Annotated in this window: 52 protein-coding genes, 1 tRNA gene and 1 pseudogene (1 of these 54 only partly in view); 33 read left to right on the top strand and 21 right to left on the bottom strand. The window is 63.7% G+C overall.

From position 1 onward, the window contains the following. The 5 genes from ACO1XS_RS02415 to ACO1XS_RS02395 all read left to right on the top strand — a co-directional run. A protein-coding gene (locus ACO1XS_RS02415; protein ID WP_486389939.1) for a hypothetical protein crosses the window boundary here: on the top strand, positions 1-233 show its 3' portion. The gene continues 121 nt to the left of window position 1, outside the view; the window shows 233 of its 354 coding nt (coding positions 122-354); its start codon lies off the left edge, out of view; its stop codon occupies positions 231-233. Then, complete coding sequence (locus tag ACO1XS_RS02410) at positions 230-862, top strand: hypothetical protein (RefSeq protein WP_486389950.1); 633 nt, start codon at positions 230-232, stop codon at positions 860-862. The genes ACO1XS_RS02415 and ACO1XS_RS02410 overlap by 4 nt, the downstream gene beginning before the upstream one ends. Further along, entirely contained in the window at positions 777-1,517 is a 741-nt protein-coding gene (locus ACO1XS_RS02405) for a HesA/MoeB/ThiF family protein (RefSeq protein ID WP_486389949.1), read from the top strand. Before ACO1XS_RS02410 ends, ACO1XS_RS02405 begins: the two co-directional genes overlap by 86 nt. Positions 1,518-1,747: 230 nt before the next feature. Next, positions 1,748-2,479 (top strand): hypothetical protein, encoded by a 732-nt coding sequence (locus tag ACO1XS_RS02400; protein ID WP_486389938.1) that lies wholly within the window; start codon positions 1,748-1,750, stop codon positions 2,477-2,479. Between the two features lie 144 nt (positions 2,480-2,623). Continuing rightward, positions 2,624-3,376 (top strand): DUF6710 family protein, encoded by a 753-nt coding sequence (locus tag ACO1XS_RS02395; protein ID WP_486389937.1) that lies wholly within the window; start codon positions 2,624-2,626, stop codon positions 3,374-3,376. 365 nt (positions 3,377-3,741) lie between these two features. Here the strand turns inward: ACO1XS_RS02395 and ACO1XS_RS02390 are convergent, their stop codons facing one another. Further along, the gene (locus ACO1XS_RS02390) at positions 3,742-3,948 is read right to left on the bottom strand and encodes a hypothetical protein (protein ID WP_486389936.1); all 207 of its coding nucleotides are present in this window, start codon (positions 3,946-3,948) and stop codon (positions 3,742-3,744) included. 529 nt (positions 3,949-4,477) lie between these two features. Here ACO1XS_RS02390 and ACO1XS_RS02385 point away from each other — a divergent pair. After that, the gene (locus tag ACO1XS_RS02385; RefSeq protein ID WP_486389935.1) at positions 4,478-6,808 is read left to right on the top strand and encodes a phospholipase D family protein; all 2,331 of its coding nucleotides are present in this window, start codon (positions 4,478-4,480) and stop codon (positions 6,806-6,808) included. Positions 6,809-6,813: 5 nt separating this feature from the next. Next, positions 6,814-8,514: a hypothetical protein gene (locus ACO1XS_RS02380; RefSeq protein WP_486389934.1), complete on the top strand. Its 1,701-nt coding sequence runs from the start codon at positions 6,814-6,816 to the stop codon at positions 8,512-8,514. A 382-nt stretch (positions 8,515-8,896) separates the two neighbouring features. On the opposite strand, the gene ACO1XS_RS02375 is transcribed toward ACO1XS_RS02380, so the two are convergent. The 5 genes from ACO1XS_RS02375 to ACO1XS_RS02355 all read right to left on the bottom strand — a co-directional run bounded on the left by ACO1XS_RS02375 (position 8,897) and on the right by ACO1XS_RS02355 (position 15,291). Next, a complete protein-coding gene (locus tag ACO1XS_RS02375) occupies positions 8,897-10,603 on the bottom strand; it encodes a DUF6538 domain-containing protein (RefSeq protein WP_486389933.1) in 1,707 nt (568 codons plus the stop codon). A 176-nt stretch (positions 10,604-10,779) separates the two neighbouring features. Further along, positions 10,780-10,856: transfer RNA gene (locus ACO1XS_RS02370), tRNA-Met, on the bottom strand. A gap of 111 nt (positions 10,857-10,967) precedes the next feature. After that, on the bottom strand, positions 10,968-12,626 hold the full coding sequence (locus tag ACO1XS_RS02365; RefSeq protein ID WP_331566951.1) for an MFS transporter: 1,659 nt from the start codon (positions 12,624-12,626) through the stop codon (positions 10,968-10,970). Between the two features lie 255 nt (positions 12,627-12,881). Then, positions 12,882-14,492 (bottom strand): sensor histidine kinase, encoded by a 1,611-nt coding sequence (locus ACO1XS_RS02360; RefSeq protein ID WP_331566949.1) that lies wholly within the window; start codon positions 14,490-14,492, stop codon positions 12,882-12,884. A gap of 7 nt (positions 14,493-14,499) precedes the next feature. Then, entirely contained in the window at positions 14,500-15,291 is a 792-nt protein-coding gene (locus tag ACO1XS_RS02355) for a response regulator (protein WP_486389932.1), read from the bottom strand. A 255-nt stretch (positions 15,292-15,546) separates the two neighbouring features. Between ACO1XS_RS02355 and recA the strand changes: the two genes are divergently transcribed. The 8 genes and pseudogenes from recA to ACO1XS_RS02315 all read left to right on the top strand — a co-directional run bounded on the left by recA (position 15,547) and on the right by ACO1XS_RS02315 (position 23,958). Continuing rightward, positions 15,547-16,617 (top strand): recombinase RecA, encoded by a 1,071-nt coding sequence (recA, locus tag ACO1XS_RS02350; RefSeq protein ID WP_331566945.1) that lies wholly within the window; start codon positions 15,547-15,549, stop codon positions 16,615-16,617. A 1-nt stretch (position 16,618) separates the two neighbouring features. After that, positions 16,619-17,143, top strand: a pseudogene (recX, locus tag ACO1XS_RS02345) (recombination regulator RecX); the annotation flags it as partial. Between the two features lie 525 nt (positions 17,144-17,668). Then, complete coding sequence (gene sucC, locus ACO1XS_RS02340; RefSeq protein WP_331566943.1) at positions 17,669-18,838, top strand: ADP-forming succinate--CoA ligase subunit beta; 1,170 nt, start codon at positions 17,669-17,671, stop codon at positions 18,836-18,838. A 41-nt stretch (positions 18,839-18,879) separates the two neighbouring features. Continuing rightward, positions 18,880-19,761 (top strand): succinate--CoA ligase subunit alpha, encoded by an 882-nt coding sequence (gene sucD / locus ACO1XS_RS02335; RefSeq protein ID WP_173261369.1) that lies wholly within the window; start codon positions 18,880-18,882, stop codon positions 19,759-19,761. Positions 19,762-20,034: 273 nt separating this feature from the next. Beyond that, complete coding sequence (locus ACO1XS_RS02330; protein ID WP_481582756.1) at positions 20,035-20,751, top strand: TerC family protein; 717 nt, start codon at positions 20,035-20,037, stop codon at positions 20,749-20,751. Between the two features lie 133 nt (positions 20,752-20,884). After that, a complete protein-coding gene (locus tag ACO1XS_RS02325) occupies positions 20,885-21,469 on the top strand; it encodes a pilin (protein ID WP_349257072.1) in 585 nt (194 codons plus the stop codon). Positions 21,470-21,586: 117 nt separating this feature from the next. Next, entirely contained in the window at positions 21,587-23,362 is a 1,776-nt protein-coding gene (locus tag ACO1XS_RS02320; RefSeq protein ID WP_486389931.1) for a PglL family O-oligosaccharyltransferase, read from the top strand. A 164-nt stretch (positions 23,363-23,526) separates the two neighbouring features. Then, positions 23,527-23,958, top strand: coding sequence for a signal peptide protein (locus tag ACO1XS_RS02315; RefSeq protein WP_486389930.1), 432 nt, complete (start codon positions 23,527-23,529; stop codon positions 23,956-23,958). A gap of 144 nt (positions 23,959-24,102) precedes the next feature. Here the strand turns inward: ACO1XS_RS02315 and moaC are convergent, their stop codons facing one another. The 7 genes from moaC to ACO1XS_RS02280 all read right to left on the bottom strand — a co-directional run bounded on the left by moaC (position 24,103) and on the right by ACO1XS_RS02280 (position 29,307). Next, on the bottom strand, positions 24,103-24,582 hold the full coding sequence (gene moaC, locus ACO1XS_RS02310; RefSeq protein WP_486389929.1) for a cyclic pyranopterin monophosphate synthase MoaC: 480 nt from the start codon (positions 24,580-24,582) through the stop codon (positions 24,103-24,105). A gap of 30 nt (positions 24,583-24,612) precedes the next feature. Next, positions 24,613-25,215: a DUF2946 family protein gene (locus ACO1XS_RS02305; RefSeq protein WP_331572029.1), complete on the bottom strand. Its 603-nt coding sequence runs from the start codon at positions 25,213-25,215 to the stop codon at positions 24,613-24,615. Then, complete coding sequence (locus ACO1XS_RS02300) at positions 25,208-26,257, bottom strand: YheT family hydrolase (RefSeq protein ID WP_331572027.1); 1,050 nt, start codon at positions 26,255-26,257, stop codon at positions 25,208-25,210. Before ACO1XS_RS02300 ends, ACO1XS_RS02305 begins: the two co-directional genes overlap by 8 nt. Positions 26,258-26,311: 54 nt before the next feature. Then, positions 26,312-26,764 carry a nuclear transport factor 2 family protein gene (locus ACO1XS_RS02295; RefSeq protein WP_440561652.1) on the bottom strand — a complete coding sequence of 151 codons (453 nt, stop codon included), beginning with the start codon at positions 26,762-26,764 and terminating at the stop codon, positions 26,312-26,314. Between the two features lie 168 nt (positions 26,765-26,932). Next, positions 26,933-27,967, bottom strand: a complete 1,035-nt coding sequence (gene waaF / locus ACO1XS_RS02290; RefSeq protein ID WP_331572023.1) for a lipopolysaccharide heptosyltransferase II — start codon at positions 27,965-27,967, stop codon at positions 26,933-26,935. A gap of 145 nt (positions 27,968-28,112) precedes the next feature. After that, complete coding sequence (locus tag ACO1XS_RS02285) at positions 28,113-28,307, bottom strand: zinc-finger domain-containing protein (protein WP_331572021.1); 195 nt, start codon at positions 28,305-28,307, stop codon at positions 28,113-28,115. A 76-nt stretch (positions 28,308-28,383) separates the two neighbouring features. Continuing rightward, positions 28,384-29,307, bottom strand: coding sequence for a branched-chain amino acid transaminase (locus ACO1XS_RS02280; protein WP_331572019.1), 924 nt, complete (start codon positions 29,305-29,307; stop codon positions 28,384-28,386). A gap of 322 nt (positions 29,308-29,629) precedes the next feature. Between ACO1XS_RS02280 and ACO1XS_RS02275 the strand changes: the two genes are divergently transcribed. The 9 genes from ACO1XS_RS02275 (at position 29,630) to ACO1XS_RS02235 (ending at position 38,993) form a co-directional block, all read left to right on the top strand. Next, a complete protein-coding gene (locus ACO1XS_RS02275; protein ID WP_486389928.1) occupies positions 29,630-30,394 on the top strand; it encodes an AzlC family ABC transporter permease in 765 nt (254 codons plus the stop codon). After that, the gene (locus tag ACO1XS_RS02270) at positions 30,391-30,714 is read left to right on the top strand and encodes an AzlD domain-containing protein (protein WP_331572017.1); all 324 of its coding nucleotides are present in this window, start codon (positions 30,391-30,393) and stop codon (positions 30,712-30,714) included. The genes ACO1XS_RS02275 and ACO1XS_RS02270 overlap by 4 nt, the downstream gene beginning before the upstream one ends. A 175-nt stretch (positions 30,715-30,889) precedes the next feature. Beyond that, positions 30,890-32,083, top strand: a complete 1,194-nt coding sequence (locus ACO1XS_RS02265) for a phosphoglycerate kinase (RefSeq protein ID WP_331572015.1) — start codon at positions 30,890-30,892, stop codon at positions 32,081-32,083. A gap of 146 nt (positions 32,084-32,229) precedes the next feature. Continuing rightward, the gene (gene pyk / locus ACO1XS_RS02260; protein WP_331572013.1) at positions 32,230-33,666 is read left to right on the top strand and encodes a pyruvate kinase; all 1,437 of its coding nucleotides are present in this window, start codon (positions 32,230-32,232) and stop codon (positions 33,664-33,666) included. A gap of 238 nt (positions 33,667-33,904) precedes the next feature. Then, the gene (gene fba, locus ACO1XS_RS02255; protein WP_173257409.1) at positions 33,905-34,969 is read left to right on the top strand and encodes a class II fructose-bisphosphate aldolase; all 1,065 of its coding nucleotides are present in this window, start codon (positions 33,905-33,907) and stop codon (positions 34,967-34,969) included. Between the two features lie 145 nt (positions 34,970-35,114). Then, on the top strand, positions 35,115-36,005 hold the full coding sequence (locus tag ACO1XS_RS02250; protein WP_331572011.1) for a phosphoribosylaminoimidazolesuccinocarboxamide synthase: 891 nt from the start codon (positions 35,115-35,117) through the stop codon (positions 36,003-36,005). A gap of 60 nt (positions 36,006-36,065) precedes the next feature. After that, positions 36,066-36,593 (top strand): 5-(carboxyamino)imidazole ribonucleotide mutase, encoded by a 528-nt coding sequence (gene purE / locus ACO1XS_RS02245; protein ID WP_331572009.1) that lies wholly within the window; start codon positions 36,066-36,068, stop codon positions 36,591-36,593. A gap of 61 nt (positions 36,594-36,654) precedes the next feature. After that, complete coding sequence (locus ACO1XS_RS02240; protein WP_486389927.1) at positions 36,655-37,875, top strand: 5-(carboxyamino)imidazole ribonucleotide synthase; 1,221 nt, start codon at positions 36,655-36,657, stop codon at positions 37,873-37,875. A gap of 68 nt (positions 37,876-37,943) precedes the next feature. Next, positions 37,944-38,993, top strand: a complete 1,050-nt coding sequence (locus tag ACO1XS_RS02235; protein WP_486389926.1) for an L-threonylcarbamoyladenylate synthase — start codon at positions 37,944-37,946, stop codon at positions 38,991-38,993. Here the strand turns inward: ACO1XS_RS02235 and ACO1XS_RS02230 are convergent. The 6 genes from ACO1XS_RS02230 to dacB form a co-directional block, all read right to left on the bottom strand. Beyond that, on the bottom strand, positions 38,935-39,669 hold the full coding sequence (locus tag ACO1XS_RS02230; protein WP_486389925.1) for an HD domain-containing protein: 735 nt from the start codon (positions 39,667-39,669) through the stop codon (positions 38,935-38,937). The two genes, ACO1XS_RS02235 and ACO1XS_RS02230, sit on opposite strands and share 59 nt — an antisense overlap. Next, positions 39,666-40,802 (bottom strand): adenosylhomocysteinase, encoded by a 1,137-nt coding sequence (locus ACO1XS_RS02225; protein WP_331572001.1) that lies wholly within the window; start codon positions 40,800-40,802, stop codon positions 39,666-39,668. Before ACO1XS_RS02225 ends, ACO1XS_RS02230 begins: the two co-directional genes overlap by 4 nt. Then, positions 40,799-41,416 (bottom strand): NUDIX hydrolase, encoded by a 618-nt coding sequence (locus ACO1XS_RS02220; RefSeq protein ID WP_486389924.1) that lies wholly within the window; start codon positions 41,414-41,416, stop codon positions 40,799-40,801. Before ACO1XS_RS02220 ends, ACO1XS_RS02225 begins: the two co-directional genes overlap by 4 nt. 233 nt (positions 41,417-41,649) lie before the next feature. Continuing rightward, the gene (locus ACO1XS_RS02215; protein WP_331571997.1) at positions 41,650-42,789 is read right to left on the bottom strand and encodes an SGNH/GDSL hydrolase family protein; all 1,140 of its coding nucleotides are present in this window, start codon (positions 42,787-42,789) and stop codon (positions 41,650-41,652) included. 49 nt (positions 42,790-42,838) lie between these two features. After that, a complete protein-coding gene (locus ACO1XS_RS02210) occupies positions 42,839-43,696 on the bottom strand; it encodes a sterol desaturase family protein (protein WP_331571995.1) in 858 nt (285 codons plus the stop codon). 265 nt (positions 43,697-43,961) lie between these two features. Then, positions 43,962-45,530, bottom strand: coding sequence for a D-alanyl-D-alanine carboxypeptidase/D-alanyl-D-alanine endopeptidase (dacB, locus tag ACO1XS_RS02205; protein WP_486389948.1), 1,569 nt, complete (start codon positions 45,528-45,530; stop codon positions 43,962-43,964). Positions 45,531-45,698: 168 nt separating this feature from the next. On the opposite strand from dacB, the gene ACO1XS_RS02200 reads away from it, so the two are divergent. The 6 genes from ACO1XS_RS02200 (at position 45,699) to ACO1XS_RS02175 (ending at position 51,174) form a co-directional block, all read left to right on the top strand. Then, positions 45,699-46,361 (top strand): response regulator, encoded by a 663-nt coding sequence (locus tag ACO1XS_RS02200; RefSeq protein WP_331572035.1) that lies wholly within the window; start codon positions 45,699-45,701, stop codon positions 46,359-46,361. Between the two features lie 33 nt (positions 46,362-46,394). Then, positions 46,395-47,693, top strand: coding sequence for an ATP-binding protein (locus ACO1XS_RS02195; protein ID WP_331571991.1), 1,299 nt, complete (start codon positions 46,395-46,397; stop codon positions 47,691-47,693). 134 nt (positions 47,694-47,827) lie between these two features. Next, on the top strand, positions 47,828-49,315 hold the full coding sequence (locus ACO1XS_RS02190; RefSeq protein ID WP_331571989.1) for a DegQ family serine endoprotease: 1,488 nt from the start codon (positions 47,828-47,830) through the stop codon (positions 49,313-49,315). An 86-nt stretch (positions 49,316-49,401) separates the two neighbouring features. Then, complete coding sequence (locus ACO1XS_RS02185; protein ID WP_331571987.1) at positions 49,402-49,902, top strand: carboxypeptidase-like regulatory domain-containing protein; 501 nt, start codon at positions 49,402-49,404, stop codon at positions 49,900-49,902. 122 nt (positions 49,903-50,024) lie between these two features. After that, entirely contained in the window at positions 50,025-50,381 is a 357-nt protein-coding gene (locus tag ACO1XS_RS02180; protein ID WP_331571985.1) for a DUF427 domain-containing protein, read from the top strand. A 40-nt stretch (positions 50,382-50,421) separates the two neighbouring features. Next, on the top strand, positions 50,422-51,174 hold the full coding sequence (locus tag ACO1XS_RS02175) for an SRPBCC family protein (protein ID WP_481582126.1): 753 nt from the start codon (positions 50,422-50,424) through the stop codon (positions 51,172-51,174). On the opposite strand, the gene ACO1XS_RS02170 is transcribed toward ACO1XS_RS02175, so the two are convergent. Continuing rightward, positions 51,131-52,168, bottom strand: coding sequence for a GlxA family transcriptional regulator (locus ACO1XS_RS02170; protein WP_486389923.1), 1,038 nt, complete (start codon positions 52,166-52,168; stop codon positions 51,131-51,133). The two genes, ACO1XS_RS02175 and ACO1XS_RS02170, sit on opposite strands and share 44 nt — an antisense overlap. 149 nt (positions 52,169-52,317) lie before the next feature. Here ACO1XS_RS02170 and ACO1XS_RS02165 point away from each other — a divergent pair, with 149 nt between their 5' ends. Then, a complete protein-coding gene (locus ACO1XS_RS02165) occupies positions 52,318-52,965 on the top strand; it encodes a cysteine hydrolase family protein (protein WP_331571979.1) in 648 nt (215 codons plus the stop codon). 37 nt (positions 52,966-53,002) lie between these two features. On the opposite strand, the gene ACO1XS_RS02160 is transcribed toward ACO1XS_RS02165, so the two are convergent. Continuing rightward, a complete protein-coding gene (locus ACO1XS_RS02160) occupies positions 53,003-53,632 on the bottom strand; it encodes a TetR family transcriptional regulator (protein WP_331571977.1) in 630 nt (209 codons plus the stop codon). A gap of 450 nt (positions 53,633-54,082) precedes the next feature. Between ACO1XS_RS02160 and ACO1XS_RS02155 the strand changes: the two genes are divergently transcribed. After that, entirely contained in the window at positions 54,083-55,294 is a 1,212-nt protein-coding gene (locus ACO1XS_RS02155; RefSeq protein WP_331571975.1) for an efflux RND transporter periplasmic adaptor subunit, read from the top strand. A gap of 18 nt (positions 55,295-55,312) precedes the next feature. Beyond that, positions 55,313-57,345: efflux RND transporter permease subunit (locus ACO1XS_RS02150; RefSeq protein WP_486389922.1), on the top strand; the 2,033-nt coding region annotated here is incomplete at its 3' end.

Here is a 57,345-nt window from a genome sequence, read left to right as displayed (position 1 = left end):
ACAAGACCTACATCCTCGATGCGCTGCTGGCACCGAATGGGGCCAACGGCTATACGAGCCGCCTCTATCTGTCGCAACGGATTGCAGAGCGCGAGCAAATTGTCGACAAGCCCGCAAACTGGACCGAGCGCGTTATTGCCGGTCGCGTATGGCACGTCTGGTCCTGGCAAGGGGTTCCGTCGTCGCTGCCTTTGCTGGACATGCTGGGCGCACACATGGTGGCGCTTAAATGACATCCATCACGATTAGCCCGACGCTGGTCGCAGAACTTCACCGCGACCTTGACCGGCCACATGCCTTCGCCGCGGAACGGGTGGGGTTCCTCGTCTGCGAATCGACGATGGCAAACGACGCGTGGACCATCACGGCTCAGCGATACATCGCGATTCCGGACGGTGAATACGAGAACAATCCGAGGGTCGGGGCGTGCGTTTCTTCGAGCGCTTTTCGTCGCTTGCGCGCAGCGGCGCACATGAGCCCCGTGAGCATCTTTCACGTGCATCGGCACGACCACCGCGGTACGCCCGGCTTCAGCGCCGTAGATGTACACGAAAACAAGCGTTTCATCCCTGATTTTGTCAATGTTCGCCCTGAGCTACCTCATGGTGCGATTGTCTTCAGCCTCGATTCCGCGAGCGCGGTCTTCCTGGGGCCGGGACAGACGCAACTCGCAAGGGCCGGCGTATACCTGCAAAAACCTCATTCGCAAGCGGAGTTGCATCATGGACAATCGACACAGTCGTCAAAGCTTCCTCGGGGAAACGTCGGAAGCGACCATCAAGAACACGACCGTAGCAGTCATTGGATTGTGCGGTGGTGGCTCGCATGTGTCGCAGCAATTGGCGCATATTGGCGTCGGTAAGCTCGTCCTGGTTGACAGTGACTTTGCGGAAGACTCCAACCGCAACCGCATGGTCGGGCTGACCCATGCCGAAGCGCAGGCAGAGGCGCGAAAGGTCGATGTCATCAGCGCGCGCGTAGCGGCGGTCAGCCCTGAAACGCAAGTCGTCAAACACGATGGCCCGTGGAATCTCGCGCTCGACGACCTGAAAAAGGTCGACTACATCTTCGGATGTGTCGACACGATGGGGGCGCGCGACGAGCTCGAACGTTTCGCGCGTCGCTATCGCATTCCGTACATCGACGTCGGAATGGACGTCCACGGCGAAGAAGGGCGCTACTTCATCAGCGGTCAGGCCATCGCTTCGCTGCCGGGCCAGCCGTGCATGCGGTGCATGGGGTTCATAACTGATGCTGCTCTGGCCACAGAGAATGCGCGTTACGGCGCTGCCGGGGGACGCCCTCAAGTCGTCTGGCCGAACGGCGTTCTCGCCTCGACTGCTGTCGGAATTTTTATGGCGCTCCTTACCTCGTGGAACGACACGACGCCGCCGCCGATGTATGTCGAGTACGACGGCAACCGGTGCACGACCGGGCCGAGCCCTAAATTGGGCTACCTGTCGCCGGGCCTCTGTCGCCACATGGAGGGCACCGAAGGTGCGGGCGACATCTTCTAGAGGGAATTGCTTCGTTGTCTCGGGCAGATTGAAGCGTGCCTTATTCAACGCGACCAGGATGACGTACGCAAGGTGCGTGAGCAATTGAGCCCGCGTTGAGCGCCTATCCTCTCTTCCCGTAGTGACGCACCAATCGTTGCCGAGTTGGCTTGCAAGCGCACGCGGGAAGCCAACTCGGCGACGATTGGTGCGTCCGCTCGCCGATAATCCGATTTGTAGGTTTAAAAAACATGAAGCTGAATGACGCGGAACTCTCTCTGAAACCAGATACCGGCCGATTTGCATGGTGGAAGGTTCTGGCGCCTGTGCTCGGCGCAGCGACATTGTATTTTGCGTATCTCGTCGGAGTGACCTTCCAACAGACGTTTCTCGAGCGCTTCGGCATTAACCCGGGCGCATTCCCTCAGGGACGGAGTGACTATCTCGTGCTTGCGGTCCTTGCCGTCATGAAGGACCTCGACATCATCCTCGGGGCTATGTTCAAGTCGAGGCCTGTTCTGGTAGTCATCGGCGCATTGCTTATTACTGGAATTCTGGCCTTGGCACTGGGACAGGGCGCAGCCAAGCTTGGAAGGCTTCATCGCGGTCGGGCTCCCGTCAGTAAGCGCATCAAGCTGCTCGCGACCTATCTGCTCGTCCTTCCTCTGGGAGGGACATATCTCATGTTCGCACTTCCTACTTTTTTTGCCGCTGTCCTAATTTTTCCGGTGGAGCTTGGCGTCGCCGCGGCAAACGCCCTTGCGGACGATGACATCGCAGACTACATCAAGGGATGTTCTGCTCATGCACATGGTCAGCACTGCTTCCGGCTGACGGATGGAACCAGTGCAATTGCGACGGGGTTCATCATCCAGCAGTCGAAAGACACGGTCGCCCTCTGGGAGAACGGCAAGGTCAAGTTGCTACCCGTCGTGAATAGGTCTCTGGAATCTGTGGACCAGTACACTTCAAAACCAAACTGAAACGGCGGCCTCGGCGCCGCGATGAATCATCGACCTTTGTTCAATGAGTCGGCGGTTACGCGCGTGTCTGCTCAAGCAGAGGGCAGCAAGCAGACAAAACGGGGGCTGCCGCAACACAACAATTTTCCAACTACGGGGTACGGTATGAAACAAACCGCATACGAGGCCATTATCGAAATGGGAGGTGTCGTGATGTCACGAGTCCGGCGCTTCTTGGGACGAAAGCGGCGCTCGCAGTTTGAGAACATCATGGACATGGCGCGCGAGATTGCTCAACGGAATCCGGCCGCGCTGCACGACCTTGTCAATCAGTTGCTGCGTCCTTACCAGGCCGAGGCATTGGTCGGTGTCGTTGAAAACGCTGCGCACCAGGCTCCGCCAAGTATCGTTTCGTCGAGCTTCTTTTTCGATGACCGTCGCATAACCCCGTTGAGCTACGGAATTGGCGTAAAGCTCGCGCCGGATGCGTTCAGGGTCAATCTGGCAAAAGACACGATACTTCCTTGGCCGTGGAACCGGCAACGCATCGCAAGTGCGCTTGCTCACATCGGCCGAGGCAAGTCGATGGGTAAATGGAGGCAAGACCCGAATCATCAGGTCATGTTGTGGTTGCCTTGGGGAATCAGCTTCGTCGGAGGCGGGAATCATTCTATCGCCGCAGGAATCATCGCCGGAGAGGGAGAAGTCACTCCAAGCGAAGTCCGCGACATGTCGGCGTTGCTTGATTTGGTCGAGTGCGACGGCCGATATTATCGAGAAACCTCGAGCCGGAAGACTATCGCGGCGGTAGACGATGAACGCATTGCAGCCGTATTCGAAATAGGGCGGCTAATGAGACAACTGAACGTGAAGGTCAACCGCAGTGGGAAGGCAAATCGCGTCTCGGAACCCGCCTGATAGTCACTCTTTCAGCGACTCCGCGGCTGCTTCCTGCTACTTACCGGCGTCACCGTGAGGTGCGCATGCATCCGCGGCGACTTACGACATCGCCCGTCTCGACAGGCACCGACGGTCATTCGCAAATTGCTATAGCGTGCCGCCTTGAAGACCGCCATCGCTGGCGGTTCTTTTTCCGGCTAGCCCTTGTTGAGACGCTTGCGCTGCAAGGAAATGAGCTGCCCGGCGTATCCGCGGAACACGCCGAGTTCGTTGGCCACTTCCCGCACCGAGCCCGCCTTCTGCACCGCCTAGCGGTCGTAGGCAATGGCTGCTTTGCCCGGTACCTCCTGCGCGCGGAACAGCGAGCGAACCTGCGAAGCGTGTTAGGTCTTCGTTTGTGCCAGCTCAGCCTTCAAGTTTTCAATCTGAGTGCCCTGCTGCGCTAATCCCGCGCGTAACTCCGTCACCTCCTCTTTCAGCGCACCGACTTTCGTATCGGTGTCCGCCATCTTTTCAGTCGCCAGCCTGAAGCCGACTGTCACAGTCCGCATGAGCTGCTCCAATGCGGGGTCTCTCGACTCGTCGCTCATAGGTGCTCCGTGCAAAGTTGAGGGACTCTAAATAGTACGTGCCGCGTACCGGAAATCCGTTCGACGGACCACGTAATGCGGCGAAAATCCTTCTAGACAAATCTTCCTTTCTGGGCCGATATGAGGCTGAACGTCGCAGGGAGCGCTGAAAGCTCATCGTTAGACGTTGAGCCAGGAGTAAAATTTCGCAAGAATTTGCCGTTAATAAGTCGCCCTTTCCGAAACAGGCAAGAGGCCCCAATAGCGAGAGACCATGCGGACTGCCTCAAGGACAAGCGGCAGCCGCCCGAGGAGCGGGGTTATGCAACGGACACTGTTGTCGCTCATACAGGAAGCGAAGCCGCGACGCGCGCTCTTCACCTCCTACACCTTCAGCATTTTCTGGTTCGAAACCTTTCTTTTACCGGCGCTGCGCAATTGTGGCTGCGAGCAGATTGACGTCCTGGTCGACGCGCGCGAAGCCCAAAAGTCGACAGAGGAAGCAACGAGCCTCCACGCGGGTACGGCATATCGGGTCATCCCGGTCGACATGCAGGGCGCCGCGGTATTTCACCCCAAACTCGTCTACATGCAAGGCGATGCCTACGACAGCCTCGTGGTGTCGAGCGCCAACCTGACACTCGCGGGACACGGGAAAAATCTGGAAGTGCTCGATGCCGTCAGCTCGAAAGAGGAGCCCGCCGTTTTTGGGGAGTTTGCAGCGTTCCTCGGCGCGCTGCAGCGCGAGCACGAGTTTTCGGCGGAAAACGGCGCCATCCTCACGGGCTATCGGCACAGAGCGCAGGCCCTTCGCGACGCCGCTGGCGAGATTGATGAGACCGCACGCAAGACCTGGTTTATCCATACCATCGACCAGCCTGCTGCCGACCAGTTTGCCGTGTTGGCGGACCGGATTCGGCGTCCTGAAACGTTGACCGTCTTGTCGCCGTATCACAGCCCTTCCGGACAACCGGTTCAGGACCTCGCGGCTGCCGTGCGGGCCTTCAGCGTACGGGTCGGTGTGAATGCCAAGACTCTCTTTGCGCCTTTCGATGAAGAGTTGACGGTCTTTACCGAGCCTGTCGAATATGTCGTGGCTGAAACGGAGAATCCGTTTCGATTTCCGCATGCGAAGTGCTTCGAGCTGGAAGGCTCGAATGGCTTTCTCGTTATGACGGGCTCGGTGAACGCCACCTCGCAGAGTCTGGAAACCACCATGAACGTCGAGGTGTCGCTCGTCCGCTTTCTCAAGAAGTCGCCGTTTAACTGGGAGGTTGTCGAGCCGACTGCTTTCCAGCCATGTGACTTCTCGGCGGTGGGGCGAATGGGGCCGAGTTTCGCTCTCCAGGCGACATGGACGCCGGCCCAGCGGATTGTCGGCGTACTGAAGCCCGCGCAGGGCGAAATGAAGGTCGAGCTGTCCGTCTGGGAAGGTGCGAAATGTCTCGAAACCATCCGGTCCGTTCCGTTGGATGCACAGGGCGCGTTCAACGTGCGGATGAAAGACTACTTCGACACCGAACGTGCGCTTCGCCTGGTGCTGCGCGGCGACGGAATTGAGGCATCCACCTGGATTAACATCGAGTTCGCACTCACGGCTGATGAGTCCGAGCGCAAACTCATCCGCGCGGCGAATCGAATGCGGGCCGGGGATTATCACCTCGATGACATCACGACCATTTTCGCGTGGCTGCAAGGTCTGCAAACGAAGGCGCAGGTCGGCGCGCCTGCGGGCGGAGCCGTTCGCACTGGTCCGGGAACGAGAGAGTCAGCCGACACCGCTGCCCGCCCCAAAATCACCTACGACGAGTGGCGCAAGAGCGTCGAACAATTCGGAGCGTTCGCGCGCTCGGCCGATGTCGCGCGCGTTTCCCTAGAGGCCGCCTTCAGGTGGCTGAATCGGGACCTCGACCTGTTGCCTGAAGACGATGCGACTGAAAAGGCTGAGCCTCCCCGTGAACCGGGCAAGGCTGAACGCAAGAGCGCGCCGCTGAGCACGGGACACCGTATGCGCCTACTCACGACCGAGGATGACGAATACGACGGCGATGACGATGAAGGTGGGGATGACCCCGGTGCGCAGGTCGAAGAGCAGAGCAAGACGTTGTTCCAGCGGCTCATGGAGAGTTTGCCGCGCGCGCTTTCGCGGGACGCTCAATCGGCAATCGTGCCCATGATGGTCGAGCTGGCCGGTTGCGCGGTGCTCAAACGCGCGCTCGCGCACCGCACGAAGGTGGAGGGCGTACTGCCTCCCGTTGAGCCGCTCGTCATTGACGCGTGGCTTCAGCAGTATTCGGCGTTCGCCTACAGTGCGGAAAACCGGGAGCGACTCCTGCCGTTCTTCTGCGCGATGGCGTGCTGTGCCGCGCACTACCATCCCGATTCGCAACTGCAAAGCCTGAAGGAATCGCTCGAGCGCCTTGCCGGCCGGGCTCTGGCCGCTGGGGAAAATGAAGCACTCGCGCGTCTCGCGCTTGGCTCGCCACGCTTCCTGCGTGTGCCTGTGGCTGACCGCGAGGCGATTGCGACCAGTGCGCAGGTAGTCGAGATGTGTGAGACGTTGTCTCAGCAACTGCTGGCCCTCATCGCGAGCATACTCGGCCAGGCGACACCGGCTCCGATGGTACCGCGCGAATATGCCGATGTGTTTGCAGCACTGCGTCAGAAGCGCAAGGACAAGGCCGCCGCCTTCGGAGTCGTTCGCGCGAAGGGAGTCGAGTGCCCATGCTGTCGGTTGGCCGTGCATACCGACGACCTGCGCACGTTGCGCAACACGCGTGCATTCGTTTGCAAAGGTATGTACTGCGGAAGGCCGCTGTTCTACGAACTGGATGCCGCACAGCTCGACCGGAACGGCCTTGCGGGCCGTTATAAGGGATAACGACCATGCTTGACCAGCCGCTTTTCACGCAGTACCTCGACGATACCCAATCCGTTGACCCGCTGGGCACGGCAGCCTCAGTCGAGGCGCTTTACCGCTCTATCTACCCCGGCATCAACAACGCTGTCGAATTCATCCGTGTGTATTCGGCAATCTGCTGGATGGTGCGCCAGATTGACACGACGGCTAGAAAGGCCCGGAATCCCGACATCGCAGCGCTCTCGGCAGCAGGCCTTGAGAAGATTCAACTGCTGCTTACCTGGTATAACCGCATGCAGGAAGTTGGAGGGCTCGCTGGCGCAGACCGCACGTTCCCGACGGACAACAGCCGAGTCACGCTCAGCTTCGAAGAATTGCCCGGCAATCTGACTGCCCGCAGGCTCGAAGTCGACCCGGACTATGTTGTTCGGGATGGCGGCGCGCACTTCCTGACCGCACCGCAATACCGGCCGAGTCTGGTGCGTGGCATGCGCTTCCTTGAAGAAGTGCCTGCGTTGCCCGGGACCTACCGTCTCAGCGGCGCCGGAGAGGAACTTGCCGACGGCTACGAGGAGGCAATCAAGACCCATCCGCGCAGGAACTGGCTGGCAAACCTCAATCAGGTGACTGTTCGACGCGATGAAGTGGTCGAAATGGGCGAGATGCTGGACCTGCTGAATCCGTCTGAAGGAGAAATCGCTGCATTCGTAAAACAGTTTTACCCTGACGACGAGAGCGAGGTTATCGGCGCGCGTTGGGAGAACCGTTGGTCAGGCCTGACTCTCGCCCTGCGAGCCCTCGAGGCAGAGCAACCTCACGCGCGCGAGGCGGGTGCACGCGGCGTGCCGCTCAACACCATCCGCTACACGATGGCGCGCGGATATAGTCTCGCTGGCACGGCGCTGAACCTCAATGAGATTGACGAAGTTCAAGGGTGGTGGGCGAACCTGCAACTGCGCCAATATCTGCGCCTTGCTCTCGAGACTCTTGGCAGGTGTGTCCAGTGCTGGATTCACGATGCGGTCGTGGATGAACAGCCGCGTGATATCTCTGACTGCGCGCGTAGCTTGGGTGCGCGACTCGTTGAAACGCTTCCCGAACAGCATCGTAAGGGTGTCGGTGCGCTGGCAGACCAACTCCGCTCCCTGCAGCGAACGTACGGTAGCTTCTTTGAGGCAGCACCGTTTGTGAAGGAGCTGCGCCTCGAGGATTTACTCGCGCGGCTGGAGGGGGTGTGCAATTTCGGTCAGCGCACAGAGGATGAAAAGCTTGCCTTGCGCGAGGTCTATATTGCGCTCGTCTACTGCGCAGTGGAGGCGGAGAACCTCCTGGCCAATGAGTATGTCGTGCAGGAATTCGAAAACGACCGGCTGCCCCTGAGCGTGTTGCGCGGTCTTCTGATGCAGTTCAGTGACGCTCCGCCGTCGGAGTTCATCGCTCATGTGGTGCAGTTCTATGTCATCCTCCTGCACTTCGCAGTAGTGCGGGAGCGGACATACGACGGCCGCAACCGGTTCTTCTTCATCCAGGGTGACAACGGACTCGAGCGCGTGGCGAGCAAGGGGGGCGTGGGCAGCGTCACAATCATGCAAGACCGCCTGTTTCACGCGATGCTGCTGCTCGCGCAGTGCGGGTTGGTCCGTCAGTTCGACGATGGCACCTTTGCCCTTACGGCAGCAGGGCGAAAGCGGTTGCGGGACGCCGCTCGGACCGCCGAAGCAGCGTAACGCCGACGCCGCGCCAAGCGGCGCGCTGTCATGGCAACGGTGCGCAACTCGGCATCGTTGGGCTTCTGCTAGCGTTCGATGAACGACTGCATTACGTTCTTGTTTGTCTGCGAGAAGAGCGTCGCAGGTTTCACCTGACGGGCGGTACATAAGTACGGACCTTTGTACCGGCTTGACCGCGGGAAGAGCTCTCATTCTTGCTAAGAAGACTCTTTTTCAGGGTTTTTAAAGTAGCTCCTTAGGGTGAGGAAAGCTCTTTTTAAAGATTTTAGCGAGTGGGGTTTATATCTTTCCTGCTTCATTCATGCAAAGAAAAGCCGGCCGCATGAGCGGCCGGCCAACGTCGTAGACTCTGGATGTTGTGCCAGAGCGTGAACCAGGATTATGTCCGACCCGCGTAGGGCAGGTGGCCAAGCTCAAGTCCGGGAAAATCCAGCTTCTCCATCGCTTCGATGAGCAGTGCAAACGGCAGCCGTTTGAACCCACCTTCCTTCCTGCCATAACGGCTGTCAGGCGCGTGCCCAATCAGTTCGTCGATGACATGCCCGCTGATGCCCGCCAGCTCGCCAAACGTCTGGAACGTGTGGCGGAAACTGTGATACACGAGCGCAGGGTCCGTGAGGCCGATGGGCGAGCGCAGGTATTCGTTGAACCAATTGCTGAACACGGCACCGCGCTTCTCGTACTGGTTGGTCGAGAGGTCAGGGAAGAGCCATGCCGAGCCGCCGGCTGGCCGGCGGGATTCGACGTAGTCGAGCCAGCCGAGTCGCAGCAGGTTACGGTGGACCGGGACGTGGCGCATGACGGTCCGGTTCCCGGTGCGGGCCTCGCGCTTCGAGTCGTGCAGGTGCAGACACCATACGCCCTCGCGCTGGACCACGTCGGCGACCGTGAGCCGGCACAAGTCTTCGACCCGGGCGCCGGTATGCGGACCAAGCAGCGGCAGCCAGTACGCGGCGTCGCCACCTCCTTTTCCCGGACGATGGCCCTGCGTATACACGGGGCAGGAGAAGACCTGGTTCAACTGGTCCATCATGAATGCCGTGCGTACCGTCTTCCGGTTGAGTTCGACCACCTTGGCGGGATATTTCATGCCGCTGAACGGGTTGCGGGCCAGCTGCGTCAGCTTCTTGCGCATGGCGAGCGTGATGAGCGGCGACAGCAGCGACAGAATCGTGTTCACGCGACCGTGCTCGAGCTCGTCCTTTTCCAGGCAGAGCGTCTTGAATCGTTCAACGTGGTCGGACGTCAGGGCCGACAGGGGCAGCTCGCCCACATGCGACTTGAAACGCTGTGTCTGCGCCGTCACGTCATGGACGGTTTTCGGCGAGGGCATCCGCTCCTCCTTCCAGCATTTCAGCGCGGCTTCCCATGTATCGTTTTCGTCGACCAGCGGAATCAGTTCGGGCGTCTCGCTGACGTCGCCCTCGAGGCGCCGCAGTTCTTCTTCCACGACAGCCAGCTGCGCGTCGGCGATGGCCTTCAGCAAAGTAGCGAACTCGGCCGACGCCGCGGGCAGCCAGGCGCGCTCCCACGTCAGATGCTCCTCGACGGCCTCGCGGACGTCCGAAAAGTCGTCCGACGCCCGGGCCCGGCGCAGCTGCCGGCGCGCCTCCTGCAGGAGGGCCGTGTGCGCCTCGTCGTCGTAGTCGTCTTTGTCGGCTTCGGCTTCGTCGCTCTCTTTCTCGAAGTAAGTCGGACGTGCTTCGTCATCATTCGCCAGTGCGTTGACGGTGTAGCGCTCGACCAGTCGGGGAATGTGCGCGGCGTCAAGGCGGGTCGTGCCCGGCGGCTGCACGGACGGGTGGTACGGGTGGGGCGCGTCGTCGCCCGCCGGACGCAGGCCATGCGGCAGCCAGTTCTCGCCGGTCGCCGTGGCCGCGTTGGCGGCGGCCCGTGCCGGGGCGACGAGGCGTTCATATTGCAGCGCGGCCATCGGCAGGCGGGTGATGGCCACCTCCTTGCTGGACGTTTCGAGGCTGAGCCAGAAGTCCTTGCGTTGGAGCAGGGATTGCAGTTCGAGCGGAATTTTGCGACGGAAATAGTAGTTCGACGAACCGCGACGGGGGGCGAGGTAGGGGTGTTTCACGGTGTGCTCTCCACATTGAGGTAACAGTGGCGTGTAGCACCCGCTTCCGGAAAAGCGCACCGCACCTAAAACGGTTGGCCGCTTTAGATGCGTAATGCGCCTGTTCGGGCGCATTCCCGGCATTCCAGAACAAAAAAGCCGCTGCTTCGTGAGAAGCAGCGGCTTTTTCTTACAACTGGTGGCGAATCAGGGATTCGAACCCCGGACCTGCGGATTATGATTCCGTCGCTCTAACCGACTGAGCTAATTCGCCGAAAGAAGGACGATTATCGTTAGGACGGGCGGTGCTGTCAAGTGCTGGGATTCATCCGTGCCCCCCCCCTTGCAACCCTCACCCGCCGTTGGTCCCTCGCCGCTCCCCGCCTCAATCCCGCGAGTAGATATTGGAGTCCTTCGTCTCCTTGACGAACAGCATCCCGATCACGAACGTGATCAACGCTACCGCCACCGGATACCAGAGCCCCGAGTAGATATTTCCCTGAGTCGCAACGATCGCGAACGCCGTCGCCGGCAGGAAGCCGCCGAACCAACCGTTACCGATGTGATAGGGCAGCGACATCGACGTGTACCGAATCCGCGTCGGGAACATCTCCACGAGCATCGCCGCGATCGGACCGTACACCATCGTCACGTAGATCACGAGCAGCGTCAGGATCACCACCGTCATCGGCCAGTTCAACTGCGACGGATCGGCCTTCGCCGGATACCCCGCACCCTTGAGGGTCGAGGCCAGCGTCTTCGTGAACGCCGCGCCTTTCGCTTTCGCGTCGGGCGCCTTGCCGTCATAGGATTCCAGCACCGCATCCCCCACCTTCACCTGGGCGATGGTGCCCGCGGGCGCTGCAACGTTCGAGTAGTTCAAGCCCGATTTCGCCAACGCGCTCTTCGCGATGTCGCAAGAACTCGTGAAGCTCGCGGTGCCGACGGGGTTGAACTGGAACGAGCACTCGTCCGGATTGGCGACGACGACGATGGGCGACTTTTGCGTCGCGGCTTCCAACGCCGGATTGGCGAAGTGCGTGAGTGCCTTGAACAGCGGGAAGTAGGTCAGTGCGGCAATCAGGCAGCCGGCCATGATGATCGGCTTGCGGCCGATACGATCCGACAGCGAACCGAAGAACACGAAAAACGGCGTGCCGATCAACAAGGCCAGCGCGATCAGGATATTGGCGCTCGCGCCATCGACCTTGAGCGTCTGCGTCAGGAAAAAGAGCGCATAGAACTGGCCCGTGTACCAGACCACAGCCTGGCCGGCCGTCAGGCCGATGAGCGCAAGAATCACGATCTTCAGGTTCTTCCACTGGCCGAATGCCTCGGTGAGCGGTGCCTTCGAAGTCTTGCCCTCAGCCTTGATCCGGAGGAACGCCGGCGATTCGCTCAATTGCAGCCGGATCCAGACCGACACGGCGAGCAGGAGCAGCGATGCGATGAACGGAATACGCCAGCCCCAGCTCGCGAACGATTCTTCTCCGATGGACGTGCGAATGCCGAGAATCACGAGCAGCGAGAGGAACAGGCCGAGCGTGGCCGTCGTCTGGATCCACGACGTGTAGTAGCCGCGCCGGTTGGCCGGGGCATGTTCAGCGACATAGGTTGCCGCGCCGCCGTACTCGCCGCCGAGCGCGAGGCCCTGCAAAAGCCGCATCGCGATGAAGATCACCGGAGACGCAAACCCTATCGACGCATATCCCGGCAGGAGGCCGACCACGAACGTCGAGAGACCCATGATCACGATCGTGATCAAGAACGTGTGCTTGCGGCCGACAAGATCGCCGAGCCGACCGAACACGAGTGCGCCGAACGGCCGCACGGCAAAGCCGGCCGCGAAACCGAGCAACGTAAAGATGAAGCCGGCGGTGGGATTGACGCCCGCGAAAAAGCTCTTGCTGATATAGACGGCGAGCGAGCCCGCCAGATAGAAGTCGTACCACTCGAAAACAGTGCCGAGCGACGACGCGAAGATCACCTTCTTCTCGTCGGCGCTCATCGGCGCGTGCGAAATGTGCCCGCCTACCGTTGCCATGTGTGTCTCCTCATATTGGACAGCAGTTCCATATGTCCAAATTTGGGACACACGGCTGCTTGCGGTCGATTATTGGAAGGCAAACTTACGTCGGACTGACGCCAGGACCGGCTGCTGGTTTACGCCTATGCCAAGCGGCGTTTTAGGTATCGCCGCGTATTTGTCGGGAACATCGCTCAATTTCGCCTAAAACGCTTCTGCGGGTGGCGGGCTCACGGCGGGCCGACGACATGCCCGGAATCGGGCCGGCAATATTCAGGGTAAATCCGGGGTGCCTTCGATGAGCGGCAGACTGATTCGCACGAGCGTGCCCGCGAGTCGGGGCGAGGTTTGGTAGACGTGGTCGTCGATCGTCAGCGTGCCCCCGTGCATCGTCGAGATTTCCCGCACGATGGCCAGCCCGAGCCCGCTTCCGTCGCCTTCGCGCCCGAGAATCCGATAGAACCGCTCGACGACTTTCGGCCGTTCCGCAGGGGCGATGCCGGGTCCCGTGTCCTCGACTTCGAGATGAACCAACCGCTTGGCGCGCTCGAGCACCACGCGCACGGTGATGCGCCCGCCAGTTGGGGTATAGCGGATGGCGTTATCGATCACGTTCGAAAGCATCTCGCGGAGCATGACGGCATTACCAGCGACCATGGCGGGCGGATCGCGGCCCTCCTCGGGCCCCTCGTAGCCGAGATCCATCTGTTTGGCCAGTGCGGCGCGTACCCAGTCGCGCACAGCCAATCGCGCGAGATGCGCAATCTCGATGGGCGCGAAGATTTGCCCCGACATGCGATTTTCGGCGCGCGCAAGGGCGAGCAACTGCGTCACGAGCCGCGCCGCCTGGTCGGAACTTGCCGCAATCTGTTCGAGCGATAGACGCACCTCGGGCGATACGTCCTGCCGCAATGCCAGCTCGGCTTGCGTGTGCAGACCGGCAAGCGGCGTTTTCATCTGATGCGCCGCGTCGGCAATGAAGCGCTTTTGCAGATCGATGTTCTGCGCGAGGCGCGTGAGCAGATCGTTGAACGAGGTGACGAGCGGCTCGATCTCGGGTGGCGCGCGCTGCGCTTCGAGTGGCGACAAGTCGTCGGGCCGGCGTGCGCGCAAGTTGGCCTGCAGCGCCGTCAGCGGCGCAAGCCCGCGCGAAAGGCCGAACCATACCAACACGATCGCAAGCGGCAGAATCACGAACTGCGGCAGGATCACGCCCTTGATGATGTCGTTGGCGAGCGCGCTGCGCTTGTCGAACGTTTCACCGACTTGCACCAGCACCGTTTGCCCGGCCGGAGAGACCGGCAATTCCACGCTCGTATACGCGATACGGATATCGTTGCCGTGCAAGATCGCGTCACGGAATTCGACGATACCGGGCTGAGGGCGATCGTCATCGGCCGGCTGCGGCATATCGGGCACGCCCGCAACGAGCTCGCCGCGTGTGCCGAGCACCTGGTAGAAAACCTTGTCGGTGTTGTCGCCATTCAGAAAGTCGCGCGCGGCAGCGGGCAGCGAGAGTTCCGCCACGCCGCCCACCGGATGGATCTGGCGCGCGAGCACATAGGCATCGGTCTCGAGCGCGCGATCGAACGGACCATTGGCGATCGTCTTCGCCACGAGGTAGGTCACCGCAATGCTCATCGGCCAGAGCAGCAACAGCGGCGCGAGCATCCAGTCGAGAATCTCCCCGAAAAGCGAGCGCGGCCGCTCCGGCCCGCCCGCATCGGCTTCGTCGGGCGGTGCGTACGGATTGGCGGCGGGCGTATGCGCGGCGCTGTCGGGTGTCTTGCTCGCTGCCGCGGATGCGTCGTGCGAGCCGGCCGAGGGTGCCGGGCGCGAGCGCGGTGGCGCGCCGTCGTCCTGTGTCGAGACGCGCGAACCCATTACATGCCTACTTGGATGCAGGTTTTGCGGCGGGATCGGTCGCACGGGGCGCGGTGGGTGCCGTGGCGGCGGCAGCAGCACCATCGGCGGTGCCCTGGGACGGCGCGTCGGCTACCGGTCCGTTCGAGCTTGCGGCGGGCTTTTCGAGGCAATAGCCGAGCCCTCGCACCGTGATGATGCGCACGCCGCTCGGCTCGATCTTTTTGCGCAGACGATGCACGTACACTTCGATTGCGTTGTTGCTGACTTCCTCGCCCCACTCGCACAGATGATCGACGAGCTGTTCCTTCGAAACCAGCCGCCCGATCCGCTGCAGCAATATTTCCAGCACGCCCAGTTCGCGCGCGGAAAGATCGACCACCTGATCGCTCACATAGGCGATGCGCCCGACCTGATCGAACGCGAGCGAGCCGTGGCGGATGACGGTCGGCCCGCCGCCCGTGCCGCGGCGCGTCAGCGCGCGGACGCGCGCTTCGAGTTCGTTCAGATGAAAAGGCTTGGCCATGTAGTCGTCGGCGCCGAGATCGAGCCCTTTCACGCGCTCGTCGACGCTATCCGCGGCCGTCAGAATCAATACGGGCAGGCTCGAATTGCGCGCACGCAGACGGCGCAGCACTTCCAGCCCCGACATGCGCGGCAACCCCAGATCGAGAATCAGCAGATCGAACGTCTGCATCGAAAGTGCGGCGTCGGCCTCGCTGCCGCCCTTGACGTGATCGACGGCATAGCCCGATTGGCGGAGTGATCGGACGAGGCCGTCCGCGAGTATGCTGTCGTCTTCGGCAATGAGTATTCGCATGATGCGCGGGCTGGCCGGCTCGTCGGCGTCGAGCCCGACAGGCCGCAGTCTCCAATGTATTTCGAGGTCTCGCCGCGGCCGGAGCAACCGAAAGTTGCGCCGTGCTCGCCGCCCGGCTCGTTGCCGCCATGCAAATCCGCGTTGTACCGGGCTTGCAAAGAACCCTGTTTTTTTATACAGTACTTGCGTTTCGTGTGCCGGCCAGTACTCGGCCCGCCCGCCACAGACGCCGCTCATCATAGCAAAGGACGATTCATGGAAGAAAGCAAGAAAGGCTCGGCTGGACTGACGGCTGAAAAGAGCAAGGCGCTGGCCGCCGCGCTCGCGCAGATCGAAAAGCAGTTCGGCAAAGGGTCGGTCATGCGGCTCGGCGATGGCGAAGTGGCCGAAGACATCCAGGTGGTCTCCACGGGCTCGCTCGGCCTCGATATCGCGCTTGGTGTCGGCGGCCTGCCGCGTGGGCGTGTGGTCGAGATCTACGGTCCCGAATCGTCGGGCAAGACGACCCTGACGCTGCAAGTCATTGCCGAGATGCAAAAGCTCGGCGGCACGGCGGCGTTCATCGATGCCGAGCACGCGCTCGATATCCAATATGCGGCGAAGCTCGGCGTGAACGTGAACGATCTGCTCGTGTCGCAGCCCGACACGGGCGAGCAGGCGCTTGAAATTGCCGACGCGCTCGTGCGCTCGGGCTCGATCGACATGATCGTGATCGATTCGGTCGCGGCGCTCGTGCCGAAGGCGGAAATCGAAGGCGAGATGGGCGATTCGCTGCCGGGCCTGCAGGCGCGCCTGATGTCGCAGGCGCTGCGCAAGCTCACGGGCACGATCAAGCGTACCAATTGCCTCGTGATCTTCATCAACCAGATTCGTATGAAGATCGGCGTGATGTTCGGCAACCCCGAAACCACCACGGGCGGCAATGCGCTCAAGTTCTATGCTTCGGTGCGGCTCGACATCCGCCGTATCGGTTCGATCAAGAAGAACGACGAAGTCATTGGCAACGAGACTCGCGTGAAGGTGGTCAAGAACAAGGTCTCGCCGCCGTTCCGCGAAGCGATTTTCGACATCCTGTATGGCGAGGGTATTTCGCGCCAGGGCGAGATCATCGATCTCGGCGTACAAGCGAAGATCGTCGACAAGGCCGGCGCCTGGTACAGCTACAGCGGTGAGCGCATCGGGCAGGGCAAGGACAACGCGCGCGAATTCCTGCGCGAGAATCCCGATATCGCGCGCGAGATCGAAAACCGCATCCGTGAGTCGCTGGGCGTGAATGCCATGCCGCCCGCCGATGCGGGCGTCGCAGTAGCCGGCGAAGAGGAGTAAGCGCCGCGTGATGCGCAAGGTCCGCGCTGCATCGGGTACCGTCGGTGCCGCCGCGCGCGGACAGCGCTCGCTTCGGGCGCGCGCCCTCGATTATCTGTCGAGGCGCGAATACAGCCGTGTCGAGTTGTCGCGCAAGTTGTCTCAGTTTGCCGAACCCGAAGAATCGGTCGAGGCGCTCGTCGATTCACTCGAGCGCGAGGGCTGGCTGTCCGATGCGCGGTTCGTCGAAAGCGTCGTGCATCGGCGTGCTCAGCGGATGGGCACGACGCGCATCGTCAGCGAATTGCGCCGGCATGCCGTTGACGATTCGCTCGTCGAGGCGGTTGGCTCGAAGCTTCGCGAAACTGAACTCGCTCGCGCCTTGGCGGTCTGGCGCAAGAAATTCGGTACGCTCCCGCAAACGCCTGCCGAGCGCGCGAAACAAGCGCGCTTTTTGGCGATGCGCGGATTTTCACAGGCTATCGCCATGCAGATTCTCAAGGGCCAAGGCGAGCCTGATGAGTCGAGCGACTGGAGCGACGACTAGTCACGATCGCATCGCGCAGCCATCCGTGACGAGGTTCCCGGTCGCTCCCGGGGGACTGGACGCTCGGGCCAGCCAGCGTTCCGAGCGATGGTTCCCACTATGCTAAAATCTTCGGGTTTCCTCGCCAGCCGTCTTCCCTCCCATGCCGCTTTTACCGCCCGTGTCCCGCCCGTTGCGCTGTCATTCACGCGCGATTCGAGCGGAAGCCTTCGGGCGCGAGGATGGCCTCCGGGACATCGGGACGCGTCTGACCGACCACCCGCCTCGTGACGAGGCGAATAGGGTGCAGTGCCCCTGTCCCCTCGAAGTTTCCCCTCTCGCCTACCGCGCCCGCGTCGGGCTCAAATTCCCCGATTACTTTTGCCACCGCTCGATACGTCACTTGCCTGCACAGGCTTGGACGTGCATGGCGCAGCGAGGCGAAGGTGGTACGCGCGCAGATACGGACGAGGCCGGCACGACCGGTGCCAGGGCAGCCAGCGATTACGAAGTTCAATCCAACTCTTAGACTGAAGGGAATCACGCATGAAGATTCACGAGTACCAGGGTAAGGAAATCCTGCGGAAATTCGGCGTCGCGGTGCCGCGCGGCAAGCCCGTGTTTTCTGTGGATGACGCGGTGAAAGCCGCCGAGGAGCTCGGTGGCCCGGTTTGGGTCGTCAAGGCGCAGATTCACGCGGGTGGCCGTGGCAAGGGCGGCGGCGTGAAGGTCGCGAAGTCGCTCGAGCAGGTGCGCGAGTACGCGAACCAGATCCTCGGCATGCAGCTCGTCACGCATCAGACCGGCGCGGAAGGCCAGAAGGTCAACCGTCTGCTGATCGAAGAAGGCGCGGACATCAAGAAGGAGCTGTATGTCGGCCTCGTGATCGACCGCGTTTCGCAAAAGATCGTCGTCATGGGTTCGAGCGAAGGCGGCATGGACATCGAGGAAGTCGCCGCGAAGACGCCCGAAGCGATCCACAAGGTTGCAGTCGATCCGGCCACGGGCCTCGCGGATGCGCAGGCCGATGAGCTCGCGAAGAAGATCGGTGTGCCGGACGCATCGGTGCCGCAAGCACGCGCGATTCTGCAAGGTCTTTACAAGGCGTTCTGGGAAACGGACGCATCGCTTGCCGAAATCAACCCGTTGATTCTGACGGGCGACGGCAAGGTGATCGCGCTCGACGCCAAGTTCAACTTCGATTCGAACGCGCTCTTCCGCCACCCCGAGATCGTCGCCTACCGCGATCTGGATGAAGAAGATCCGGCCGAAGTCGAAGCCTCGAAGTTCGATCTCGCCTACATCTCCCTCGACGGCAACATCGGCTGTCTCGTGAACGGTGCCGGCCTGGCGATGGCAACGATGGACACCATCAAACTGTTCGGCGGCGAACCGGCCAACTTCCTCGATGTCGGCGGCGGCGCCACGACCGAGAAGGTCACCGAAGCGTTCAAGCTGATGCTGAAAAACCCGGGCCTGAAGGCCATCCTCGTCAACATCTTCGGCGGCATCATGCGCTGCGATGTGATCGCCGAAGGCGTCATTGCCGCCTCGAAGGCCGTGCATCTGCAAGTGCCGCTCGTCGTGCGCATGAAGGGCACGAACGAGGACCTCGGCAAGAAGATGCTCGCCGATTCGGGACTGCCGATCATTTCGGCGGACAGCATGGAAGAGGCTGCGCAGAAGGTCGTCGCGGCTGCCGAAGGCAAGGCGTAAGCGCCGCGTCGAAGCCACCGGATACGAACAGAGGTCAATACATGTCGATTCTGATCAACAAAGACACGAAGGTCATCACGCAAGGCATCACCGGCAAGACCGGGCAGTTCCATACGCGCGCATGCCGTGAATACGCGAACGGCCGCGAGGCGTTCGTCGCGGGTGTGAATCCGAAGAAGGCCGGCGAGGATTTCGAAGGCATTCCGATCTACGCGAGCGTGAAGGAAGCGAAGGCTGAAACGGGCGCGACGGTCTCGGTCATCTACGTGCCGCCGGCGGGTGCCGCGGCGGCGATCTGGGAAGCGGTGGAAGCCGATCTCGATCTCGCGATCTGCATCACGGAAGGCATTCCCGTGCGCGACATGATCGAGATCAAGGACCGCATGCGTCGTGAAAACCGCAAGACGCTGCTGCTCGGGCCGAACTGCCCGGGCACGATCACGCCCGACGAACTGAAGATCGGCATCATGCCGGGCCATATCCACCGGAAGGGGCGCATCGGCGTCGTGTCGCGTTCGGGCACGCTGACCTATGAAGCAGTGGGTCAGTTGACGGCGCTCGGCCTGGGTCAATCGTCGGCGGTCGGTATCGGCGGCGATCCGATCAACGGGTTGAAGCACATCGACGTCATGAAGATGTTCAACGACGATCCCGACACGGACGCCGTCATCATGATCGGCGAGATCGGCGGTCCGGACGAAGCGAACGCAGCGTACTGGATCAAAGACAACATGAAAAAGCCCGTCGTCGGCTTCATCGCCGGTGTGACGGCGCCTCCGGGCAAGCGCATGGGCCATGCTGGCGCGCTGATTTCGGGCGGTGCCGATACGGCCGAGGCAAAGCTCGAAATCATGGAAGCCTGTGGTATCAAGGTCACGAAGAATCCGTCGGAGATGGGGCGTTTGCTGAAGTCCATTCTCTGAGGCTGATTCGTTCGAACGCGTCGCTGTGGCGGGCATTGCCACGCCACACGATGCGTGCGACGGTGCACCTTATCGTCGGCATTTTTGGTATTCTTGCGAAATTCGTTCGTAAGCTTTCCGATAGCCGACAGGAAGCGAGGAAGCGCGGGTGGCTTCCTCGTTTTTTTTGCCCTGCCAGCGTCCATTCCAGGTTGTGCTTCGGCTTTACCCGTGCCGCACAAACCTACCGACATCGCAGTCCCAGGAATACCTTTTGCACCTATGCTCGATTCCATGATCGATTTTTTCTCGACGCTCCATTGGGGCGCCGTCATCCAGATTGTCATCATCGATATCCTGCTCGGCGGCGACAACGCCGTCGTGATCGCGCTCGCATGCCGCAAGTTGCCTCCGGCGCAGCGTATGCAGGGGGTGCTGTGGGGAACGGCCGGCGCGATCGTGTTGCGCGTCGCGTTGATCGCTTTTGCCGTGGTGCTGCTCGATGTGCCGCTGCTCAAGTTTGCGGGCGGCTTGCTGCTGCTCTGGATCGGCGTGCGACTTCTTGCGCCGGCGCACGATGCGCATGAGAACGTCAAACCCGCCGACAAACTCGTGGCGGCCATCAAGACGATCATCATCGCCGATGCGGTCATGAGCCTCGATAACGTCATCGCCATCGCCGGCGCCGCCGAGGCCGCTGATCCCCAACATCGGATCGCCCTGGTAATTTTCGGGCTCATCGTCAGCATTCCGCTCATCGTCTGGGGCAGCACGCTCGTGCTGAAATTGCTCGACCGTTTCCCTGTCATCGTGACGATCGGCGCGGCGCTGCTCGGCTGGATCGCGGGCGGGCTCATCATCAACGATCCGGCGGGCGATCGCTGGCCGCTGCTCGATTCTCCGGCGGCGGAGTATGGCGCGAAGATCGCGGGTGCGTTGATCGTCGTCATCATCGGCTATGCGCTCAAACGGCGCATGCGGCGGCGAGAGCACGAGAGCCCGAGCCGTTAGCCGTTAGTCGCGTTAGCCGTTAGCCGTTAGCCGTTAGCCGTTCGGACGACTGCCGCGCGGCAGGCGCGCTGGCTATGCTCCCAACCGTTGTCCGCTCGATTCGAGCGGTCCTTCGGTTCGAGGAGAAATGCCGATGCCCGCCATCCGTTTTCGGATTGTTCCGCTGCATGCCGTGTTGTCCCGCGTCTGGCGCGTTCCCTGCTCGCGCGGCGGATTCACGCTGATCGAGCTCATGATTGCGCTTGCGATCGTGGGCGTCGTGGCGGCCTATGCCGTCCCGGCCTATCAGGACTATCTGGCACGCAGCCGCGTGGGTGAAGGGTTGTCGCTTGCTTCCGTGGCGCGACTTGCGGTTGCAGAGAACGCAGCGCTCGGTAACGCGCTCGATAGCGGCTATCTCTCGCCGCCCGCGACGCGCAACGTCGAATCCATCCACATCGACGACGAGAGCGGCCAGATATCGATCCGCTACACCGCGCGCATCGCGCCGGCCGGCAAGGAGACGCTTGTCCTCGTGCCTTCGGCGCCTGACGATCCCGCGTCCCCTACAGCCCGCGTCGCGCTGTCGAAAGGCGTCATGCAGGCCGGTGCGCTGAGTTGGGAATGCTTTGCCAGCGGTAAGGACGCATCGTCGCTGCCCGCACCGGGTTCCGGGCCCATGCCGCTCGATGTGGCCACATTGCCCCCTTCCGTTGCACCACCAGAGTGCCGCGCGTAAAAAAAGAAAGAAAAGTATCTCGCCGGAGCATTGCCGGGTGATGCGGGCACGCATCGGTCGCGCACAGCGAAAGGAATTTTTTGTATAGTGCGCCGATTGCCGATGCCCCCGTTCCTCATGACTTCTTCGTTCGCCCGTACTTTTTCGTTTGCGCTGTTGGCACTTGCGGTATTGCTTCCTTACGCGGTGACCAACCACACCTACCCGATTCCGACTTTTTATTCCGAGTTCACGGCGCTCACGCTTTACCTGCTTGTCGGTGCGGCCGTGATCTGGCTCGCGGTGTGCGCGCGGCCCCGGCCGGCGTTCGGCACCCCGACCGTCGCGCTGGTGCCGCTTGCGTTCGGAGCAGTGCTGATCGCACAAACCTTCTTGCTGCCGCTGGCGCAACCGTCGATGAACTGGCTGGGCGCCGGCTTTCTGCTCGCGGCGTTCATGGCGACGCATACGGGATTCGCATTCGCGCGCGCCGGTCAGTCAGAGGACATATTGCGCTGGATGGCATGGGCGCTCGTGATTGGCGGACTTTTTGCGGTGTTCTGCCAAGTCGTGCAGCTGCTTCATCTCGAGACGCGGTTCGCACCGTTCGTGGTGGCCTACAACGTGACCATCGAGCGGCGACCGTTCGGCAACATGGCGCAAGCTAATCACTTGGCGACGGTCATTGCATTCGCGCTGGCCGCGGCGATGTTTCTCGTTCAGACGCGCAGGCTCAACCCGCTGCTATGGGGCATCGTTTCGGCGATTTACGTGCTCGGCCAGGCGTTGACTGTCTCGCGCGGCCCCTGGCTGCAAACGGGTGTGATTGTGGTGGCGGGCTTTTGGATGGCGATCGCCATTGCGCGGCGCGAAGGGGGGCGCGGACATGCACGCGAGTGGCTCATGCCATTTGCGCTCATTGCGATTTTTATCGGCGTGAACATCGGGGTGCGCTGGGCCAACGCCGCGTATCACCTCGATCTCGACGTCTCCGCGGCGCATCGGTTTCAGGACAAGGGGCAATTCGTGTTGCGCCTTGCGATGTGGAAGTACGGATGGACGATGTTCCGGGGCCATCCGTGGCTCGGTGTCGGTTGGGGAGAGTTTCCGCGCTTTCAGTTCGAACTCGTCAAGCTGTTGGGCGATGTGGAGATCGCCAACAATTCGCACGACATTTTTATCGATCTGCTGGCCAAAACGGGCATCGTTGGGCTCGGGGTGCTGCTGATCGGCTTGATCGCGTGGCTGTTGCGCGTATTGCTTGCGCCTCATACGGCGGCGCGCGTGTTCGGTCTCGCCTTGATCGGCGTGCTGATGATGCATGCGCTGGTCGAATACCCGCAGCAGTACATGTTCTTTCTGCTGCCGGCGATGTTTGTCTTCGGCGTTCTCGAAACGAAACCGCTCGGCTTCGTGCCGCCGCGCGTCTCGCTAGCGGTGCATGGCCTCATCGTCGCGGCGGGGCTCGCGGCGCTGCTACCGATCTACCGCGATTACGCGCGTGCGGAGGTGCTGTATTACGGAGCCCACCCCGCGGAGCAATATAGTGCCGACCCGTCGCGGCTTTTCTCGGCGTGGGGCGACTATGGCATGGCCACGTTGCTGCCGATCGACAGTCACGATCTGGCGGCCAAGCTCGCGATGCATCGCAAAGCAATCGCGCTGTTGCCGGGCGAGACGGTATTGCGGCGATACGCGGTGCTGCAGGCGCTCGACGGACGCGAGGCCGATGCCCTGGATACGGTGGAGCGGCTCAAGATATTTGCCGGCGTGCTGCGCGATTGGCCGGGGCAGCTTTCGGCGCTCTATGGCTTGTGCAACGACGTGCCGAAGCTCGTTGCGTTCAAAGCCGAACTGGTCAAGCGCTATGGCGTGCCGGCGCACTCGGATAGCGAGGATACGGAGGATGAGTGACTGCACGCGAGTTGCGGGCTGGCAGTACTCGCAGGTTGTGGGCGAACAATAGCTCGGGCATGATAGGGCGCAACTGAGGGCTTGCGATTTCCGTCGGCCGGCGGTGAACAACATTGCCGGGTATGTACTTCAACGCGTTTTTCACTCGTTTGGAGGGACTATCCATGTACAGAGTCTTCTTGCCGGTCGCTCTTGGCGCTCTTCTGGCGTCGTCTATTGCCTTCGGGCAAACGCAAGCGAATGCACCGGCCGCGGCGTCAGGGGCGATGCACGCGACTTGCCGGGATGGGACGCCGTACTCGGGCGCCACGCTGAAGGGCGCTTGCCGCGGGCACGGTGGCATCGATCGTAATGCGTCGTCGAAGGGGGCGAAGGCGGCCGCACCGGCCGCACCGGCGGCAGCGACGCCGATGACTTCGTCGCCGTCTCCTGTTGCAGGCGGAGGCGCAGGGAAGGTCTGGGTCAATACCCCGACGAACGTCTATCACTGCCCGGGCGACAGGTACTACGGGAAGACCAAGAACGGTACGTATATGACGGAGGCGGAAGCTAGGGCCAAGGGTGCCCGCCCCGATCACGGGAAGGCATGCAAATAGCGTTGAGCGCGTAGAGGCGCTTTATGCCGGCGAACACCGGGACGTGTTCGCCGGCTTTAGGCGGGTTAATTCGGTGTATGTGTTCGCTTCCGCCGCCGGCGATAGCTGGGCGAAGCGGCGATTTAAGACTCATAAAGCACGGTCTTAATCCTGCGCCACCCAATCCCCCGACTTCCCCCCATGCTTTTCCGTCACCTTAACCTCGGTGATCGTCATCCCCCGATCCACCGCCTTGCACATGTCATAAACGGTCAATAACCCGACCTGCACGGCGGTCAACGCTTCCATCTCCACTCCGGTGCGCCCGAGCGTCTCGACCTGCGCTGTGCAATGCACCCCGGGCAGCGCCTCGTCGAGCGCAAACTCGACGGCCACGCGTGTCAGCGCGAGCGGATGGCAAAGCGGAATCAGGTCCGCTGTCCGCTTCGCTCCCTGGATCGCCGCGATCCGCGCGACGCCGAGCACATCGCCTTTTTTCGCGCCGCCCTCGCGAATCAGTGCGAGCGTGGCCGGCAACATCCTGATCGAGCCGCGCGCCACGGCAATGCGTTTCGTCTCGTCCTTGCCCGCGACATCGACCATATGCGCCTGGCCGGACGCATCGAAATGAGTGAGTTCTGGCATGTGAGGTTCCTTCGAAGGGCACCTATCTTATCAGCCGCGCTTGGCTGCCTTCGATGCCGGGCTGGCCACGAATCCGAAGCGTTCCGGCACGAGGCCGCGCGCAATCGTACCGATCGACAGCGTTCGCGCTGCGCCCCAGGGCAAACGACCGCCGCTCTCGTCATCGAACGTCGCTAAATCGCTGAAGAGGTCGAGATCGTGATCGTGCAGCAGTGCGACCCGGGGGGGCTTGGTGTCATCGACGAAAAGCACGGCGCCTTCATCGTCGACGAACACTTCGCTGGGTTCCAGCGCCGTGCCCGTATGAGTGGTCAACGTCGGCGCCGGCATGCAGGAAGCTTCCCCGCCCCCCGGCGCGGGCGCGAGCCGCACGACCCAAGGCGTATAAGCGAGTTCGACATAAACCCGTTGCGGGCCGTTCTGGAAAAACCACTGCCCACTTTCGTCGCACTCGTAGTTGCGGTTGATGAAGCCGATCAGCGCCTCGTGCCGCACCGGGGTGCCCAGCTCGCCACGCGCCTGGGCGCCTTCATCGCGCATGCGCCACTGTCCGCGCCGGTCCAGCAGCAGCCAGCCGGTACAGGCCGGCACGTTCGGCCACTTCGACAGCGCGGCTTTGACGATCTCATCCATGCGTCGCAAACGGTTCGAAAAAGGAAAAGAGGCGGCGCGGCAGCCAGTCGATCTGGCCCGGGAAGGGCCCGGTCATGAAACCGACGTGTCCGCCCGCTTCGGGCTGCTCGAGTACGACGGCGGGCGAGACCTGCGCGCGAGTCGGCAAGACGGTGCCCGGCAGGAACGGATCGTTGCGGGCGTTCAGCACGAGCGTCGGCACGACGATTTCCCGCAGCAGGGGAAGCGTGGTCGCGCGCGTCCAGTAATCATCGGCATTTCGGAAGCCATGCAAGGGGGCCGTCACGGCGTTGTCGTAGTCGTACATCGTCCGGCTCGCCAACATGGCGTCGCGATCGAAGAGCCCCGGATACTGCTCGAGCTTGAGCAGGCCCTTTTTCTTGAGCGTCTTGAGAAAGCTCATCGTATAGACGAGCGCGAAGCCCTGCGATAACGCACGGCCTCCCGCATGCACGTCGAGCGGGGCGGAAATGGCGGCCGCGGCGGCAAGGAAAGATGCATCAGTGCCGCGCTCGCCAAGCCAGCGCAGCAGCACGTTGCCACCCAACGAGACGCCCGCGGCCAGCAGCGGCCCCGCGTGCTCGTTGCGCAAACGCCGCAAAATCCAGTCGACCTCCGCGCTATCGGCCAAATGATAGAACCGCGGCGCCAGATTGAGCGGCCCGCTGCAACTGCGGAAATGCGGCACGACGGCGTGCCACCCGAATGCACGCGCAGTCGCCATCGAAACCCGCGCATAGTGCGAATCGGAACTACCCTCGAGGCCGTGAAAGAGCACGAGAAGCGGGGCGTCCGGCGGCGGTGCGCACGCGGTCCCCGGGTAGGCGAGCCAGTCGAGATCGATGAAGTCTCCGTCAGGCGTATCCCATCGTTCGCGCCGATAATCGACGGCCGGACGCCGGGCGAACAGCGCCGGGACGATGGTCTGAGCGTGGCTCGTCGGCAACCATGGGGGCGGGCAGTAGAGCAGTTCGACGAGAGTGCTGCCGCTCGTCCCGTTCGATGACGGGATCGAAGTTGCCTTGTCGTGCGCCGTACTCATTTCCGTCCCCAAAAACCGCCGCCCTCGATGAAGGCGGTCGGAGCGCCGTCTTCCTTAGTGCAGCGCCCCCTGTCCCTGTCTCATCTTCGCCGCGAACTCGTTGGCCGTCTCGTCCGGCATCGGGCTCGCATGAATGTGCGCGATACGCCATTCGCCGCGCTCGTGCACCAGCACGTAAGTCGCGTAGACCATGCGCGGCGCGGCAAGCGGCTCGCGCGCCCGATGCGCCTCGGCCACCGCATAGACGACCGTGCCGAGGCTGTCGTAGACGCGCACGTCGAGCGGTTCGATCGCCGACGCCAGCATCCCGGTTCCAGCCAGCTGCGCAAGCCCGACACGAATGCTGTCGATCCCGTGCCAGTGCGCGCCGCTCGAATCGATGAAGCTCGCGAAGTCTTCGTCGATCCATAAGCTCATGACGGCATCGATATCGCTATCGGCGATCGCCTGGTAGTAGGCGTGGAGCGTGTCCGCTGCGGCTTCGAAAAGTCGGGCAAAACGTGGCATCTGATAGCTCGTCGATGTCGTTCTCGCGCGCGCGGCGCGTCGTTTGGCTGGCAGTGCGACGCGCGCTGCCCCGAAGGGCTGCGCGCTACTTCTGCACCGGTGTCAGGCTTGCTCAGCGCGGCGCTCACGCAACTATGAACGCACGAAGTTTTGTCGTGCGTCAGTGCGTCACCGCTCGCCGAGCAGCATTCCGCGCAAGTCGCCGAACACTTGTTCGGGAGACAGCTCGCGCAGGCATCGCAAGTGGCCGAGCGGGCATTCGCGCGCAAAGCAAGGACTGCACTCGAGATGCAGCCATTGTACCTTCGCTAATTCCGATAACGGCGGTGTGTGGCGCGGATCACTCGATCCGAACAGCGCCACGAGCGGGCGCTTGAGCGCCGCGGCGACATGCATCAGGCCGGAATCGTTGCAGACGACGGCGCCGGCGCGCGAGATCAGCGCGCAAGCCTCGCCAAGCGACGTCTGTCCGCACAGATTGCGCACCTGCGGAGCGCGCTCGGCGATGGCGCGCGCGATCGGCGCATCCTTCATGGACCCCAGGGCGACGATCTGGGTATAAGGGAACGATTGCCCGATCATCTGCGCGAGTGCCGCGAAGTGCTCGGTCGGCCAGCGCTTCGCGCCGCCATATTCGGCGCCGGGGCAAAACGCAACGAGCGGCACCCGCGTATCGAGATTGAAGCGCGACGAGACGCGCGACGCCTCGTTCAGATCCGCTTCGAGCCGCGGCATCGGCAGATTCCCGGCCAGATCGGGAACGTTCGCGCCCGGCGCATACGCGAGCGCGGCATAGTGCGCCGCCATCGGGCCGCGTTCGTCGCGGCGCGGATTCGCGTGACGGACATTGAGCAGTCCGTAGCGATGCTCGCCCGTATAGCCGATCCGCAGCCCAATGCCGGCCAGCCAGGGAATCAGCGCCGATTTGAAGGAATTGGGCAGAACATAGGCCGCATCGTATCCGGCATCGCGCAAGTCGCCGGCCAACTGCCAGCGCTTGAACAACTGGAGCTTGCCGTGTCCGAGGTCGGTCGCGTGGACATCGCGGATTTCGGGCATGCGCTCGAGAACGGGCGCGACCCAGGAAGGCGCGATTGCGTCGATGACGAGGCGCGGGTGCAGTTGCATCAGCCGCGTGAAAAGCGGCTGCGCCATCAATGCGTCACCGATCCAATTCGGTGCGATAACCAACGCGCGACGCATCAGTAGGGGGTTCCAAGAGCGTGAAAAAGCGGCAATGCCGCACGAATGAGCTGAAGGCGAGCGGCGAGGCGAGTCGCCATGCCGGCGCTAGGCGCTGGCGCGGCACCCGCGCATGCGGGCTCGATGCGAGCCCGTGCAGGATCGATCAATGCCCTTTGACGACTTCCCCGTCGCGCAGCTTGTAGCGCGTGCCGCAGTACGGGCAGCGCGCTTCGCCGTGCGACACGTCGATGAAAACGCGCGGATGCGCGCTCCAGCGCGCCATCGCCGGGTTCGGGCAGTACGCGGGCAGATCCTTGGCCGAGAGCTCGACCAGCGGCATTTCCTTGATTACGCTCATATGAGGACGATTTTCGTTATGCGATGTGCGTTTGGCGCCTGCCGCGCTCGGCGAGCCGTCGCGGCAGGGCAATACATCAGATTTTCGTGAGCCACTGCGCGTATTTGGCGTTCTTGCCGGCGACGATGTCGAAGAACGCGGACTGCAGCTTCTCCGTGATGGGCCCGCGCGAGCCGGTCCCGATCGTGCGGTTGTCGAGCTCGCGGATCGGCGTGACTTCGGCCGCGGTACCCGTGAAGAACGCTTCGTCGGCGGTATAGACTTCGTCGCGCGTGATCCGTTTTTCGATGACTTCGATGCCGGCTTCGCGCGCGAGCGTGATGATCGTGTCGCGCGTGATCCCGTCCAGGCACGACGAGAGATCGGGCGTGTAGAGCTTGCCGTTGTTCACGAGGAAGAAGTTCTCGCCCGAGCCTTCCGACACATAGCCGTCGACGTCGAGCAGCAGTGCCTCGTCGTAGCCGTCCGCGGTGGCTTCCTGATTCGCGAGAATCGAGTTCACATACCAGCCCGAGGCCTTGGCGCGGACCATGGAAACATTCACATGGTGGCGCGTGAACGACGAGGTCTTCACGCGGATGCCCTTGGCGATGCCTTCCTCGCCCAGGTATGCGCCCCACGGCCACGCCGCGATCGCGACGTGGATGGTGTTGCCGCGCGCCGAGACGCCGAGCTTTTCCGAGCCGACCCAGACGATGGGCCGCACATAGGCCGATTCGAGCCCGTTGGCGCGCACGACCTCGCATTGCGCGGCCGAGAGGGTCTCGCGGTCGAACGGCACATCCATCTGGAAAATTTTCGCCGAATTGAAGAGGCGCTTCGTATGCTCCTTCAGCCGGAAAATCGCGGTGCTGCCATCGGCGGTCTTGTATGCGCGCACGCCCTCGAAAACGCCCATTCCGTAGTGCAGCGTATGAGTGAGGACGTGGATCGTCGCGTCGCGCCACTCGATCAGCTTGCCGTCCATCCAGATTTTGCCGTCGCGGTCGGCCATTGACATACGAATCTCCTAGCGGCCCTGAAACGGGCTTTTTGCGATAAGGGCGCTATTTTAGCGTTTTTTTCGACGCGGCTCTAAGCCAGTTTTCCGCGGCGCCGGCCAGGAATCGCGCGGCAGCCGGCGTTGGGGCACCCGGTTTGCCTCGGGGGTTCGATATTGAGAACTGTTATGGCCGAGCCGAGGGGCAGCGTATCGGTCAATTTGGCGCCGCCCCTCTATAATCGAGCGCTTGCCCCATTTCGCGGGAGCGCCGGTGCGCCGATGCACCCCACCGCGCCTCGCACACTGATTGCCGCCCGGCGCCGGGCGGCGCATTGCCGACATGTTCGCTCGCTTCTCGCCCACTGACCGCGCCGCTTTTCGAGATGGCCTGCGCGACTATTCTCCGTTTCTGATGGCGATTTGCTCGTGGGGGCTCGTGACGGGCGTCGCGATGAGCAAGTCGGTACTCACGGTTCCCCAGGCGATCGTGATGTCGGTCCTCGTTTATGCCGGCTCGTCGCAGCTCGCCGTGCTGCCGCTCATCGCGGCGAAACTCCCCATCTGGACCGTGCTGCTCACGGCGACCATGGTGAACCTGCGGTTCCTGATCTTCAGCGCGGGTCTCGTTCCCCATTTCTCGTATCTGTCGTTCGGGCGGCGGCTCGCGCTCGGGTATTTCAATGGCGACGTCGTTTATCTGCTGTTTCAGAAAAAGGCGTTTGCGAACGGCTATGTGCCGGGCAAGGAAGCCTATTTCTGGGGCATGGCGGCCTCGAGCTGGGTGTCCTGGCAGATTTCGTCGGTCGCCGGGATCGTGCTGGCGAGCTTCGTGCCCGATGACTGGGGGCTCGGCCTCGCCGGCACGCTCGCGCTCGTGCCGCTCATCGTGTCCGCGGTCTCGAATCGCTCGATGGCGGCCGCTGTCGCGGTAGCCGCCATCGTCGCGCTTGCCACGGCCGACCTGCCGTATCGGCTCGGCTTGCCGCTCGCGGTGTTGGCCGCGCTCGGGGCGGGCAGCGTGGCGGAGTTTCTCGTCCAGCGCGCCGATGCGCGCACGGCCCGCACGACCCGCGCGGCCGCGCCACGCAAGGAGCGCGTGCGATGAGCACGTTCCAGATCTGGCTCGTCGTCGCGGGCATGACGCTCGTGACGGCGGCCACGCGCGCCTTCTTTCTGCTCGGCGGCGAGCGCGGTGTGCTGCCCGAGCGCTTGCAGCGCGCGCTGCGCTACGCTCCGGCCGCCGCGCTCGTCGCCGTAGTCGTGCCCGAAGTCCTCGAAACGCCGCACGGCGTTTCGCTCGCGTTGTCGAATCAGCCGCTTTACGGCACGCTGGCGGGGCTGGCGTGGTTCCTCTGGCGTCGCAGCATGCTTGGCACCATCGTCGTCGGCATGCTCGTCTTCACGGTCCTGCGGCTCTTGGCGTAACGGTTCCGCCCGCAAACACGGCCCCAAAAATTCGGCGAATTCGATTTCGGGGCGGGGCCGGGCGGGTCGATCGGCTAAAATGCACGTTTGCCGCGTCGCGCGCGCCAGGGATATCGGCGGCGCGCGCACGTTTCGCAATGCCCGCCCGCAACCCACTTCGCAAGCGAATATCCCCATGAGCCAAGTATTGCGTCTTACCGATCTGATCGCGAACGGCAAGCTGTCCGGCAAACGCGTGTTCATCCGCGCCGATCTCAACGTGCCGCAGGACGAGCACGGCAACATCACCGAAGACACCCGCGTGCGCGCGTCGGTGCCGGCCATCCGGGCCGCGCTCGAGGCCGGCGCCGCGGTGATGGTCACCTCGCATCTCGGGCGCCCGACCGAAGGCGAGTTCAAGCCGGAAGATTCGCTCGCGCCCGTCGCGAAGCGCCTCTCCGAGCTGCTGGGCCGCGAGGTGCCGCTCGTCGCCAACTGGGTCGAGAACGGCGTCAACGTCGCGCCGGGTCAGCTCGTGCTGCTCGAAAATTGCCGCGTGAACAAGGGCGAGAAGAAGAATTCGGACGAGCTCGCGCAAAAGATGGCGAAGCTTTGCGACATTTACGTCAACGATGCGTTCGGCACCGCGCATCGCGCCGAGGCGACGACGTACGGTATCGCGAAGTACGCGCCGATCGCGTGCGCGGGCCCGCTGCTTGCGGCGGAACTCGATGCGCTCGGCAAGGCGCTGGGCAACCCGAAACGGCCGCTCGTGGCGATCGTGGCGGGCTCGAAGGTGTCGACGAAGCTGACGATTCTGAAATCGCTCGCCGAAAAGGTCGATCAGTTGATCGTCGGCGGCGGCATCGCGAACACATTCATGCTGGCGGCGGGGCTGCCGATCGGCAAGTCGCTCGCCGAACCGGATCTCGTCGAAGAAGCGAAGGCGATCATCGACGCGGCGCGTGCGCGCGGCGCATCCGTGCCGATCCCGAGCGACGTCGTCACGGCGAAGCAGTTCGCGGCGACGGCCGCGGCCACGACGAAGCCCGTCGCGCAGATCGAGGCCGACGACATGATTCTCGACATCGGTCCGCAAACGGCCCGCGCGCTCGCTTCACAGCTTGCCAACGCGGGCACGATCGTCTGGAACGGTCCGGTCGGCGTGTTCGAGTTCGACCAGTTCGGCAACGGCACGAAGACGCTCGCCGAGGCCATCGCGCATTCGTCGGCGTTTTCGATCGCGGGCGGTGGCGATACGCTGGCTGCCATCGCGAAGTACGGCATTCACGACAAGGTAAGCTACATCTCGACGGGCGGCGGCGCATTCCTCGAGTTCCTCGAGGGCAAGACGCTGCCGGCGGTCGAGGTACTCGAGTCGCGCGCCTGACAGGGCGCCTCGGGAATCGGATTTTGACAAAGCGACGCCGGTTCGAGCCGGCGCGCGACCCAGCGCCCACGCCGATACGCGTGGCGCCGACGTATAGCGCCAACTCGCAGCGATCAACCAACGACTCAACCCAGACGAGGAGTTACATGCATCGCGCCACCAAGATTGTCGCCACTATCGGCCCGGCATCGAGTTCGCCGGAAGTCCTGCTGCAGATGATGCAGGCGGGTCTCGACGTGGTGCGCCTGAACTTTTCGCACGGCACGGCGGACGACCATCGCGAGCGCGCCGAGCACGTGCGCGAAGCGGCCCGCAAGACGGGGCGGGAAGTCGCCATCATGGCCGATCTGCAGGGTCCGAAAATCCGCGTCGGCCGATTCGAAAACGGCAAGGTGCAGCTCACGGCCGGCAGCCCGTTCATCCTCGATGCGAACTGCGAACTCGGCAACGAGGAGCGCGTCGGGCTCGATTACCGCGATCTGCCGCGCGACCTGAGAGCGGGCGATGTGCTGCTGCTGAACGACGGCTTGATCGTCCTGACGGTGTCGCGTGTCGTCGGCGAAGAGATTCACACCATCGTCAAGGTGGGCGGCGAACTCTCGAACAACAAGGGTATCAATCGCCAGGGCGGCGGCCTCACCGCGCCCGCGCTGACGGCGAAAGACATGGAAGACATCCGCACGGCGATGGCCATCGGTGTCGAGTACATCGCGGTGTCGTTCCCGAAGAACGCGACGGACATGGAAATGGCCCGCCAGTTAGCGAACATCGCCGGCATGCCGTACGGCATCAAGCCGAAGATGATCGCGAAGATCGAGCGCGCGGAAGCGATTCCGGCACTGCAGGGCATTCTCGACGCGTCGGACGGCATCATGGTCGCGCGCGGCGATCTGGCGGTCGAAGTGGGCAACGCGGCGGTGCCGGCCTTGCAAAAGCGCATGATTCGCATGGCTCGGGAGTCGAACAAGCTCGTGATCACGGCCACGCAGATGATGGAATCGATGATCTACGCGCCCGTGCCGACCCGCGCGGAAGTGTCCGACGTCGCCAATGCCGTGCTGGATGGGACCGATGCCGTCATGCTGTCGGCCGAGACGGCCGCCGGCAAGTATCCGGTGCAGACGATCGAGGCGATGGCGGCGATTTGCATCGAAGCCGAAAAATCCGAGCACGTCGAGCTCGATCGCGACTTTCTCGATCGGACGTTCACGCGCATCGACCAGTCGATCGCCATGGGCGCGCTGTTCACGGCCTACCATCTCGGCGCAAAGGCGATCGTCGCGCTGACCGAATCGGGCGCGACGGCCTTGTGGCTCTCGCGCCATTGGACCCACGTCCCGATCTTCGCGTTGACGTCGCGCGTGGCGAGCGAGCGCGCGATGGCGTTGTTCCGCAACGTGACGCCGCTGGCCATCGAGCCGAACAGCGACCGCGACCAGGCGCTCAAGCAGGCCGTGGAGGTCGTGGTCTCGAAGGGCTTCGCTTCGCGCGGCGACATGGTGGTGCTGACGGTGGGCGAGCCGATGGGGCAGGCGGGCGGTACCAATACGCTCAAGATCGTGCGTGTCGGCGACCCGGCGTAGCGCTTGGCCGCATGCCGCCGAATGCGCAGAATGCGGGCAGCGGCAGCGCGGATTGCGCGCCGCTGGCCGCTTTTTTCGCGGCGCCGCCCGGGCTCGCGTGGCCGCCAGTCGTTCGTGGTGGGCGGACACAATCCGGCCCGAAACTACGGGACCCGACCCGCTTCGCGATAAAATCGCGCACATTCGCACAATAAGTGCCGCTACGAGCACCCGGTTTTCATCTCAAGGAGTACTCAGCATGCCTCTCGTATCAATGCGTCAACTGCTGGACCATGCGGCCGAGCATGGCTACGGCCTGCCCGCGTTCAACGTGAACAACCTGGAGCAGGTCCAGGCCATCATGGCGGCGGCGGACGAGGTCGGCGCGCCGGTCATCATGCAGGCCTCGGCCGGTGCACGCAAATACGCCGGCGAACCGTTTTTGCGCCATCTGATCGAAGCCGCCATCGAATCGTACCCGCACATTCCCATCGTCATGCATCAGGACCATGGACAATCGCCGGCCGTCTGCATGGCCGCGATCCGCAGCGGTTTCACGAGCGTCATGATGGACGGCTCGCTGCAGGCCGACGGCAAGACCGTCGCCTCGTACGAGTACAACGTCGAGGTGTCGCGCAAGGTCGTCGAAATGGCGCATGCCATCGGCGTCACGGTCGAGGCGGAGCTGGGCGTGCTCGGGTCGCTCGAAACGATGAAGGGCGACAAGGAAGACGGCCACGGCGCCGAAGGCACGATGACGCGCGAGCAGTTGCTGACGGATGTCGAGCAGGCTGCCGATTTCGTGAAGCAAACGCAATGCGACGCGTTGGCCATCGCCATCGGTACCTCGCACGGCGCCTACAAGTTCACGAAGAAGCCGACCGGCGATATCCTCGCGATCGATCGCATCAAGGAGATCCACGCGCGCATTCCGAATACGCACCTCGTCATGCACGGTTCGTCGTCGGTGCCGCAGGAGCTGCTCGCGGAGATTCGCGAATTCGGCGGCGACATGAAGGAAACCTACGGCGTGCCCGTCGAAGAGATTCAGGAAGGTATCAAGCACGGCGTGCGCAAGGTCAATATCGATACCGACCTGCGCCTTGCGATCACCGGTGCGATCCGACGCTATCTGTTCGAGAACCCGGGCAAGTTCGATCCGCGCGACTACCTGAAACCCGCCCGCGAGGCCGCGAAGAAGATCTGCGTGGATCGCTATCGCGCATTCGGCTGCGAGGGGCAGGCAGCGAAGATCAAGCCGCTGCCGCTCGAGAAGATCGCCGAGCGGTACAAGTCCGGCGAGCTGGCGCAAGTCGTGCGCTGAGCCGGACGGTAGTATCGACGCCTCGCCGTTCCCGCTGCATCGATGGGAACGGCGTTTGCATTTTGTTCGAGTCGCGCTTTTTCATGCTGTTCAGCGGGACGCTGTATTGATCTGTATTCCTATTGACGACTGACGGTCCACGACGATGTCTACCCTCTACGAATCCTCGCTTCGCTCGCTGCCCCTTCTGGGCCGTGGGAAAGTCCGCGACAACTATGCGGTCGGCGCCGATCGCCTGCTCATCGTCACGACCGATCGCCTGTCGGCGTTCGATGTCGTGCTGGGCGAGCCGATTCCCGACAAGGGCCGCGTGCTGAATCAGATGGCTAATTTCTGGTTCGAGCGTCTCGCGCATATCGTGCCGAATCATCTGACCGGTGTCGCACCCGAAAGCGTGGTCGCGCCCGAGGAGGTGGAGCAGGTAAAGGGGCGTGCGATCGTGGTGAAGCGTCTCGAGCCGATTCTCGTCGAGGCGGTCGTGCGCGGCTATCTGGCCGGCAGCGGCTGGAAGGATTATCAGGCGACGGGCTCGGTGTGCGGCGTCGCGCTCCCGGCAGGCCTGTCCAATGCGCAGAAGCTGCCCGAGCCGATCTTCACGCCGGCGGCCAAGGCCGAGCTCGGGCATCATGACGAAAACATCACGTTCGACGAGATGGAGCGGCGCATCGGCACCGAACTCTCGGCGACGATCCGCGACATTTCGATCAAGCTCTACCAGGAAGCATCGGAGTACGCGGCGACGCGCGGCATCATCATCGCCGATACCAAGTTCGAATTCGGGCTCGACAACCACGGCAAGCTTTACCTGATGGACGAGGCGCTCACGGCCGATTCATCGCGCTTCTGGCCCGCCGATCAGTACCAGGTGGGCAGCAATCCGCCGTCGTTCGACAAGCAGTTCGTGCGCGACTGGCTCGAGACGCAACCCTGGAACAAGACGGCGCCGGCACCGAAACTGCCGGCCGATGTGGTCGCGAAGACGAGCGAGAAATACCGTGAAGCGCTCGAGCGTCTGACAGGGCAAAAGCTCGCGTGAGCGCCGTGCCGCAGTTGAACGACATGTGATTGATTGGATGTAGCGAAGGAACCGCGCACGATGAGCGAAGCAGTCAAGACCGATCCCACCCATACGCATGCGGCGCCGCTCGTCGGCGTCGTGATGGGCTCGAGCTCCGATTGGGAGGTGATGAAACACGCCGTCTCGATTTTGCAGGAGTTCGGCGTACCGTACGAAGCGCGCGTCGTCTCGGCGCACCGCATGCCCGACGAAATGTTCGCCTACGCGGAAGCGGCCCGCGCGCGCGGCTTGCGCGCGATCATCGCCGGCGCGGGGGGCGCGGCGCATCTGCCGGGCATGCTCGCCGCGAAGACGACGGTGCCCGTGCTCGGGGTGCCCGTGGCGAGCCGGTATCTGAAGGGGGTCGATTCGCTCCATTCGATCGTGCAGATGCCCAAGGGCGTACCGGTGGCGACGTTCGCGATCGGTGAAGCCGGCGCGGCCAATGCGGCGCTGTTTGCCGTCGCCGTATTGGCCGGCACCTCGGACGACTACGCGAAGCGTTTAGCGGCATTTCGCGAGCGCCAGAACGAAGCGGCCCGCGCGATGGTGCTGCCCCCGCTTTGAGACCGATCGATATAGCCAGATGCCGACGCCCGCGCGCTGCGCGTGAGATCACACCACTGAAATGAGTCCTGACATGACCCCTGTTTCTCCGATTCTGCCCGGCGCGTGGCTCGGCATGGTCGGTGGCGGCCAGCTCGGCCGCATGTTCTGCTTCGCCGCGCAGGCGATGGGCTACCGTGTCGCCGTGCTCGACCCGGACGAATCCAGTCCGGCCGGCCGCGTGGCCGATCGGCATCTGCGCGCCGCCTACACCGACGAGGCGGCGCTGACCGAGCTTGCGCGCCTGTGCGCGGCGGTCTCGACCGAATTCGAGAACGTGCCGGCCGCCAGCCTCGATTTTCTCGGGCGCAGCACGTTCGTGAGCCCTGCCGGACGCTGCGTCGCCATCGCGCAGGACCGCATCGCCGAAAAGCGCTTCATCGAAAGCTGCGGCGTGCCGGTGGCGCCCCATGTCGTCATCGAATCGCAGGACGCGCTCGCGGCACTCTCCGACGCGGAACTCGAGGCCGTACTCCCGGGCATTCTCAAGACGGCACGCCTGGGCTACGACGGCAAAGGGCAAGTGCGCGTGACGAGCGCCGAGGCGGTGCGCGATGCGTACAGTGAGCTCTCGGGCGTGCCCTGCGTGCTCGAAAAGCTGCTGCCGCTCAAGTTCGAGGTGTCGGCGCTCGTCGCGCGTGGCTCCGGTGGGGCGACGGCTGTTTATCCGCTCGCGCAGAACGTCCACCGTCATGGCGTGCTCGCGCTGACGATGGTGCCCGCGCCCGACGCCTCGGCCGCGCTCGTCGAGCGCGCTCAGCAGGCGGCCCGGCGGATCGCCGAGGCGCTCGGCTATGTCGGTGTGTTGTGCGTCGAGTTCTTCGTGCTCGAAGACGGTTCGCTCGTTGCCAACGAAATGGCACCGCGGCCGCATAACTCCGGGCACTACACGGTCGACGCCTGCGCGGCGAGCCAGTTCGAGCAGCAGGTGCGCGCGATGACGGGCATGCCGCTCGGCGATCCGCGTCAGCATTCGCCGGCGGTCATGCTCAACATACTCGGCGACGTCTGGTTTGCGGGCAGCGGCCCCACCGGTACCGCCGGCGCCGGCACGACTACACCGATGACGCCGCCCTGGCACGACGTGGCGGCCATGCCGACGGCGCGGCTGCATCTTTACGGCAAGGAGGAAGCCCGGCCGGGCCGCAAGATGGGACACATCAATTTCACGGCGGCGACGCTCGACGAAGCGCGCACCGCGGCGCGCGATTGCGCGCGTCTCATGCATATCCCGCTCGGCTGAGGGCCGGCCGTCGTCGAATCGAACCCGCCCCAGACAAGCTGCAAGCCATACCAGGAAGTCGCCTCGCGATGTCACCCCGCCCGCCACAGTCTCCCGTGCCCGCCGTTGCGGCCGAGCGAATCGAAGAGGCCGCCACGCTGCTCGCCGCGGGGCAGCTTGTCGCCTTTCCGACGGAGACCGTGTATGGGCTCGGCGGCGATGCGCAGGACCCGGCGGCGGTGGCCCGAATCTATGCGGCGAAGGGGCGGCCGTCCAATCACCCCGTCATCGTTCATCTAGGTCCCAACGGCGATCCGCAATACTGGGTCGACGCACTGCCGGACGACGCCAAACGGCTCATCGACGCGTTCTGGCCGGGGCCGCTCACGCTGATCCTGAAGCGCGCGGCGCACATACCCGCGGCCGTGAGCGGCGGTCAGGACACAGTCGGCCTGCGGGCGCCTTCGCATCCGGTCGCGCAGGCGCTGCTCGACGCGTTCGACGCGCGCCGGGCGGGCCACGGCGGTGTCGCGGCTCCGTCGGCGAACCGGTTCGGTCACGTCAGCCCGACGACGGCGCAGCACGTGCGGGAAGAATTCGGCGATAGCCTCTACGTCCTCGACGGCGGCGCGTGCGACGTCGGCATCGAGTCGACGATCCTCGATTTGTCGCGTGGGTTTCCCGCGCTGCTGCGGCCCGGGCGCGTGACGCCTGTCGACATTGCCGATGTACTCGGCGTGGCCCCGCGTCTGCCTGACGGCACCGATGCAACGGCACCGCGCGCCTCGGGTACGCTCAAAGCCCATTACGCGCCGCGTACGCCGCTCACGCTGGCTGCTTTCGAGGCATTGGTGCCGCTGCTCGAAGGCGCGCGCAACGAGAGCGCGCATATTGCGCTTGTGGCGCGCACCTCGAGTGCCGGTGCATGGGCCGACGCGGCCAGCGTGCATTTCGTGGCCGCGCCGGAAGATCCACACGTCTATGCGCGCGAGCTTTACGGCTTGCTGCGGGCGCTGGACCGTGCGGACGTCACGCGGATTTTGGTGGAAAAGCTGCCGGAGACGGCCGAATGGATTGCCGTCAACGATCGGCTGGGCCGGGCCGCTGCCGCGTTCGAGGCGGGCGCAAGTCCTCCATGAGCGTGTCCAGAAAGCTGCGCATGTACTCAGTCCTCGCACGGGCGAGGACTTTGCCGCGATGCGTGAGCATCTCCGATTCAAGCCGGAAGAGCTTTTCGTGGAAGTGGTGAACCACCGACGTGGCCTTGCCGGGAACGAACGTTCCGCCCAGTGACGATGGGTCTGTGTCGACCCACATCGGCTCTCCCAGATAGCCGCCGAACATGAACGCGCGGGCGATGCCGACGGCCCCGAGCGCATCGAGCATGTCCGCATCGCGGACGATCCGCGCTTCGAGCGAAGGCGCCATCGATTCGATATCGTGGCCTGCGCAACGGTAGTACTCGGTGAAATTGACGGCCGCGCAGATGCGATCGATAGCGCTCGCCGGAACGAGCGTCGAGGCCGCTATCCAACACCGCAATTCCGGTTCGGCTTCTTCTGGCGTGACATGGCGACGGTGCTGCTTCTCGAGCACGCGATGAAAGTCATGCAGTAGTGCCGCGATGGCGACGACGAAGCGATCGGCATCCGGTTCGGTATCGCAGATCTGAGCGGCGTTGCACACGACGCGATCCAGATGCGCGATATCGTGCGCCACGATGCTTTGGTCGAACGTCGTTCTCAGTTCGCCCCGGAGTGCCTCGATGACCGGTTGAATCGAAGCGGACGACGAAAATGTGTGGGTTGGACTCATTGCTCGTTCAGGCGTGGAGGGTGGAAATGAGACAGCCAGAGATCGGCGATGAACCGCTTGGATTCGTCGCTGAGGTGGCGAATGTGGCCGCGATGCGCGGTGTCGAGCTGAGAAAGCGCGAAGATCAATTCAGCCTGGACCAGCTTGATAAATGGGCCGAGGACGCCGCCATGCATGAAGTTGATGGCGTTGCCGTCGTTGCACAGATAGGTCGCCCCCTTGCGCGATGCGAGTGCGCAAACGCGCGGATGAAGCGGCGACGGCTTGCGGCGCGCAAGAATGTCATCGTAGCCGTCGATCTCGTCGTCGCCTGATGTGGCCGTGAAAATGAAGGCGCCTTCCTTCATGGCGTCGATATCGGCTGCGCGAACCGATTTGTTTCCCGTCGCCCCGAAAATCACGTCGGCCTGACTCAGAACGGCTGCCCGGCTGCGCAAGCTGTATCCGTGCGCACACGCGAGTGCCTGCCTGACCGGGTTGGAGTCGTGCACGTCCACCCTGACGCCTTTCGCGCGCAGGTTCGCTGCGATGCTGCTTCCGATTTTTCCGTAACCCAGCACGGCGGCCTGCTTGCCCGTCAACAAGATGCCGCACTCGCGCAGCAGCGCATCGGCGGAAAAAACGACGGCCTGGCCGACGAGGAAATCTTCCGGCTCCTTGAGCTTGCTGCGGGCGACGGAGAGAATCGGAAAAGGAAGCTCGCGGCGCTCGTCGTCGCTTGCCAGGAACGACTCGTATTTTTTATGGCCGTTTTCCGTATCCTCTACGATTCCGGCCAGGTTGAATTCGTTGGGCTTCGCCATGTCGTCGAGGACGTGGGAAAAATAGCCGCCCGTATCGATGATGGCGAATCTTTTATCGCAGACGCGTTTTTTCAGGTCGCTCAGAAAGGCGGCCGGTTGCGAAGCGATCGTACGCCTGCTGTAGTTCAAGACCGGCACATCGCGCTGGATCTTCGACAGCACGCTTCGATTCAACGAGCTCGGTTTGGGGATGACAGCCGAAACGGGGACTTTGTCATTGAGCGCCAGCACGAATTCATCCGCATCGGGAACGAGGTGAGTGACGATGACGATCGACTCAACGTCGGCCGGCACGTGCTGCAGCATCATCGAGAAGAACTGCCTGCTCATCGCGCTTCGGCCTCCGCCTGGGCGAGACCCATACGGCCGAGCTTGGCGAACAGCAAGCGCAGATTGGGCTCGTCGATCGCGGCAATGCTCCGATACTCGCATTCCATCTCGGGCGCCCTCGTGCGTGCGCCGATGTCTATCAGATATCGAAAATCGATGTGCAGATGGGAGGGTTCGCGTTTCGCACTGTTCGATGGAATTTCGTGCACGTCGACATCGACCGGAAAAGGATGCAAGCGATGCCAAGTATGCACGGAGCACGAAAATCCGGTTTCCTCCGTGAGCTCGCGCAATGCAGCTCGAACAGGATGTTCGCCTTCCTCGACGTGGCCGCCGGGAGGCAACCATTTGCCGAGCGCCTCGTGCCGGACGACCAGAACCGACTCTTCCCGGAGCGCGATCGCGCTCGCCGTGATATGCGCAGGCCACGTTTTCCGGCTGGTCAAGGGCAGACCTTGCGTGAGCGCGGCGACGACGGGATCGAGAATCGAAATCTCGGCGGGCATCGCCCGAATGTAGAGGATCAGCTGGCTGAGCGGATCGGATGCACAGCGCAACAGCGGCGATGCATCGGCCCTGTCGGACGCGACAGGCAAGTGAGGCAGGTCAAGCATTGTTTCTCCAACAATCGCTTGCCTCTTCGAGGTATCACGCTGGGTGGAAACAGCGCCGCAATGAGCGGGCCGTTCCTTGCGTCGGTTCGTCCGACTGTCATCGACTGCTAGGTATGAGGCGGGGAATGTAAATAGTTCTGATAAGACTGTCAACGATCGTCCGTCGTCGCGTTCGAAACGGCCTGCTTCGAACGCGACGACGGTTGCGTCAGGCGGATCGGATCACCTGCGTATCACTTGCCGATGCCGGCTGCGGCGATCTGTTTTTCGACTTGCTGAGCGAACAGCAGATGCAACCGCGTGGTCGGATGGAGGGTGTCCGCGAACATGTAGGTCTGGTCCGCGTTGGCCGTCGTATAGACCTGCGGCGAACAAAACAACGAGGAGGCCAGCGAAGCACCGAACTGAGCCGGCGTCTCGCCCGGCTGGAGCACGCTGGGGTTGGCCGTCGCGTAGTTCGTCGCGTTCGTCTGCATCGCCGTCAAGTTGCAGGCCGTACCGTTGTTCGACACCGAGAACCCGTTCGCCGACGCACTCGCCACGACGCTGTCGATGAACGAGAACGAATCGACGAAGATGACCTTGCTCATCAGCCCCGTGGCGGTCAGGGCCGTGCTGAAGGCGGTATTGAAGCCGCTGCTGAGCGCGGTGAGCAGCGCACCGCCGTCCGACGAGGCGACGCCGAGCGGCGCCTTGCCGATGTCGGGCACGTTCACCACGACGACCTTCGTTGCACCGTTTTGCAGGATCGTGCCGACTACGCCCGCGAGCGTCGTGGCGGCCGATACCACGTTGGCCTGTTGCTGCGCGATCACGGTCGGGTTGGTCGGAGCGGCAGCGATAGCCTGAGCCGCGATGATGATGTCGTTGGGGCCGCCCTGTACGAGCACGAGTTGCCCGCTATTGAAACTACCTTTCTGGCTCAGGTAGTTCTGCACCTGCGTCGCGACCGGCACCGTCGTCGTCGTCGGATAGCCGATGCCCGGCTGCAGCGAAACGCGCGCGCCGCCTTGGGCGTAGCCGAAGCCGCCCGTGGACGTGGTGGGCAAGCCGAAGCCGCCCGTTACCGCGGTCGTCAGCGTATCGCCGTAGTAGTTGGCGACATTCTGTGTCCAGACCTGCCCCGGATTCGTCGTGAAGCGGCCGCCGCCGAAGTTCGCGTTCGCGAACGGGGCGTAGGTACCGACGTCCGACAGGCTGTCGCCGAACGAGACGACCTTCAACGACACGCCGCCGGCGGGAGTGGAACTCGCTGGCGAGCTCGAGCCACCTCCGCCGCCGCACGCCACGAGCAACGCGAATGCGACACCGGCAATCGCTGTTTGCGCCATGCGCAACAGGCGCTTCGGCTGCGTTTTATGACTGAGTTCCATCGATTTCATCTCCTCGTATGTGTGGTTTGGCTTGAGTTGCGCGAGGCTGCTAGCGTGTCGAGTGCACCGCAGCGGTCCACTCGGGCGGTGCCACGAGCACGCGCAGCTTGTTTCGAACGCCGTCGGCGCGGGCGACATCGGCGAACATCGATGCCCATTCGTGAAACGTCGCCTTCAGCGGGTTATGCGTCGTGGGTCCGTCCACGATTCCATATTCGGGCGGGTCCGCCGGATCTTCCGTCACATAGCTGCCGAAAATGCGGTCCCAGATAACGAGCACGCCCGCGAAATTGCGATCGATGTAGCGTGGATTGCGCGCATGGTGACAGCGGTGGGTCGACGGCGTATTGAGTACGTATCCGAGCCAGCCGAGCCGGCCGAACGCCTGCGTGTGCACGAAGAATTGAAAGGCGAGATTGACGAGGACGATGGCCACGATCTGCGCGGGCGGAAATCCGATCAGCGCGAGCGGTAGCCAGAACACCCACATGCCCGCAACGGGATACATGAGACTCTGACGAAACGCTGTCGACAAGTTGAGCCGCTCCGACGAGTGATGCACCACATGCGCGGCCCAAAGCCAGCGTACGCGGTGGCTCATGCGATGGAAGACGTAATAGAGCAGGTCTTGTGCCACGAACAGCACCGCGAACGCGAACGCGCCGGGTTCCCAGGTCAGCAGCCTGTAGTGCGTATAGACGTAGCCGTAGATCGGCACGACGGCGAACCAGGCGAGCTTGTCGGCGCCTTGATGCATGAGCGCAAGTGCCGCGTTGCAAAGCGTATCGCGCCAGTTGTAGATTCGCGCATCGGCCCGCGTACGCGCCATATGCCACGCTTCCCAGCCGATGCATGCGAGAAAGACGGGCGCCATGGCAATGAGGAGCAATTCGGCGTCGAATTGCATGACGTCTTCCTCCTGTTCTTCTGCTTGGTTTTGCCGCAGCGCTGTCAGCGCCGCTGTCCCCTTTTCGGTCGATCGGAACGGCGGGAAGAATCCTCGCGTGCCATCTCGATCGCTGCCCGACAGCCTACACGTTCGTCCCTTGCGGCGGCGCACTTTATCTTAGAAGAAGTATTCGAGCGAACGGGGGCGGGCAGCGGGTGTGTCGAAGCCGCGTGCGGCAAACGCGTCGGCCGATGTGCGGGGCGCGTCGAGGCCGCGGCGGCGCTCACTTCAATCCGCGATAAACCCATTCGAGCAGTGCGTCGTGGGCTTCGCGGGCCGCGGCGGCATGCTCGTCGTTGATCAGACTGACTACGACATAGCTTTCGCCGTTGGCCGCGGCGACATAGCCCGCGATTGCCCGCACGTCGCGCAGCGTCCCGGTCTTGATATGCGCATTGCCTAAGACCGGTTCGTTGCGTAGCCGGTTGCGCATGGTGCCGTCGACGCCAGCAATCGGCAACGAAGCCACGAACACCTGGGCGACCGGGCTCGCGTTCGCCGCTTGCAACAGCTCGGCGAGTCCCAGCGCGCTGACCTCTTCGTCCCGCGAGAGCCCCGAGCCGTTGGCGAGCGTCAATGCGGGCATCGAGAGTCCGTGCGAATGCAAAAACCGCTCGATGGCCGCCGCCGACTTTTGCGGGGTGGCGGGCGGCTCGCTGGCAACGGCGCCGATCGTGAGAAACAGATTGCGCGCCATCACGTTGTTGCTGAACTTGTTGATGTCGCGCACGATGTCCGCGAGCGGCGGGCCGTGGTGGGTCCCCACGAGCCGTGCGCCGAAGGGGACGGCGCCCTCATGCGTGGTGCCCTTGAACGTCCCGCCCGCCTGGCGCCATAGCGCGAGAAAGCCGCCCGCGAAAAACGCCGTGTGGTCGAGCACCGCGAGGTTGATCGTACGCGGGCCGCAACGCGCAGGATAGTTGCCCGCGAACATCGCTTCGACGGTGCCGTCGCCTTGCGGCGTCACGTTCGGCGTAACCGCATCGGCCGCGCCCACGCACGGGCCCGGGCTTGCGCGCAGCGCATTGTCGACCTTGAGCTGAGCGAGCGGCGGCAGCACGTCGATCGCGACAGCTCCGTCGCCGGCCGGCGTCAGCGTGAACGACAGCGACTTGAATGCATAGAGCAGCGGATCCGGCCCGACGTTGTACGGGGCGTTCGCATCTTCGTCGAACGGCGGCAGATCGCGCGTGGACGGATCGAAAAAGCGCTTGTCGAGCACGAGCGCGCCATCGATGCCCGTGATGCCGTTCTTGCGGATCTTGTCGACGAGATCGACGAGCTCTTCCGGCACGAGCTTCGGATCGCCCGTGCCTTGAACGTAGAGGTCGCCGTGCAGCACGCCGCTCGCATCCACCGTGCCGTCCGCGTAGGCGCGTGTGCGCCACCGGTAGTCGGGCCCGAGCATCGCGAGGCCGGCGTAAGTGGTCACGAGTTTCATCGTGGACGCCGGCAGCATCGGTTTGGTGGCATTGAGCGCGACGACGGGAGTCGGGTTGCCGATGCGCTCGATCACCACGCTGACCGAATTCAGCGGCACATGAGCGCGGGCCAGCGCGCGCGTGACCGCGACGGGCAACTCGGTGCTCACGTTGATGTGCGGCCGGTGCTTGAGTGTGCGCGCTTCGGCATCGGCACCGGCGGCACAGGCGAGGCTCATCGCCACGCCGAGCGCGGCCGCGCTTCGTGCGAACGCCCGCGCGCGGCGCGGCGGCCGGACGAGCGCGGGCGGCGCTTTCGGACGGATGGGCAATACCGAAGGCGGGGCGAGACGGCAAACCCGATTGAGCAGCGCGGCGAGCGGGACGATCGTCATGAAAGGCACGAAGGGCATGGCGAACGGGCGGACAAAGCCGACATTGTAGAGCGGCGCGCCGCCGGGCGGGCGGCACGACGATACGCCGAGCCGGCTACAATGCACGTCATGAGCGACACTGGCGCGGTCGGCCGCGCGGATGCAATGCGGATTTTGCTGGTCGAAGACGACAAGATGATTGCCGAAGGCGTGCGTAAGGCGCTGCGCGGCGACGGCTTCGCGGTGGACTGGGTCCAAGACGGCGAAAGCGCGCCGACCGCCGCGGCCGGGGAGCCGTATGACCTGGTCCTGCTCGATCTCGGGCTGCCCAAGCGCGACGGTCTGGACGTGCTGCGCGCGATGCGCGCGCGGGGGCTGACGATGCCGGTGCTGATCGTGACCGCGCGCGACGCCGTCGCGGACCGCGTGAAGGGGCTCGATGCCGGCGCCGACGACTATCTCGTGAAGCCGTTCGATCTGGACGAGCTGGCTGCGCGCATGCGGGCGCTGATCCGGCGGCAGGCGGGGCGCAGCGAGTCCGTCATCCGTCACGGCACGCTGACCCTCGATCCCGCTGCGCATCAGGTGACGCTCGACGGCACGCCCGTCGCGCTGTCGGCGCGCGAATTCGCGCTGCTCGAGGCGCTGCTCGCGCGCCCTGGCGCCGTGCTCTCCAAGAGTCAGCTCGAGGAAAAAATGTACGGATGGGGCGAGGAGATCGGCAGCAATACCGTCGAAGTCTACATCCACGCGCTGCGCAAGAAGCTCGGCGCGGAACTCATCCGCAACGTGCGCGGCCTCGGCTATATGATCGCGAAGGACGCCTGAGCGCTTCCTTTCGCGGTCCTCTCGTCTTCTTCAATGCGTTCCATTCGTCATCAACTGCTTGTCTGGCTGCTCGCGATCGTCGTTGCGGGCGTGGGTGCGGCGGGCTGGCTCATCTATCGCCAGGCGCTCGCCGAGGCCAACGAACTCTTCGACTACCAGTTGCAGGAGATCGCCGCCGCGCTGCCGTCGGAGCCTTTCTCGCAGATCTTCGGCGCCCACAAGGAGGCCGACGAGGGCATCGTCATCCAGATCTGGAGCCGCACGGGCGCGCTGATGTACTACTCCCATCCGCGCGCGCCGCTCGCGCCGCGCGCCGAGCTCGGGTTCTCGACCGAGCGTACCGAGCGGGGCGACTGGCGCGTGTATGGCGCCATCGTCGGCGACAACGTCGTCCAGCTCGCGCAGCCCGTGTCCGTGCGCAACCGGTTGGCCGCGAACGTCGCGCTGCGCACGCTGTGGCCGCTCATCGTGCTGCTGCCGCTTTTGGGTCTCGCCGTCTGGGTGATCGTCGGGCGCGGATTGGCGCCGCTTGCGCGCGTGACGCGCGCGCTCAACGCACGGCGGCCCGAAGCGCTCGATCCGCTGCCCGACAGGCGGCTGCCACTGGAGGTGCAGCCGCTCGTGCGTGCGTTGAACGGCCTGCTCGCGCGGCTGACCGAGGCACTCGATACGCAGCGCGCCTTCGTGGCCGATGCGGCGCACGAATTGCGCACGCCGCTGGCCGCGGTGCAGATTCAGTCTCAGCTCGTGGCGCGGGCGCGCGACGATGCATCGCGCCGAGAGGCGCTCGACGATTTGCAGGCCGGTGTCACGCGCGCGACGCGTCTTGCCGAGCAACTGCTGGCGCTCGCGCGCGCCGAGCCGGCGGCGGGCGCCGTGCGCGATTCGGTGGACTTGCGACTGTTGCTCGCCGAATGCGTCGCCGCGCATGCGCCGCTCGCGCAGCGCCGCGGCGTCGATCTGGGCTTCGAGGACGCGCAGCCGGCCACCGCCATGGCCGATGCCGATGCGTTGCGCGCGATGTTCGGCAACCTGCTCGATAACGCCGTCAAGTACACGCCGCCGGGCGGGCGCATCGATGTGACGCTCACGGTGGGGCAGGAGGGGCGGCCATGCGTGCAGATCGCCGACAGCGGCCCGGGCATCCCGTCAGACGAGCGTGAGCGCGTGTTCGACCGCTTCTATCGCGATGCGTCGGCGCGCGCCCGTGCCGATGTCTCGGGCAGCGGCCTCGGTTTGGCCATCGTCAAGCGCGTCGCCACGCAAAACGGCGCGACCATCGAACTGGGCGAGGCCGCGCTTGGCGGGCTGCTCGTCACCGTGCGGTTCTGATTTCCGAGCCTCTGAGCCTCTGAGCCCCTGAGCCCCTGAGCCCCTGAGCCCCGTGCGACGGGTTGCCGCACCGTTAAGGTTCCTTTAAGTCGCGCGCCTTACTCTGCGTACCATCAAGTAAGGAGGCCCATTCGATGAACAGGAAATTTCTGTCGCGCGGGGCAATCGCGGTCGCGGTTGCACTCGCCGTATCCGGAGGTTATGTGGCGGGCACGCGCCACGCCGATCCCCAGATCATCACCGCTGCGTACGCCGCGCCGATGATGCCGGCCGAAGCCGCTGCGAAAACGGGCATCCCGGACTTCTCGGGGCTCGTCGAGGCATATGGTCCCGCGGTGGTCAATATCAGCGCGAAGCATGTCGTGAAGCGCACGGCGCACCGCGCGCAGCAACTGCCGATCGACCCGAGCGATCCGTTCTATCAGTTCTTCAAGCGCTTTTACGGCCAGTTCCCCGGCTTCAACGACGGCGATGGCGACGCGCAGCCCGACGCCACCCCGAGCGCAAGCCTGGGCTCGGGCTTCATCATCAGCAATGACGGCTACATCCTGACCAACGCGCATGTGATCGATGGCGCGAACGTCGTCACGGTCAAGCTCACCGACAAGCGGGAGTTCCGCGCGAAGGTCATCGGTACCGACAAGCAGTCCGACGTGGCCGTGATCAAGATCAATGCCTCGAATCTGCCGGTCGTGAAGATCGGCGATCCGCAGCAGAGCAAGGTCGGTCAGTGGGTGGTGGCGATCGGCTCGCCGTACGGGTTCGAGAACACGGTGACCTCGGGCATCATCAGCGCGAAGGGCCGCTCGCTGCCCGACGAGAACTACACGCCGTTCATTCAGACGGATGTGCCGGTCAACCCCGGCAACTCGGGCGGACCGCTCTTCAACCTGCAAGGGCAGGTGATCGGCATCAACTCGATGATCTACTCGCAAACGGGCGGCTTCCAGGGCCTGTCGTTCGCGATCCCGATCGATGAAGCGATGCGTGTCAAGGACGAACTCGTGAAGAACGGCCATGTCAGCCGCGGGCGGCTCGGCGTGGCGGTGCAGGGCGTCAATCAGACCCTGGCCAACTCGTTCGGCCTGCCCAAACCGGCCGGCGCGCTCGTGAGTTCGGTCGATCCGGGCGGCCCGGCCGCGAAGGCGGGACTGCAAGCGGGCGACGTGATTCTTGCCGTCAACGGCGCGGCGGTCGGCGATTCGACCGATCTGCCCGCGCAGATCGCGGCGATGAAGCCCGGCAGCAAGGCCACGCTCGACATCTGGCGCGACAAGTCGAAAAAGCAGCTGACGGTCACGCTGGGCTCGCTCTCGGACACCAAGGTGGCCGACAACAGCACCGCGAGCGCCGCGCCGAGCCGACTGGGCGTGGCAGTGCGCGCGCTGACGCCGCAGGAAAAGAACAGCGGTTCTTTGAATCACGGCCTCGTCGTGCAGCAATCGTCGGGTCCCGCGGCGAATGCCGGCATCCTGCCCGGCGACGTCATTCTCGCCGTCAACGGCAGCCCGGTTTCGTCGCCGGAGCAGCTGAAGCAGATCATCGCGAAGGCCGGCAGCAGTGTCGCGCTGCTGATCCAGCGCAACGATGCACAGATCTTCGTGCCGGTCGATCTCGGTTGAAACCAGCTGCCCGTGCCGGGGCCTCGCGCCCCGCCGGGCACGGGCATTGCTGGCTCTCTTCTTTATGAAGAAAAAGGAGTGATGCCATGAAAACACCCAACAGCAAACGAGCAAGACTCTCGGCCCTGGCCGCGGTCCTTGCCCTCGGATTCGCGGGCGGTGCGTTCGCGCAAGCCTCCTCCAGTTCCGGCACGGTCGGCGGTACGACGACCGACATGACCAGCGCCGGCAACGCGAACGGCGGCGGCATGCCGCCCATTCAGCACGAGGGGGCGGTTTCGTACGTGTCGGGCGGCGTGGGTCTGGACGAGTCCACGGCGCTCAAGAGCGCCGCGCATGAGTGGCCGCTGTCGCTGCGTTTCACGGGTCCGACGGCCGACTATCTGGCCGACGTGCACGTGATGATCGTAGGTTCCGGCAACGACCAGGTCCTTTCGACGGACTCGAAGGGGCCGTACATGCTCGTGAAGCTGCCTCCGGGCCGTTATACGGTGCATGCGAAGTACAAGGATCAGGAGCAAACGCGCGCGGTGACCGTTACGGGCAAGCCCGGGGCGCACGCGGATTTCCACTGGAGCACGCAGTAGCGCACGCCGACCGCGCACGTGCGCGATCTTTGTCTGATAATGGAAGCCACGGGTGAGAGCCCGTGGCTTTTTGCATTGCCGCAAAGGCGTATCTCCGTTCGAACCTTGCCAAGGGAATCGCCATGACGAATGCCCATCGCGTCGATATCGAGCCCAACCCGCATCGTCTGCGTGTGATCCACAGCGGAATCACGCTGGCGGACACGAGCCGGGGATTCACGCTCAAAGAGACCGGCTTGCAAGATGTCTTTTACTTCCCGCGCGAGGACGTCAACATGACGCGCTTCTCGCGTTCGGAGACGACGACGCATTGCCCCTACAAAGGCGATGCGTCGTATTTTCATCTGCGCACGGAAGACGGCGAGGTCATCGAAAACGTGGCATGGAGCTACGAGTCGCCATACGAAGCCGCTGCCGCGATCAAGGATTGCCTGGCGTTTTTCAGCGAGCGCGTCGATCGAATCGACCAGACGTCGTGAGCTGACGCGAGGAGCCGCGCATGCAGCGAAGGGAGTCGTCATGGAGCTGACCGATGCAGTGCGCGTCGACCTTGCGCCAGCCGCCGTAGCCCAAGCGCTGTCGGACCTCGCGCTCGTGCGCGCAAGCCTCGAGAACTGCGAGACGTTCACCCGATTGCCCGACGGCGAATTCGCGTTGACGTTCACCGTGCCTGTCGGTCCGCTCCGAGGACGCTACGAGGTACGGCTGCATCTAGCGGACGTCGAAGACTCACCCGAGCGCGAGCCTGCTCGCGTATTGCATCGCGTGATCAACTTCAAGGCTGGCGCGGCCGGCGTCGGTTCGCTGCGGGGCCAGCTCGAGATCGCACTCGAGCCTGCCGGGTCCGGCGATGCGGCCGAGACCACGCGCATCGATTATGCGATCTGGACAACGCTTACCGGGCCGCTGGCCGCGCTGCCGCCGGGGCAGATCGAAAATGCGCTGCAAGCGCTGGCCGAGGATTTCTTCGCGGAGTTCGCCGCCGTCGTCGAGGCCAAGCACGGCAAGCGGCCCAATCGTGCGGCTCCTGCCGGATGGAGCCGGCGCCAGCATGTGTTCCTGCGGCCCATCAATCTGGCAGGCCTCGTGCACCGGAGTCCACACGTCGACGCGCCGTCGCCCGCCTCGGGCCGATTGAGCGGTCTGCTGCTGGGCGCGCGCGGCTCGCACGGGCTCGAACGCCGCGAACCGCGAGCGATGCCGCCTTGGGCCTGGGCGCTTGCCATCATCATCGTCGGCGCGTTGCTTTATCTGCTGCACCGCCTTCAGTAGCGACCGCTTGCGCCGCGCCGCGGAATTCCCGACGGTATGCACTCGGCGACGTTTTCAATGTCTCGGCGAAATGCTGCCGCAGCGAGACGGCCGAGCCGAAGCCCGCCGATTCGGCGATCGCATCGACGCTCTCGTCGGTCGTCTCGAGCAACTGCTGAGCACGTGAAAGCCGTGCCGTGAGCAGCCATGCGCCGACGGTGGTGCCCGTCGCCTCGCGGAACCGCCGGGTGAAGGTGCGTCGGCTCATCAGCGCGCGTTCGGCCAGCGAGTCGAGCGTATGGGGTTCGTGCACGTTCGCACGGACCCAATCGAGCAGCGCGACGAGCCGCGCGTCGCGCGCGTCGGTGCCGACCGGCTGCTCCACGAATTGAGCCTGCGAGCCCTGGCGGTGCGGCGGTACGACCAGTCGGCGAGCGACGTAGTTCGCGGCTTGCACGCCGCAGCGCGTACGGAGAACATGCAAACAGCAGTCGAGGCCGGCGGCGGTGCCGGCGGACGTCAGGATATCGCCGTCGTCGACATAGAGCGCTGACGCATCGACCTCCACGGCCGGGTAGCGCCGGGCGAATTCGCCGGCCCACGCCCAGTGCGTGGTCGCGCGCCGACCGTCGAGCAGACCCGCGGCCGCCAGGACGAACGCGCCGAGGCACAGCCCCACGCATTGCGCGCCACGCGCATGAGCGCGCCGCAATGCGGCGATCAGCGCGTCCCCGGGCTCGCGAAAGGCGCCGTCCCAGCTCGGCACGATGACGATGTCGGCGACATCCAGCGCATCGAGCCCGTGCGCTGCCGTAATCGTGAATCCCGCCTTTGTTCCAAGATCGCCCGCGCGGCACGCGCACACGCGCAAATCGAAGCGCGGCACATTCCCCGCGCTGTAGTCCTCACCGAAGACGATGCACGGCACCGAGAGATGAAACGGACTGATGCCGTCGAAAGCGACGACAGCGACGATGGGCGCGGCGTCAGGCGAGCCAGCGTTCGGATGGCGCATGAAACTCCTAACGGAGGGCGAATGCGGCGATTGGATTGGCCCGATTATATCGATTAATGTCATTCGGGCCACTATCGGCGGGCGGCCCGGGACGGAAGAATGGAGTCCGTCTTCCGCCTCGCGGACCCCTTCGACATCAGGAGCTCACCATGTCTCGCTTCCCGCGCCGTGCACTCGTCGTCATCGACGTGCAGAACGAATATGTCACCGGCGACTTGCCGATCGAATTCCCGAACGTCCAGAGCTCCCTCGCCAATATCGGGCGGGCGATGGATGCGGCTCGCGCCGCCTCCGTTCCGGTCGTCGTGGTCCAGAACTTCGCGTCAGCGGGCTCGCCGCTTTTTGCGCGCGGCACGCCGGGAGCCGAACTGCATCCGGTAGTCGCCGGCCGGGAGCGCGATCACTATGTCGAAAAATCGCTGCCGAGCGCGTTTGCGGGGACCGACCTTGCTCAGTGGCTCGCCGAGCAGGAAATCGACACGTTGACAGTGGTCGGCTACATGACGCACAACTGCGACGCATCGACCATCGTTCACGCGCTGCACGCGGGTTTCGCCGTCGAGTTTCTCTCCGACGCCTCCGGTTCAGTGCCCTACGAGAACAGCGCAGGCTTTGCGAGCGCGCAGGAAATTCATCGCGTCTATTGCGTGGTGCTGCAGTCGCGCTTCGCGTCCGTGGCCGATACCGACACATGGCTCGCGGCGCTTGCAGCGGGCGAGCCGCTCGAGCGCAGCACGATCTACGCTTCGAATCAGGCCGCCCGGCGGCGCGCCGTGGCGATGCCGACCCAGGCGTAGGGGGCTGGCGCGGCGCGCGGCTCTGCGTTACGTGCGTTCACGCGCCGCGCAGAGCCTGGCTCGTACGCAGCGTATGAAGGCACGCATCGACGAATGCTTCGATGTGCGCGCTGAGATCGATCCTCGGCGGAAGCATCAGTGCATCGCGCAGACATCCTCCAACGAACGCATGGAGAAAGAGTGCCGCGCGTTGGGTATCGAGATCGGGCGGCAACTGGCCGCGCTCGATGGCCGCGCGCAGATCGTCCTCGAGCTTGCCGAGCCCTTCTTCCATGCTGGCCTGATGGCGTGCCTTGACGGGCCCCATTTCATCGACGAATTCGCATTTCAGGAAAAGGATGTCGAAGACGCGGCGGCGCTGCGGATCGACAGCCGCCGCGCGCAAACACCATTTGAGTTTCTCGGCGAGCCGCAGTAGCGGATCGGGCGGCTCGCCATCGCCGGCGGAAAGTTCGTCGAGCGGCAACAAGACGCGGTCGAACATCGCCGTGAAAACATCGGCTTTGTTCGCAAAATGCCAATAGATCGCGCCGCGCGTGACACCCGCCTGCGCAGCGATGTCGGCGAGCGAAGTCCGCGATACGCCCTTGTCATAAAACACCTGCTCTGCCGCATCGAGAATCCGGTTGCGCGTCTCCCGTGCCTCTTCTTTCGTTTTCCTGACCATCTTGCTTTCCGCTTGGCGGCTTCGTCGATTCCCGGCAGTCACGCGTCTGTAACGATACAGTCGGACGAATAGAACGAATCGATTGATTACCGCGTATTACAGGCGCGAATTGTTGCTCGAAGTAAGCATGTTTCGCAACGAAAACCTTTTACATACATTGATGAATGTATATACAATACCGTCCTACGTTTGAATGGTCCAGTGCGGATTCCCGGTAATATCGGTCCCTGGCTGTCTCGCGCGGGATCGCGCGCCAGCTTTGCGCTATCGCTCCAGGCGCGCCGCCGGTATCTCAGCGCGGCGCCGCGCGCCTGACGTGCCGTGCGTGCCCGGCCCTCTCGCGGGGCCGTCGTCTTCAAGCGTTTCGCGACATGAGTCGCGCCGCGCGCCTCGCGGGAATGGGGCGCAGCGGGCCTACTTTGTTCCCAGTCATTGATCAGAGGTCGCTCCATGCGTGTCGAAACGGTTCCTCTTCGCCTGATCGCTACCGCGACGGCTGCCATGATTCTCGCGGCGTGCGGACAAAAGCAGTCGGCACCGCCGCCGCAAACGCCCGAGGTGGGCGTCGTCACCGTCACGACGAGCGCCGTGCCCGTCACGAGCGAGTTGCCGGGGCGCACGAGCGCTTTCCTCGTGGCGCAGGTGCGTGCGCGCGTCGACGGTATCGTGCTGCGCCGCGAGTTCACCGAGGGTAGCGAAGTGAAGGCCGGCCAGCGCTTGTACAAGATCGACCCCGCGCCGTATATCGCCTCGCTCAACAGTGCGAAGGCGTCGCTGGCCAAGGCGCAGGCCAATCTCGCCAGCACGGCGGCCCAGGCGAACCGCTATAAGGTGCTCGTGGCCGCGAACGCGGTCAGCAAGCAGGACTACGACAATGCCGTTGCCGCGCAGGGGCAGGCCGCGGCGGACGTCGCGTCGGCCAAGGCCGCTGTTCAGACGGCGCAGATCAATGTCGGCTACACGGACGTCGTCGCGCCCATCACGGGCCGCACCGGCGTGTCGCAAGTCACGCCGGGCGCGTATGTGCAGGCGAGCGCGGCCACGCTCATGGATACGATTCAGCAGCTCGATCCGATGTACGTCGATCTCACGCAGTCGAGCCTCGACGGGCTCAAGCTGCGTCGCGAAATCCAGGAAGGGCGCTTGAAGACGAACGGACCGGGCGCCGCGAAGGTCACGTTGATTCTCGAAGATGGCAGGACGTACGCCCAGCAGGGCAAGCTGCAGTTTTCCGATGTGACCGTCGATCAGTCGACGGGCTCGATCACGGTGCGGGCGATCTTCCCGAACCCGAACCGGGTCCTGCTGCCGGGCATGTTCGTGCGCGCGCGCATCGAGGAGGGCGTCAACGAACGCGCGATGCTCGTGCCGCAAATCGGCGTCACGCACGATCAGAAAGGACAGGCGAGCGCGCTCGTCGTCGCTGCCGACGGCAAGGTCGCGCCGCGTCCGCTCGTGACCGCGGGCATGCGCGGCCCCGACTGGATCGTCGAGAGCGGCTTGAATCCGGGCGACCGCGTGATCGTTCAGGGCACGGAGAAAGTCCGTCCGGGCATGGCCGTGAAGGCCGTACCGGCCCAGCTCGCGGCGCCGGCATCCGGCGCCTCCACCGCCACTGCCACGCAGCCGGCTTCGGCATCGCAGCCCGCGTCCGGCGCGTAACAGAGGGGAGCCCGTTACATGGCCAAGTTTTTTATCGATCGACCGATTTTCGCGTGGGTGATTGCGATCATCCTGATGCTGGCGGGGATTGCGTCGATCTTCAATCTGCCGATCGCGCAGTACCCGACGATCGCGCCACCGTCGATCCAGATCAGCGCGTCGTATCCGGGCGCCTCGGCGAAGACGGTCGAAAATACGGTGACGCAGGTCATCGAGCAGCAGATGAGCGGCCTCGATCACCTGCTCTATCTATCTTCGACGAGCGACGATTCGGGCACCGCCACGATCACGCTGACGTTTGCCGCCGGCACCAATCCTGACATCGCGCAGGTGCAGGTGCAAAACAAGCTCTCGCTTGCGACGCCGCTTTTGCCGTCGGTCGTGCAGCAACTCGGCACGAAGGTGACGAAATCGAGCAGCAGCTTCCTGCTCGTGCTCGCGTTCGTGTCCGAAGACGGCAGCATGAACAAGTACGACCTTGCGAACTATGTCGCCTCGAACATTCAGGATCCGATCAGCCGTATCGACGGCGTCGGCACCTTGTCGCTGTTCGGCACACAGTACGCGATGCGGATCTGGCTGGACCCGAACAAGCTGACGAACTACGGGCTCACGCCTGTCGACGTCTCGACGGCGATCCAGAACCAGAACGTCCAGGTCGCAGCCGGCCAACTGGGCGGGACGCCCTCCGTGCCGGGGCAGATGCTGCAGGCGACGATCACCGAGCAGACGCTGCTGCGCACGCCCGGTCAGTTCGGCGATATCTTGCTGAAGGTGAATCCGGACGGCTCGCAGGTGCGGATCAAGGACGTTGCGCGCCTCGAGCTCGGCGGCGAAAACTACAACGTCGACACCGCCTACAACGGTCAGCCGACCGTCGGTATGGGCATTCAGCTCGCCACGGGTGCCAACGCCCTCCAGACGGCCAAGCTCGTGCGCCAGCGTGTCGAAGAGCTGTCGCGGTACTTCCCGCACGGTCTTGCGGTGAAGTACCCGTATGACACGACGCCGTTCGTGCGGCTGTCGATCGAGGAAGTGATCAAGACGCTGCTCGAAGGGATCGTGCTCGTCTTCCTGGTCATGTACCTGTTCCTGCAGAACCTGCGCGCGACGTTGATTCCGACGATCGCGGTCCCGGTGGTGCTGCTCGGTACCTTCGCGATCATGAACGCGGTGGGCTTTTCGATCAACGTGCTCTCGATGTTCGGGCTCGTGCTGGCGATCGGTCTGCTCGTCGACGATGCGATCGTCGTGGTCGAGAACGTCGAGCGCGTCATGGCCGAGGAGGGCTTATCGCCCCGGGATGCTACGAGAAAGGCGATGAGCCAGATCACGGGCGCGCTCGTCGGCGTGGCGCTCGTGCTCTCGGCCGTGTTCGTGCCGGTGGCGCTTTCGGGCGGCTCGGTGGGTGCGATCTACCGGCAGTTCTCGCTGACGATCGTCGCGGCGATGGTGCTCTCGGTGCTCGTCGCGCTGATTCTGACGCCGGCGCTGTGCGCGACGATCCTCAAGCCGATACCGGCGGGCCATCACGAGGAAAAGACGGGCTTCTTCGGCTGGTTCAACCGCACGTTCAACACGAGCCGCGAGAAGTATCAGAAAGGCGTGCATCACGTCATTCGCCGTTCGAGCCGCTGGCTGCTGATCTATATCGTCGTCATCGTCGCGATCGGGCTGCTGTTCGTGCGCTTGCCGAAGTCGTTCCTGCCTGACGAGGACCAGGGCTACGCGTTCATTCTCGTGCGCACGCCGACAGGCTCGACGCAAGAGACCACGGGCAAGACCCTCGCGAACATCGCCGACTATCTGCTCAACAAAGAGAAATCGGTCGTCGAATCGGTGTTCACGGTCAACGGCTTCAGCTTCGCGGGCCGCGGCCAGAACTCGGGTCTCGTCTTCGTGCGGCTCAAGGATTACGGCGAGCGGCAGCATGCGGACCAGAAGGTGCAGGCCGTCATTCAGCGGATGTTCATGCACTATGCGAACTACAAGGATGGGCTCGTCATTCCGTTCAACCCGCCGTCGATCCCCGAGCTCGGTACCGCGTCCGG

This window comes from Trinickia sp. (assembly GCF_057351765.1).
The sequence above is the reverse complement of the archived record's forward strand: the minus strand, read 5'-3'. Positions and strand labels throughout refer to the sequence as shown.

Coding starts and splice junctions, on each gene's coding strand:
- ACO1XS_RS02410 (WP_486389950.1), top strand. CDS start 230: ATGACATCCATCACGATTAGCCCGACGCTGGTCGCAGAACTTCACCGC.
- ACO1XS_RS02400 (WP_486389938.1), top strand. CDS start 1,748: ATGAAGCTGAATGACGCGGAACTCTCTCTGAAACCAGATACCGGCCGA.
- ACO1XS_RS02395 (WP_486389937.1), top strand. CDS start 2,624: ATGAAACAAACCGCATACGAGGCCATTATCGAAATGGGAGGTGTCGTG.
- ACO1XS_RS02390 (WP_486389936.1), bottom strand. CDS start 3,948: ATGAGCGACGAGTCGAGAGACCCCGCATTGGAGCAGCTCATGCGGACT.
- ACO1XS_RS02385 (WP_486389935.1), top strand. CDS start 4,478: ATGCAGGGCGCCGCGGTATTTCACCCCAAACTCGTCTACATGCAAGGC.
- ACO1XS_RS02380 (WP_486389934.1), top strand. CDS start 6,814: ATGCTTGACCAGCCGCTTTTCACGCAGTACCTCGACGATACCCAATCC.
- ACO1XS_RS02365 (WP_331566951.1), bottom strand. CDS start 12,626: ATGGCAACGGTAGGCGGGCACATTTCGCACGCGCCGATGAGCGCCGAC.
- ACO1XS_RS02360 (WP_331566949.1), bottom strand. CDS start 14,492: ATGGGTTCGCGCGTCTCGACACAGGACGACGGCGCGCCACCGCGCTCG.
- ACO1XS_RS02355 (WP_486389932.1), bottom strand. CDS start 15,291: ATGCGAATACTCATTGCCGAAGACGACAGCATACTCGCGGACGGCCTC.
- recA (WP_331566945.1), top strand. CDS start 15,547: ATGGAAGAAAGCAAGAAAGGCTCGGCTGGACTGACGGCTGAAAAGAGC.
- sucC (WP_331566943.1), top strand. CDS start 17,669: ATGAAGATTCACGAGTACCAGGGTAAGGAAATCCTGCGGAAATTCGGC.
- sucD (WP_173261369.1), top strand. CDS start 18,880: ATGTCGATTCTGATCAACAAAGACACGAAGGTCATCACGCAAGGCATC.
- ACO1XS_RS02330 (WP_481582756.1), top strand. CDS start 20,035: ATGATCGATTTTTTCTCGACGCTCCATTGGGGCGCCGTCATCCAGATT.
- ACO1XS_RS02325 (WP_349257072.1), top strand. CDS start 20,885: ATGCCCGCCATCCGTTTTCGGATTGTTCCGCTGCATGCCGTGTTGTCC.
- ACO1XS_RS02320 (WP_486389931.1), top strand. CDS start 21,587: ATGACTTCTTCGTTCGCCCGTACTTTTTCGTTTGCGCTGTTGGCACTT.
- ACO1XS_RS02315 (WP_486389930.1), top strand. CDS start 23,527: ATGTACAGAGTCTTCTTGCCGGTCGCTCTTGGCGCTCTTCTGGCGTCG.
- moaC (WP_486389929.1), bottom strand. CDS start 24,582: ATGCCAGAACTCACTCATTTCGATGCGTCCGGCCAGGCGCATATGGTC.
- ACO1XS_RS02305 (WP_331572029.1), bottom strand. CDS start 25,215: ATGGATGAGATCGTCAAAGCCGCGCTGTCGAAGTGGCCGAACGTGCCG.
- ACO1XS_RS02300 (WP_331572027.1), bottom strand. CDS start 26,257: ATGAGTACGGCGCACGACAAGGCAACTTCGATCCCGTCATCGAACGGG.
- ACO1XS_RS02295 (WP_440561652.1), bottom strand. CDS start 26,764: ATGCCACGTTTTGCCCGACTTTTCGAAGCCGCAGCGGACACGCTCCAC.
- waaF (WP_331572023.1), bottom strand. CDS start 27,967: ATGCGTCGCGCGTTGGTTATCGCACCGAATTGGATCGGTGACGCATTG.
- ACO1XS_RS02285 (WP_331572021.1), bottom strand. CDS start 28,307: ATGAGCGTAATCAAGGAAATGCCGCTGGTCGAGCTCTCGGCCAAGGAT.
- ACO1XS_RS02280 (WP_331572019.1), bottom strand. CDS start 29,307: ATGTCAATGGCCGACCGCGACGGCAAAATCTGGATGGACGGCAAGCTG.
- ACO1XS_RS02275 (WP_486389928.1), top strand. CDS start 29,630: ATGTTCGCTCGCTTCTCGCCCACTGACCGCGCCGCTTTTCGAGATGGC.
- ACO1XS_RS02270 (WP_331572017.1), top strand. CDS start 30,391: ATGAGCACGTTCCAGATCTGGCTCGTCGTCGCGGGCATGACGCTCGTG.
- ACO1XS_RS02265 (WP_331572015.1), top strand. CDS start 30,890: ATGAGCCAAGTATTGCGTCTTACCGATCTGATCGCGAACGGCAAGCTG.
- pyk (WP_331572013.1), top strand. CDS start 32,230: ATGCATCGCGCCACCAAGATTGTCGCCACTATCGGCCCGGCATCGAGT.
- fba (WP_173257409.1), top strand. CDS start 33,905: ATGCCTCTCGTATCAATGCGTCAACTGCTGGACCATGCGGCCGAGCAT.
- ACO1XS_RS02250 (WP_331572011.1), top strand. CDS start 35,115: ATGTCTACCCTCTACGAATCCTCGCTTCGCTCGCTGCCCCTTCTGGGC.
- purE (WP_331572009.1), top strand. CDS start 36,066: ATGAGCGAAGCAGTCAAGACCGATCCCACCCATACGCATGCGGCGCCG.
- ACO1XS_RS02240 (WP_486389927.1), top strand. CDS start 36,655: ATGAGTCCTGACATGACCCCTGTTTCTCCGATTCTGCCCGGCGCGTGG.
- ACO1XS_RS02235 (WP_486389926.1), top strand. CDS start 37,944: ATGTCACCCCGCCCGCCACAGTCTCCCGTGCCCGCCGTTGCGGCCGAG.
- ACO1XS_RS02230 (WP_486389925.1), bottom strand. CDS start 39,669: ATGAGTCCAACCCACACATTTTCGTCGTCCGCTTCGATTCAACCGGTC.
- ACO1XS_RS02225 (WP_331572001.1), bottom strand. CDS start 40,802: ATGAGCAGGCAGTTCTTCTCGATGATGCTGCAGCACGTGCCGGCCGAC.
- ACO1XS_RS02220 (WP_486389924.1), bottom strand. CDS start 41,416: ATGCTTGACCTGCCTCACTTGCCTGTCGCGTCCGACAGGGCCGATGCA.
- ACO1XS_RS02215 (WP_331571997.1), bottom strand. CDS start 42,789: ATGGAACTCAGTCATAAAACGCAGCCGAAGCGCCTGTTGCGCATGGCG.
- ACO1XS_RS02210 (WP_331571995.1), bottom strand. CDS start 43,696: ATGCAATTCGACGCCGAATTGCTCCTCATTGCCATGGCGCCCGTCTTT.
- ACO1XS_RS02200 (WP_331572035.1), top strand. CDS start 45,699: ATGCGGATTTTGCTGGTCGAAGACGACAAGATGATTGCCGAAGGCGTG.
- ACO1XS_RS02195 (WP_331571991.1), top strand. CDS start 46,395: ATGCGTTCCATTCGTCATCAACTGCTTGTCTGGCTGCTCGCGATCGTC.
- ACO1XS_RS02190 (WP_331571989.1), top strand. CDS start 47,828: ATGAACAGGAAATTTCTGTCGCGCGGGGCAATCGCGGTCGCGGTTGCA.
- ACO1XS_RS02185 (WP_331571987.1), top strand. CDS start 49,402: ATGAAAACACCCAACAGCAAACGAGCAAGACTCTCGGCCCTGGCCGCG.
- ACO1XS_RS02180 (WP_331571985.1), top strand. CDS start 50,025: ATGACGAATGCCCATCGCGTCGATATCGAGCCCAACCCGCATCGTCTG.
- ACO1XS_RS02175 (WP_481582126.1), top strand. CDS start 50,422: ATGGAGCTGACCGATGCAGTGCGCGTCGACCTTGCGCCAGCCGCCGTA.
- ACO1XS_RS02170 (WP_486389923.1), bottom strand. CDS start 52,168: ATGCGCCATCCGAACGCTGGCTCGCCTGACGCCGCGCCCATCGTCGCT.
- ACO1XS_RS02165 (WP_331571979.1), top strand. CDS start 52,318: ATGTCTCGCTTCCCGCGCCGTGCACTCGTCGTCATCGACGTGCAGAAC.
- ACO1XS_RS02160 (WP_331571977.1), bottom strand. CDS start 53,632: ATGGTCAGGAAAACGAAAGAAGAGGCACGGGAGACGCGCAACCGGATT.
- ACO1XS_RS02155 (WP_331571975.1), top strand. CDS start 54,083: ATGCGTGTCGAAACGGTTCCTCTTCGCCTGATCGCTACCGCGACGGCT.